52 protein-coding genes (1 of these 52 running past the window's edge) are annotated in these 56052 nt (G+C 62.1%); 25 read left to right on the top strand and 27 right to left on the bottom strand.

What is annotated here, in order from left to right; genetic code table 11:
- The first annotated feature begins 231 nt into the window (after positions 1–231).
- The gene (locus E5K02_RS05615) at positions 232–1416 is read left to right on the top strand and encodes a lactonase family protein (protein ID WP_135392888.1); all 1185 of its coding nucleotides are present in this window, start codon (positions 232–234) and stop codon (positions 1414–1416) included.
- A 284-nt stretch (positions 1417–1700) separates the two neighbouring features.
- Positions 1701–2582, top strand: a complete 882-nt coding sequence (locus E5K02_RS05610; RefSeq protein ID WP_135392886.1) for a 3-keto-disaccharide hydrolase — start codon at positions 1701–1703, stop codon at positions 2580–2582.
- A 50-nt stretch (positions 2583–2632) separates the two neighbouring features.
- On the opposite strand, the gene E5K02_RS05605 is transcribed toward E5K02_RS05610, so the two are convergent.
- From E5K02_RS05605 to E5K02_RS05565, 9 genes are all read right to left on the bottom strand, one after another.
- Positions 2633–3412, bottom strand: a complete 780-nt coding sequence (locus tag E5K02_RS05605) for a 3-keto-disaccharide hydrolase (RefSeq protein ID WP_135392884.1) — start codon at positions 3410–3412, stop codon at positions 2633–2635.
- 56 nt (positions 3413–3468) lie between these two features.
- Entirely contained in the window at positions 3469–4359 is an 891-nt protein-coding gene (locus tag E5K02_RS05600; RefSeq protein WP_135392882.1) for a hydroxypyruvate isomerase family protein, read from the bottom strand.
- Between the two features lie 5 nt (positions 4360–4364).
- The gene (locus E5K02_RS05595; protein WP_135392880.1) at positions 4365–5621 is read right to left on the bottom strand and encodes a nucleoside permease; all 1257 of its coding nucleotides are present in this window, start codon (positions 5619–5621) and stop codon (positions 4365–4367) included.
- A gap of 247 nt (positions 5622–5868) precedes the next feature.
- Entirely contained in the window at positions 5869–6339 is a 471-nt protein-coding gene (locus tag E5K02_RS05590) for a c-type cytochrome (protein ID WP_135392878.1), read from the bottom strand.
- A 15-nt stretch (positions 6340–6354) separates the two neighbouring features.
- Positions 6355–7407, bottom strand: coding sequence for a sugar phosphate isomerase/epimerase family protein (locus E5K02_RS05585; protein ID WP_135392876.1), 1053 nt, complete (start codon positions 7405–7407; stop codon positions 6355–6357).
- A 6-nt stretch (positions 7408–7413) separates the two neighbouring features.
- Entirely contained in the window at positions 7414–8565 is a 1152-nt protein-coding gene (locus E5K02_RS05580; RefSeq protein WP_206025923.1) for a Gfo/Idh/MocA family protein, read from the bottom strand.
- A 142-nt stretch (positions 8566–8707) separates the two neighbouring features.
- Positions 8708–9310, bottom strand: coding sequence for a gluconate 2-dehydrogenase subunit 3 family protein (locus E5K02_RS05575; protein WP_135392874.1), 603 nt, complete (start codon positions 9308–9310; stop codon positions 8708–8710).
- Between the two features lie 11 nt (positions 9311–9321).
- Positions 9322–10998: a GMC oxidoreductase gene (locus tag E5K02_RS05570; RefSeq protein WP_135392872.1), complete on the bottom strand. Its 1677-nt coding sequence runs from the start codon at positions 10996–10998 to the stop codon at positions 9322–9324.
- A 115-nt stretch (positions 10999–11113) separates the two neighbouring features.
- Positions 11114–11998, bottom strand: a complete 885-nt coding sequence (locus tag E5K02_RS05565) for a sugar phosphate isomerase/epimerase family protein (RefSeq protein WP_135392870.1) — start codon at positions 11996–11998, stop codon at positions 11114–11116.
- 592 nt (positions 11999–12590) lie between these two features.
- On the opposite strand from E5K02_RS05565, the gene E5K02_RS05560 reads away from it, so the two are divergent.
- Both E5K02_RS05560 and E5K02_RS05555 read left to right on the top strand, forming a co-directional pair.
- Entirely contained in the window at positions 12591–13436 is an 846-nt protein-coding gene (locus E5K02_RS05560; RefSeq protein WP_135392868.1) for a phytanoyl-CoA dioxygenase family protein, read from the top strand.
- 93 nt (positions 13437–13529) lie between these two features.
- Positions 13530–14531 (top strand): glycoside hydrolase family 43 protein, encoded by a 1002-nt coding sequence (locus E5K02_RS05555; protein WP_135392866.1) that lies wholly within the window; start codon positions 13530–13532, stop codon positions 14529–14531.
- Positions 14532–14550: 19 nt separating this feature from the next.
- Here E5K02_RS05555 and E5K02_RS05550 read toward each other — a convergent pair whose 3' ends face one another.
- From E5K02_RS05550 to E5K02_RS05535, 4 genes are all read right to left on the bottom strand, one after another.
- Positions 14551–15111, bottom strand: coding sequence for a cupin domain-containing protein (locus tag E5K02_RS05550; protein ID WP_135392864.1), 561 nt, complete (start codon positions 15109–15111; stop codon positions 14551–14553).
- A 192-nt stretch (positions 15112–15303) separates the two neighbouring features.
- On the bottom strand, positions 15304–15789 hold the full coding sequence (locus E5K02_RS05545) for a hypothetical protein (RefSeq protein ID WP_135392863.1): 486 nt from the start codon (positions 15787–15789) through the stop codon (positions 15304–15306).
- 86 nt (positions 15790–15875) lie between these two features.
- Complete coding sequence (locus E5K02_RS05540) at positions 15876–17318, bottom strand: DNA/RNA non-specific endonuclease (RefSeq protein WP_135392862.1); 1443 nt, start codon at positions 17316–17318, stop codon at positions 15876–15878.
- A 35-nt stretch (positions 17319–17353) separates the two neighbouring features.
- A complete protein-coding gene (locus tag E5K02_RS05535; RefSeq protein WP_135392861.1) occupies positions 17354–17941 on the bottom strand; it encodes a helix-turn-helix domain-containing protein in 588 nt (195 codons plus the stop codon).
- 286 nt (positions 17942–18227) lie between these two features.
- Between E5K02_RS05535 and E5K02_RS05530 the strand changes: the two genes are divergently transcribed.
- The 3 genes from E5K02_RS05530 to E5K02_RS05520 all read left to right on the top strand — a co-directional run bounded on the left by E5K02_RS05530 (position 18228) and on the right by E5K02_RS05520 (position 21367).
- Positions 18228–20012 carry a DUF885 domain-containing protein gene (locus E5K02_RS05530; protein WP_135392860.1) on the top strand — a complete coding sequence of 595 codons (1785 nt, stop codon included), beginning with the start codon at positions 18228–18230 and terminating at the stop codon, positions 20010–20012.
- Between the two features lie 123 nt (positions 20013–20135).
- Positions 20136–20492 carry a thioredoxin domain-containing protein gene (locus E5K02_RS05525; RefSeq protein WP_135392859.1) on the top strand — a complete coding sequence of 119 codons (357 nt, stop codon included), beginning with the start codon at positions 20136–20138 and terminating at the stop codon, positions 20490–20492.
- A 107-nt stretch (positions 20493–20599) separates the two neighbouring features.
- A complete protein-coding gene (locus E5K02_RS05520; RefSeq protein WP_135392858.1) occupies positions 20600–21367 on the top strand; it encodes a YdcF family protein in 768 nt (255 codons plus the stop codon).
- 32 nt (positions 21368–21399) lie between these two features.
- Here E5K02_RS05520 and E5K02_RS05515 read toward each other — a convergent pair whose 3' ends face one another.
- On the bottom strand, positions 21400–22797 hold the full coding sequence (locus tag E5K02_RS05515; RefSeq protein ID WP_135392857.1) for an NAD-dependent succinate-semialdehyde dehydrogenase: 1398 nt from the start codon (positions 22795–22797) through the stop codon (positions 21400–21402).
- Between the two features lie 235 nt (positions 22798–23032).
- Here E5K02_RS05515 and E5K02_RS05510 point away from each other — a divergent pair, with 235 nt between their 5' ends.
- From E5K02_RS05510 to E5K02_RS05490, 5 genes are all read left to right on the top strand, one after another.
- Entirely contained in the window at positions 23033–23590 is a 558-nt protein-coding gene (locus tag E5K02_RS05510; RefSeq protein WP_240737159.1) for an RNA polymerase sigma factor, read from the top strand.
- Positions 23591–23592: 2 nt separating this feature from the next.
- Complete coding sequence (locus tag E5K02_RS05505; protein ID WP_135392856.1) at positions 23593–24453, top strand: anti-sigma factor; 861 nt, start codon at positions 23593–23595, stop codon at positions 24451–24453.
- A 146-nt stretch (positions 24454–24599) separates the two neighbouring features.
- Positions 24600–25139 carry a heme NO-binding domain-containing protein gene (locus E5K02_RS05500; protein WP_135392855.1) on the top strand — a complete coding sequence of 180 codons (540 nt, stop codon included), beginning with the start codon at positions 24600–24602 and terminating at the stop codon, positions 25137–25139.
- A 95-nt stretch (positions 25140–25234) separates the two neighbouring features.
- Positions 25235–25573 carry an arsenosugar biosynthesis-associated peroxidase-like protein gene (locus E5K02_RS05495; protein WP_135392854.1) on the top strand — a complete coding sequence of 113 codons (339 nt, stop codon included), beginning with the start codon at positions 25235–25237 and terminating at the stop codon, positions 25571–25573.
- Positions 25574–25646: 73 nt separating this feature from the next.
- Positions 25647–26162, top strand: coding sequence for a rhodanese-like domain-containing protein (locus E5K02_RS05490; protein ID WP_135392852.1), 516 nt, complete (start codon positions 25647–25649; stop codon positions 26160–26162).
- A gap of 51 nt (positions 26163–26213) precedes the next feature.
- On the opposite strand, the gene E5K02_RS05485 is transcribed toward E5K02_RS05490, so the two are convergent.
- From E5K02_RS05485 to E5K02_RS05475, 3 genes are read right to left on the bottom strand one after another with little or no spacing between them, the layout of a single operon-like run.
- Positions 26214–27572, bottom strand: coding sequence for a hypothetical protein (locus tag E5K02_RS05485; protein ID WP_135392850.1), 1359 nt, complete (start codon positions 27570–27572; stop codon positions 26214–26216).
- Positions 27569–29029 carry a cellulose synthase family protein gene (locus E5K02_RS05480; RefSeq protein ID WP_135392848.1) on the bottom strand — a complete coding sequence of 487 codons (1461 nt, stop codon included), beginning with the start codon at positions 29027–29029 and terminating at the stop codon, positions 27569–27571. Before E5K02_RS05480 ends, E5K02_RS05485 begins: the two co-directional genes overlap by 4 nt.
- A gap of 48 nt (positions 29030–29077) precedes the next feature.
- Positions 29078–29788, bottom strand: a complete 711-nt coding sequence (locus E5K02_RS05475) for a glycosyltransferase family 2 protein (RefSeq protein WP_135392846.1) — start codon at positions 29786–29788, stop codon at positions 29078–29080.
- Positions 29789–29979: 191 nt separating this feature from the next.
- Between E5K02_RS05475 and E5K02_RS05470 the strand changes: the two genes are divergently transcribed.
- From E5K02_RS05470 to E5K02_RS05455, 4 genes are all read left to right on the top strand, one after another.
- Complete coding sequence (locus E5K02_RS05470; protein WP_135392844.1) at positions 29980–30438, top strand: peroxiredoxin; 459 nt, start codon at positions 29980–29982, stop codon at positions 30436–30438.
- 24 nt (positions 30439–30462) lie between these two features.
- A complete protein-coding gene (locus E5K02_RS05465; protein ID WP_135392842.1) occupies positions 30463–31029 on the top strand; it encodes a hypothetical protein in 567 nt (188 codons plus the stop codon).
- A 55-nt stretch (positions 31030–31084) separates the two neighbouring features.
- Entirely contained in the window at positions 31085–32272 is a 1188-nt protein-coding gene (locus tag E5K02_RS05460; protein ID WP_135392840.1) for a tetratricopeptide repeat protein, read from the top strand.
- Between the two features lie 84 nt (positions 32273–32356).
- Positions 32357–33346 (top strand): alpha/beta fold hydrolase, encoded by a 990-nt coding sequence (locus tag E5K02_RS05455; protein WP_135392838.1) that lies wholly within the window; start codon positions 32357–32359, stop codon positions 33344–33346.
- A 1-nt stretch (position 33347) separates the two neighbouring features.
- On the opposite strand, the gene E5K02_RS05450 is transcribed toward E5K02_RS05455, so the two are convergent.
- From E5K02_RS05450 to E5K02_RS05435, 4 genes are all read right to left on the bottom strand, one after another.
- Positions 33348–34544 (bottom strand): formylglycine-generating enzyme family protein, encoded by a 1197-nt coding sequence (locus tag E5K02_RS05450; protein ID WP_135392836.1) that lies wholly within the window; start codon positions 34542–34544, stop codon positions 33348–33350.
- A 10-nt stretch (positions 34545–34554) separates the two neighbouring features.
- Positions 34555–35937 (bottom strand): 4Fe-4S binding protein, encoded by a 1383-nt coding sequence (locus E5K02_RS05445; protein WP_135392834.1) that lies wholly within the window; start codon positions 35935–35937, stop codon positions 34555–34557.
- Positions 35938–36030: 93 nt separating this feature from the next.
- Positions 36031–36261 carry a hypothetical protein gene (locus E5K02_RS05440; RefSeq protein WP_135392832.1) on the bottom strand — a complete coding sequence of 77 codons (231 nt, stop codon included), beginning with the start codon at positions 36259–36261 and terminating at the stop codon, positions 36031–36033.
- Positions 36262–36371: 110 nt separating this feature from the next.
- Positions 36372–37697: an NAD(P)/FAD-dependent oxidoreductase gene (locus tag E5K02_RS05435; protein ID WP_135392830.1), complete on the bottom strand. Its 1326-nt coding sequence runs from the start codon at positions 37695–37697 to the stop codon at positions 36372–36374.
- A 143-nt stretch (positions 37698–37840) separates the two neighbouring features.
- Here E5K02_RS05435 and E5K02_RS05430 point away from each other — a divergent pair, with 143 nt between their 5' ends.
- The 3 genes from E5K02_RS05430 to E5K02_RS05420 all read left to right on the top strand — a co-directional run bounded on the left by E5K02_RS05430 (position 37841) and on the right by E5K02_RS05420 (position 40047).
- The gene (locus E5K02_RS05430; RefSeq protein WP_135392828.1) at positions 37841–38599 is read left to right on the top strand and encodes a DUF547 domain-containing protein; all 759 of its coding nucleotides are present in this window, start codon (positions 37841–37843) and stop codon (positions 38597–38599) included.
- Positions 38600–38667: 68 nt separating this feature from the next.
- On the top strand, positions 38668–39045 hold the full coding sequence (locus E5K02_RS05425) for a hypothetical protein (RefSeq protein ID WP_135392826.1): 378 nt from the start codon (positions 38668–38670) through the stop codon (positions 39043–39045).
- A 309-nt stretch (positions 39046–39354) separates the two neighbouring features.
- On the top strand, positions 39355–40047 hold the full coding sequence (locus tag E5K02_RS05420) for a carboxypeptidase-like regulatory domain-containing protein (RefSeq protein ID WP_167856293.1): 693 nt from the start codon (positions 39355–39357) through the stop codon (positions 40045–40047).
- An 83-nt stretch (positions 40048–40130) separates the two neighbouring features.
- On the opposite strand, the gene E5K02_RS05415 is transcribed toward E5K02_RS05420, so the two are convergent.
- From E5K02_RS05415 to E5K02_RS05405, 3 genes are all read right to left on the bottom strand, one after another.
- Positions 40131–41618, bottom strand: coding sequence for an APC family permease (locus E5K02_RS05415; RefSeq protein WP_135392822.1), 1488 nt, complete (start codon positions 41616–41618; stop codon positions 40131–40133).
- Between the two features lie 146 nt (positions 41619–41764).
- A complete protein-coding gene (locus E5K02_RS05410) occupies positions 41765–42322 on the bottom strand; it encodes a hypothetical protein (RefSeq protein ID WP_135392820.1) in 558 nt (185 codons plus the stop codon).
- 21 nt (positions 42323–42343) lie between these two features.
- Positions 42344–42913 (bottom strand): hypothetical protein, encoded by a 570-nt coding sequence (locus tag E5K02_RS05405; protein ID WP_135392818.1) that lies wholly within the window; start codon positions 42911–42913, stop codon positions 42344–42346.
- A 253-nt stretch (positions 42914–43166) separates the two neighbouring features.
- On the opposite strand from E5K02_RS05405, the gene E5K02_RS05400 reads away from it, so the two are divergent.
- Entirely contained in the window at positions 43167–45902 is a 2736-nt protein-coding gene (locus E5K02_RS05400) for a ligand-binding sensor domain-containing protein (RefSeq protein WP_135392816.1), read from the top strand.
- Between the two features lie 53 nt (positions 45903–45955).
- Here E5K02_RS05400 and corA read toward each other — a convergent pair whose 3' ends face one another.
- Together corA and E5K02_RS05390 are read right to left on the bottom strand one after the other, a co-directional pair.
- Positions 45956–47158, bottom strand: a complete 1203-nt coding sequence (corA, locus tag E5K02_RS05395) for a magnesium/cobalt transporter CorA (protein WP_135392814.1) — start codon at positions 47156–47158, stop codon at positions 45956–45958.
- A gap of 222 nt (positions 47159–47380) precedes the next feature.
- The gene (locus tag E5K02_RS05390) at positions 47381–48292 is read right to left on the bottom strand and encodes a hypothetical protein (protein WP_135392812.1); all 912 of its coding nucleotides are present in this window, start codon (positions 48290–48292) and stop codon (positions 47381–47383) included.
- Positions 48293–48434: 142 nt separating this feature from the next.
- On the opposite strand from E5K02_RS05390, the gene E5K02_RS05385 reads away from it, so the two are divergent.
- From E5K02_RS05385 to E5K02_RS05375, 3 genes are all read left to right on the top strand, one after another.
- On the top strand, positions 48435–49436 hold the full coding sequence (locus E5K02_RS05385) for a hypothetical protein (RefSeq protein WP_135392810.1): 1002 nt from the start codon (positions 48435–48437) through the stop codon (positions 49434–49436).
- Positions 49437–49510: 74 nt separating this feature from the next.
- The gene (locus E5K02_RS05380; protein WP_135392808.1) at positions 49511–50806 is read left to right on the top strand and encodes an MATE family efflux transporter; all 1296 of its coding nucleotides are present in this window, start codon (positions 49511–49513) and stop codon (positions 50804–50806) included.
- 6 nt (positions 50807–50812) lie between these two features.
- Complete coding sequence (locus tag E5K02_RS05375; RefSeq protein ID WP_135392806.1) at positions 50813–51769, top strand: glycosyltransferase family 2 protein; 957 nt, start codon at positions 50813–50815, stop codon at positions 51767–51769.
- Positions 51770–51793: 24 nt separating this feature from the next.
- On the opposite strand, the gene E5K02_RS05370 is transcribed toward E5K02_RS05375, so the two are convergent.
- Entirely contained in the window at positions 51794–53434 is a 1641-nt protein-coding gene (locus tag E5K02_RS05370; RefSeq protein ID WP_167856292.1) for an ArnT family glycosyltransferase, read from the bottom strand.
- Positions 53435–53574: 140 nt separating this feature from the next.
- Here E5K02_RS05370 and E5K02_RS05365 point away from each other — a divergent pair, with 140 nt between their 5' ends.
- Both E5K02_RS05365 and E5K02_RS05360 read left to right on the top strand, forming a co-directional pair.
- The gene (locus E5K02_RS05365; RefSeq protein WP_135392802.1) at positions 53575–55197 is read left to right on the top strand and encodes a hypothetical protein; all 1623 of its coding nucleotides are present in this window, start codon (positions 53575–53577) and stop codon (positions 55195–55197) included.
- 104 nt (positions 55198–55301) lie between these two features.
- A protein-coding gene (locus tag E5K02_RS05360; RefSeq protein WP_135392800.1) for an acyl-ACP desaturase crosses the window boundary here: on the top strand, positions 55302–56052 show its 5' portion. It continues 227 nt past the right edge of the window; only the first 751 of its 978 coding nucleotides appear in the window; the start codon lies at positions 55302–55304; its stop codon lies beyond the right edge, outside the window.

Raw genomic sequence — 56052 nt, 5'->3', positions numbered from 1 at the left:
GCGTAAGCAGGCAACCCGTAGCTGGAAAAGAAAACTACCCACCGGTGCTGTTCACCCTGACTATTATCTGCCAGGGTTCCGGTGAATTTAGGGCAAGGTGGACCTGCTGGCCGACAGTTTTCGACCAGGCTCGGTTTGCGGATGATAATGGTAATTGCAGGGTTTGGGTCCGCGTGCTTACCTTGAGCTTCACGCTACTACTTTACGAAAAGATCTGACCCGAACATCCGCATGATTCTTCCAATCCGCTGCTCCCGCCGCGCTTTTCTGCAACGTGCCGCTTTGCTGGCCGCCGGGCCGCTGCTGGCGGGTTGCGCTGCCGGGCGGGCGGCCGCTGCTGCCAAGGAATACCTGCTCTATATCGGCACCTACGGGGCGGCTGAGCAGGATAACATCTACCTCTACCGCCTGCACCCGCGCACCGGCGCCTTTACCCGGGTAGCGGGCTTTCGGGGTGGGGTGAAGCCGGGGTTTCTGACCCTGTCTGCCGACCACCGCTTCCTCTACGCCACCCTGGAGATAGAAGGCAGCGGCAGCGGGGCCATCCGCGCCTTCGGCATCGACCAGGGCAGCGGCGGGCTGACGGTGCTGAATGAGCAGCCTTCGGCCGGGGCGGGGCCATGCTACGTGAGCCTGGCCCCGGGCAATAAAGCCGTGCTGGCCGCCAACTACGGCGGCGGTACCATCAGCGCCTTGCCGGTGCAGCCGGACGGGCAGCTGGCCCCGGCGGCCGTCGTCGACCGGCACCAGGGCTCGGGGCCCCATCCCAACCAGGACAAGCCCCACGCCCACTGTATCCTGCCCGACCCCCGGGGCCGCTACGCCCTGGCCGTGGATCTGGGCAACGACCAGGTGCTGAGCTACGCGCTGGATCCGGCAACCGGCCTGCCCCAGCTCCCGGCCAAAACGGCCTTCAAGGGCCAGCCCGGAGCCGGCCCGCGCCACCTGGCCTTTCACCCTAATGGGCGCTGGGCCTACGTGATTAACGAGCTGAATTCCACCGTCACGGCCCTGCGCTACGATGCGGCCCAGGGTAGCTTTACCGAGCTGCACACGCTGTCGGCCCTGCCGGCGGGCTTTGCCCAAACCAGCTACGCCGCCGATATCCACGTCTCGCCCGACGGCCGCTTCGTGTACGCCTCCAACCGGGGGCACGACAGCATCGTGGTGCTGGCCGTGGATCAGGGTAGTGGGCGGCTGAGCCTGGTGCAGCACGCCAGCACCCAGGGCAAATTCCCGCGCAACTTCACCATTTCGCCCGACGGCCGTCTGCTGCTGGTAGCCAACCAGCATACCAACAACATCTTCAGCTACCACGTCGACCCAAAAACCGGCCAGCTCACGCCCACGGGCTTTTCCACGGAGCTGCCCGCGCCGGTATGTTTGCGGCTGGTAGCCGATTTTACCACGGGCTGAACTGGTGGCAAGCCATGCTTACATGTCGCGTTTTATTTTACGCTGTCATCCTGAACTTTGCGAAGAACCTTATGGGATACGAACGGCAGGCGTAACAACGACTCTTTCCTGCGTGATAAGGTCTTTCGCAAAGCTCAGGATGACAGAGGCAGGAAGATGACAGAAAGAAAAGCGGCACCCGGCCATCAATTGTCGATAAATCTTCCGGCTATGCATTTCGCACCGAGTCAAAACCAGTAGATTGGAGCACACGAAGAAACTTCTAATCTATCCGATTTTATCTGATGAGAAAATCTACGGCCCTGGTGCTGGGCGCTGCGCTGCTGTTGACTTCCGTTTCCTTTACTCCGGCCAAGGGCTGGGAGCCCCTGCTGGACCAAAAGCTGAGCAAGTGGCGCACGTTTCAGAGCTACCGGCACCAAGTAGGCTACCGCGGGCAGGCGCCCACCGATGCCAACGGGCAGGTAATTGCGCCCCTTGGCTACGATAAGAACGAGGCCGACGTCTTCTCCGTGGAAATGCAGGATGGGGAGCCGGTGCTGCGCATCAGCGGGGAAATCTACGGCTGCGTATTCACCAAGCAGGACTACAAGAACTACGACCTCAAGCTTAAAGTGAAGTGGGGCGGCAAGAAGTGGGTGCCCCGCCTCGACGAGCCCCGCGACAGTGGCATCCTCTACAACAGCCAGGGGGAGTGCGGCGTCGACTACTGGAAAAGCTGGATGCTGAGCCAGGAATTTCAGGTGTCGGAGCACCAGAAAGGCAACGCTATGGGCGACTTCTGGTGCATTGCCAACTCGGCGGCCGACATCCGCGCCTCCTTCGACGCCACCCGCGACACGCTCAAGTTTAACCCCAGCGCCGCCCCGGTCACAATGGGCAAGGGCGGCAAGGGCTTCTGCCAAGCGTCGGCCAACTACGAGCTGCCCAACGGGCAGTGGAACGAGCTGGAGCTCATCAACGTGAACGGCAAGAGTATCCACCTGGTCAACGGCCACGTGGTGCTGGCCGTCGATAACTCCTCTTTCGTGGTCAACGGCCAGCGCCAGCCCCTGACCTCGGGCAAGATCCAGCTGCAAAGCGAAGCCGCCGAAGTGTACTACAAGGGCATTATGATCAAGCCCCTGGACGCCATGCCCAAGCAGTACGCCCAGTATTTTAAGTAGGCCGAGTCTGGGCTTTTAACGCCTGAAACCAACTATACCGGCCGCAGACCCTACAGTTCCCGCACCCAGATGTTGCGGAAGCTGACCGGCTCACTCTTGTCGCCGTGGGCCTGGAGCTTGATGGGGGCCGGTCCGTGGGCCTGCTCGTAGCGCGGGGCCCCGATGTAGACCGTGGGGCCGGCCAAAGTCACGTTTTGCTGCACGACCACGCCGTTGAAGAGCACCGTTACGCGGGCCGGGGTCAGTACCGCGCCGTCGGGCTTGAAGGTGGGGGCCGTCCAGAGTACGTCGTAGCTTTGCCACTCGCCGGGCTTGCGGGCGGGATTGGCCAAGGGGATGTGCTGCTTGTAGATGCTGCCGGCCATGCCGTTGGCGTAGGTCTTGTTCTGGTAGGAGTCCAGGATTTGCAGCTCGTAGCCCAGGTCGCCCTTGCCCAACGAAGCCAGGAAGATGCCACTGTTGCCGCGGCCCTGCCCGGTGCCGCTGATGCCGGCCGGCACCCGCCATTCCAGGTGCAATTGGTAGTTCGTAAAAGCCTGCTTGGTTTCGATGTTGCCCGTGGCTTTGTCGACGGTGAGCAGGCCGCCGGCCACTTTCCACCGGGCCGGGGCCGCGCGGTCATCAGCCGATACCCACTGGCTGAGGTCTTTGCCGTTGAAAAGCACTACCGCGTCGGAGGGCGGCGGGGTAAAAACCGGGCTGGCCGTCACGGGTTTGGGCACCGGCTCCCACACTTCGGTGGCTTCGGGCTTGCCGGTTTGCTGGGCCTGGGTCATGGAAGAAAAGCCGAGGAGAAAGGCGGAAAACAGCAGCGGATGGGGCAGCTTCATGCGGGCGGGTTCAGAGCAGAATAAAAGGGGGCAAGATAAGAACGGTGGGCTACACGCTACACGTCGCAGAGCTGCACGGCCTGGCGCAACGAGGCCAGCTTATCGGCCTGGCGGGGCACGAACTCCTGGGCCACGTAGCCCTGGAAGCCGGTAGCCTGAATGGCGCGCATGATGGCCGGGTAGTTGAGCTCCTGCTGGTCGTCGAGCTCGTGGCGGCCGGGCACGCCGGCGGTGTGGTAGTGGGCAATGTACTCGTGGTGCTGAGTCAGGGTGCGAATCACGTCGCCCTCGTTGATCTGCATGTGGTAGATGTCGTAGAGCAGCTTAAAGTGCTCCGAGCTCAGCTTTTGGGCCAGCTCCACGCCCCAGGCGGTATGGTCGCAGTGGTAGTCTTTGTGGTCGATTTTGCTGTTGAGCAGCTCCATGACCAGCACTACCTTATGCTGCTGGGCCAGCTTGAGCAATGGCGCCAGACCCCGCACGCAGTTATCCCAGCCCTTGGCATCCGCGAGGCCCCGGCGGCTGCCGCTAAAGCAAATCAGGTTCTTATAGCCCGCTGCGGCCACGCGCGGTATCATTTCGGCGTACTGCTTCTGCAGGCGGGCGTGAAACTGCGGGTCGTTGAAGCCGTCGGTCAGGTTGATTTCGGCCCCGTTGCACATGGGCGAGTCGAGGCCGTACTTTTTGAGCGTGGGCCAGTCATTGGGCCCGACCAAATCAATGCCCCGGATGCCCATTGCCTTGGCCGCGGCGCAGAGCTGGTCCAGGGGCAACTCCTGAAAGCACCAGCGGCACACCGACTGCTTTATATTGCCCTTGAGCGGCGGGGTTTGGTCGGCCTTTTTATCCTCAGCCGCGCAGGCCCCAGCAGCCAGGCCTAGCGTACTCACGGCCGCTGTGCCCGCCAGCAGCCCTTTCACCGCCGCCCGCCGATTCCAGGTAGCCACGGCCGTTAGTTGGCTTGGGCCAACGTGGGGGCCGCATCCAAGGCCGGGGCCTCGGCGACCTGGGCGGGCTGGGCGCGGTCCTTGAACAGCAGCAGGAACAAGAGCAGTACTACTACGGCAATGCCGGCCGGAATCAGCCAGATCATGCGCCAGTCGTGGGTCGTGGGCGTGGTTTGGTAGGCGTCGAAGATGCGGCCCGAGAGCAGGGTGCCGATGAGCATGCCCACGCCGTAGGTGGCCAGGGTGATGAAGCCCTGGGCCGAGCTTTTGAACCGTTCCCCGGCCAGGTTATCGGTGTAAATCTGGCCCGTGACGAAGAAAAAGTCGTAACAGATGCCGTGCAGCACAATGCCCGCAATGAGCATCCAGTAGCTGCTTTCCGCGTTGCCGTAGGCGAAACACACGTAGCGCAAGACCCAGGCGCCCATGCCTATGGCCAGCATCTTTTTCACGCCCAGCCGGCTAAAGAACACCGGAATCAGGAGCATAAACAGCAGCTCCGATACTTGCCCTAAGCTCTGCACCCCGGCGGCGGCTTTCATGCCCACTTCGTTGAGGAAGGGGTTGGTGAAGCCGTAGTAAAAGGCCAGCGGAATGCAGATGGCAATGGAAGCCAGAAAGAAAATGAGGTAGGAGCGGTTCTTGAGCAGGCCAATGGCGTCGAGGCCCAGCATGTCGCCCAGGGAACTGGCCTGTCCGGTTTTCACGGGCGGGGTGGCCGGCAGCGTGAAGCTGAACACACCCAACAACGCCGAGGCCCCGGCGGCCATCAGGAAGGTGCTTTGCAGGCTGCCGCTTTGCTCCCAGTTGAGCCAGCCGATGGTGAGGCCAGCCACAATCCAGCCCAGGGTGCCCAGTACCCGGATGGTGGCAAACTCCTTCTGCGGGTTCTGCATCTGCCGGAAGGCAATGGAATTCACCAACGCCAGCGTGGGCATGTACAGAATCATGTAGCTCAGGATGTTGGGGTAAAAGGAGCTGAAGTCGGCGGCGGTGGAGGCGTGCCAGAGCAGGGCGGCCCCGGCCAGGTGCAGCACCCCCAGAATCTTCTGGGCCGAGAAAAAACGGTCGGCAATGAGCCCAATGATGAAGGGTGCCACAATAGCCCCGATAGACTGGGTTAAGAAGGCCACGCCCACCTGCGTACCAGTGGCATTCAGGTTACGCAGCAGGTAGGTGCCGAGCGTCACAAACCACGCGCCCCAGATAAAAAACTCCAGAAACATCATGATGGACAGCTTGATGCGGATGGTGGTGTTCATGGGCGGAGGGGGTAAAGCGTAGTTGTTAATTGTCGGTTGTCCGTTGTCCGTTGTTAGGGCTGTCATCCTGAGCAAAGCGAAGGACCTTTCTCCAGGCTCTGAAAAGCCTGCTGCCAACGCTCACACCTTTAATGGAATGAGAAAGTGCGTTGGTATAACCTTCCGTGAGCTCGGGGAGGCAGATCCTTCGCTTTGCTCAGGATAACAGGTATAAGGAAGAGAGCAGCGCACCCTCAGCCTAGCGTTTCTACCGCAAGCTGAGGATGTAGCGGGCCATTTCCTGGGCATCGGCTTCCGACAGACCGGGGTGAGGCGTCATGGCCACGTCGCCCCAGTTGCCCTTGCCGCCTTTGATGATTTTGCCGGCCAGCATCTGCACGTTGGCGTCGTTGCTCGGGTACTTCTCGGCCACGGCTTGGTAGGCGGGACCCAGCAGCTTCTCGTTTTCGCGGTGGCAGCCCATACAGTCGCTGCCCTCGATGAGCTTGGCACCCTTGGCTACGGCCCCGCCCGTGGGCCCGGTCCCGATTTTGGTGGCGCTGGTATCTATCTGGGGCTGGTGGGCCACGGCCGTCACGTTGGCCCCGGTGGTCGAGTCGGTGGCTATGGTTTCCTCGGAGCCGGCCAGGGTGTATTCTTCCTTGGCTTTCTTTTCCGACCCGGAAGAGCAGGCGGCCAGTAGCGCGCCGAGGCTCAGGAACAAAAAGGCTTTTTTCATGATGCTAACGGATGCTTAAAGGCCCAGCAAGGTTTTGTTTTTGGCTTCGTCGATGCCCGAGGCCGCAAAATCGTCGAAGGCCTTGTCGGTGACGCGAATGATGTGGTCTTTGATAAACGTGGCGCCTTCGCAGGCCCCGTCTTCGGGGTGTTTCAGGGCGCATTCCCACTCCAGCACGGCCCAGCCGGGGTAGTCATACTGGGCCAGCTTGCTGAAAATGGCTTTGAAGTCAACCTGCCCGTCGCCGGGGGAACGGAAGCGGCCGGCGCGGTCGGCCCAGCCTTGGTAGCCCCCGTAGACGCCCTGCCGGCCGGTGGGGTTAAACTCGGCATCCTTGACGTGGAAGGCCCGGATCCGCTCGTGGTAAAGGTCGATGTACTCCAGGTAATCCAGGCATTGCAGCACGAAGTGGGAGGGGTCGTAGAGCAGGCAGGCGCGGGGGTGGTGCTGCACCTTGTCGAGGAACATTTCGTAGCTGATGCCGTCGTGCAGGTCCTCGCCGGCGTGCACTTCGTAGCACACGTCCACCCCGCACTCATCGAAGGTGTTCAGAATGGGCAGCCACCGCTTGGCCAGCTCGGTAAAGCCCGTCTCGACCAAACCCGCCGGGCGCTGGGGCCAGGGGTAGACCATGGGCCAGAGCAGGGCCCCGCTAAAGGTGGCGTGGGCCGTCAGCCCCAGATTCTGCGAAGCCTTGGCCGCGTACTTGAGCTGCTGCACGGCCCACTCTTGGCGGGCCTTGGGGTTGCCCCGCAGCGCCTCGGGCGCGAAGCCGTCGAAGAGCGAGTCGTACACGGGGTTTACGGCCACCAGCTGCCCCTGCAGGTGAGTCGACAGCTCGGTGATTTCCAGACCCACGGCCTGCACTTTGCCTTTCAGCTCGTCGGCGTAGGTCTGGCTTTCGGCGGCCAGCTGCAGGTCGATAAAGCGTTTGTCCAGCGTCGGCAGCTGTACCCCCTTGAACCCCATGCCGCTAGCCCACTGGCAGATGCTTTCCAGGCTGTTGAACGGCGGCTCATCACTGATAAACTGGGCCAGAAAAATAGCGGGTCCCTTGATGGTTTTCATGCGCGGCTAGATGGTAAACTCGGTCCACTTCTGTTCGGAGCGGCCCGAGGCAATGACGTTTTCAATGAAGGCCATGCCCCGGACGCCTTCCGCAATGCCGGGGTAGTCCAGGGCTTCGGGCGGGGCCGTAGTGCCGGCCAGGTCGGCCTGCAGGGTCAGGGCGAAGTTGCGGTAGAGGTTGGCAAAGGCTTCGAGGTAGCCTTCGGGGTGGCCGGCCGGGGTGCGGGCGTTGTGGCGGGCAAAGGAGCTGACGTAGCCCGTGCCCGCCCGGCGGATTTCGGTGGGACGGTCGAGCCACTTCACCAGCAGGGTGTTGGCATCGGCCTGCTGCCATTCCAGCCCGCCTTGCTCCCCGTAAACGCGCAGGCGCAGATTGTTTTCTTCTCCGGCCGCTACTTGCGTAGCTACCAATACCCCGCTGGCCCCGCCTGAAAGGCGCAGCAGCACGGCCCCGTCGTCGTCGAGCTGCCGGCCGGGTACTACGGTGTTGATGTCGGCGCAGAGCTGGGTTACGCTCAGGCCAGTCACGTATTCGAGCAGGTTGAAGGCGTGGGTGCCAATGTCGCCCATAGCTCCGGCCACTCCGCTGCGGCTCGGGTCGGTGCGCCAGGCGGCCTGCTTGTTAGCCGAGCCTTCCTCAAAGGTGCTCAGCCAGCCCTGCGGATATTCCACGTAGGCCTTGCGGATGGCGCCCAGCGCCCCGGACGCTACCAGTTGGCGGGCTTCTTTCACCATGGGGTAGCCGGTGTAGGTGTGGGTCAGGCAGAAGCGGGCGGTGCTGGCCTCGGCAACGGCCTGCAATTCCTTGGCCTCGGCCAGGGAAAAGGTCATGGGCTTATCGAGAATGACGTGGAAGCCGTTTTCCAGGGCCAGCTTGGCCGGGCCGAAATGCAGGTGGTTGGGCGTCACGATGGACAAGACCTGCACCCGCTCGTCGGCCGGCAGCTCTTTCTCGCGCCGAATCAGCTCTTCGTAGGAGCCATACACCCGCTCGGGCCGGAGGCCCAGCAACTGCCCGCTGGCCCGGGAGGTGTCGGGGTTGCTGCTGAAGGCCCCGGCTACCAGTTCGTAGAGGCCATCCAGGGCGGCGGCGTGGCGGTGGACTGCCCCGATAAAGGCTCCCTGCCCGCCGCCTATCATTCCCAGTCGTAGTTTCATGTCGTTCAAGTACGCAGATTATCCGCTGATACAAGCGGAGTAGAGACGCAACCTTGCGTCTTACCTTTGCTGCTATTCACAGCGCAGGTTTGTTTAGGGGCTTCGTTCAACGATAAGACGCAAATATGCGTCTCTACCTCGTTTAGGTCGTGGCCCAGGCCCGGTCGCCTTTTTTGTAGGGTACGCAGCCGTCGTACTTGCCGGGTACGGGCAGGTAGCGCAGGGCCTTGGTGCTGCCTACTTCGGAGGTGAAGTAGCCCAGCAAGGTCAGTTCCTTGAGCATGCGGAAGTAGTGGTTGGGCGCTTCCAGGGTTTTGGTTTTGCTGTACTGCTTTTGCTCGGCGTCCAAGGCCGTGAGCAGGGCCGTGCGCTGCTCCGGGGTGCTGGCCAGGAAGCCTTTGCCGTTTTTCTGCTGGCTGGCCTGCTCCAGCTTGGTCAGGCCCTGCAGGAAAATCTGCTGGTCTTCGGGCTTGTAGCAGTCCTTGACCATGACGGCCATGAACGAGCCCACGTCGGCGGCTTTGGCCCCGGGCGTTTTGGTGGTGGGCAGGATGGTTTCGCCCACTTCGTTCAGGTAAGCTACCTGGTCCTGGCTCAGGAAAGGCTTTTCTTTCTTAGCGGCCGTGGTAGCCTTTTTCTCTTTTTCTTCGGAAGGCGAGGAGCAGCTGCTCAAAAAATAGTCACCGCCGATAAGGGTGCCGCCCATGATAAGGGCTACGCGGGTGAGGGCGTCTCTTCTGTTCATCTTCGTACGGATTAGACGTTTTGCTTTTTCAGCTCACTTACCGCGTGGTCGACGGCGCGGGCAGTGAGGGCCATATAGGTCAGGGACGGGTTCTGGCACGCCGAGGAAGTCATGCAGGCCCCGTCGGTGACGTACACGTTGGGCGCGTCCCAGACCTGGTTGTGGGCATTGAGCACCGAGGTTTTCGGGTCGCGGCCCATGCGGGCGGTGCCCATTTCGTGGATGCCCCCGCCCATGGCGTAGCCGTTGTTGTAGGTCTTCACGTTTTTGAGCCCGGCCTTTTCCAGCATTTCCTGGGCGTCCTGCATCATGTCGATGCGCATTTTCTGCTCATTGTCCCGGATACTGGCGTCGAGGGCCAATACGGTCAGGCCCCACTTGTCCTTCTTGGTTTTGTCGAGGAAGGCGCGGTTGTCGTGGTAGGGCAAAGTTTCGCCGAACGCGCCCAGGCCCATGGTCCAGTTGCCGGGTTCCGACAGCGCGTCCTTTAACTCGCCGCCGATGCTCATTTCGGCAATTTCCCGGCTCCAGCCTTCCCGGCCGGCTCCGCCCTGGTAGCCGAAGCCGCGGATGTAGTCGCGCTTGTCGCCAAAGAGGTTGCGGAAGCGGGGCACGTAGATGCCGTTGGCCCGGCGGCCGTACACGTACTTGTCTTCGTAGCCGGGCATCTCGCCGTGGGCCCCGGCCCGGAAGTGGTGGTCCATCAGGTTGTGGCCCAGCTCCCCGCTGCTGCTGCCCAGGCCCTCGGGCCACACGTCGGTGGCCGAGTTCATCAGCACCCAGGCTGAGTTCAGGGTAGAGGCGTTCAGAAACACGATTTTGGCGAAGTACTCGTAGGTCTGGTTGGTTTCCGCATCCAGCACCTCCACGCCCTTGGCCCGCTTGGTATCCTTGTCGTAGAGGATTTTGGTCACAATGGAAAACGGCCGCAGCGTCAGGTTGCCGGTGGCCACGGCGGCGGGCAGACTGGCGGCCTGGGTGCTGTAGTAGGCCCCAAACGGGCAGCCCAGCCAGCACTTGTTGCGGTACTGGCAGTTGGTGCGGTTGTTATGCGCCACGGTGATGTTGGCCGTGCGCCCAATGACCATGTGGCGGTTTTTGAAGTTCTTCTTGATGCGGGCCGCCACGTCCTTTTCCACGCAGTTCATTTCCATGGGCGGCATAAAGTCGCCGTCGGGCAGCTGGGGCAGGCCGTCCCGGTTGCCGCTGATGCCGGCGAATTTCTCCACGTAGCTGTACCAGGGAGCCAGGTCCTTGTAGCGGATGGGCCAATCCACGGCCACGCCGTCCTTGGCGTTGGCCTCGAAGTCGTAGTCGCTCCAGCGGTACGACTGCCGGCCCCACATCAGGCTGCGGCCGCCCACCTGGTAGCCCCGAAACCAGTCGAAGGGCTTGACCTCCACGTAGGGGCTTTCCCGCTCATCAACCCAGAACTCCAGGTTGCTTTCGTTCAGGGTATAGTCGCGCTTGAGCACGGGGTGGTCGGCCATCATCTGCTGGGTTTTGCCCCCGCGGTGGGGCAGCTCCCAGGGCGCCTTGTTGGCATTGACGTAGTCCTTGATGTGCTCCACGTTGCGGCCCCGCTCCAGCAGAATGGTTTTCAGGCCTTTCTCGGTCAATTCCTTGGCAGCCAGGCCGCCCGAAATACCGGAACCAATGACTATAGCGTCGTAGGTATTCTTTTCCATAAAAAGGGTGGGGAATGGTAGGGCGGAATGAGTTGGTTTTTGGTGGGTGGCTTATGGTTTTTGGTAAGTGGGTTACACGAAAGCCAAAAACCAAAAACTATAAACCAACTACCAACTACACCAGGGTGCGCTTGATGTGGGTGATGCTCTTCTGGATGCTGTCGAAGGGGGAGCCGGGCGTCTGGTCCTGCTCGACGAAGAAGTACTTCAGACCGGCTTTATTGGCCTGGGCGAAGATGCGCTTGAAGTCGATGGTGCCGCTGCCGACTTCGGTGAAGTTCTGCTTGGGGGTGTTGTCCATGTCCTTCACGTGCCAGAGCGGGAAGCGGCCGGGGTGCTTGGTGAACAAGGCCACCGGGTCGTGGCCGGCCTTGGTGGCCCAGTACAAATCCAGCTCCATCTGCACTAGTTTAGGGTCGGTGCTGCTGAGCAGCAGGTCGTAGGGCAGCTGCCCGTTCTGGGCCGCGAATTCGAAGTCGTGGTTGTGGTAGCAGAGTTGAATGCCCGCCTTTTTGCTCCGCTCCCCGGCTTTGTTGAGCTGCTCGGCTACGTACTTATAGTGGTCGAGGCCACCACGCTCGGCCTCCGAAAGGTAGGCGCACACCATGTATTTCACGCCGGCCTTGGCGGCATCGTCCACGGCCTTGTCCCAGCCGTGCAGCATGGTGCCTTGCACCGGCTGGCCCTTTTCCGGCTCCTCGCCCAGGCGGTAGTGGCTGCTGGGCATAATCAAGCCGTTCTGCTTGAGGAGCTTGGCAAAGGCGGCTGGCTCCATCCCGTAAAACTTCTGGCTGCCGGTATACGTGGCGCCTTCCACGGCGGTGTAGCCCAGCTTGGCAATGCGTGCCAGCGTGCCGGCCGGGTCTTGCTGCATGGCCTCGCGCACGGTGTAGAGCTGCAGGCCGATGTACTGCTTGGGCGCGGCCAGCAGGGCGGGGGAAATGAAGGCTCCGGCCGATAGCAGGGCGGCGGATTTTACGAAGGCGCGGCGGGTGGTCATAGTTAGAAAGGGTAGAGAAGGGCAGGGGAGAAGACTAGCTCCGACTATGCTCATGACCGCCGCTGAAGCGGCCCGGAGCAGAATAATCGGTTGTGTAGAAGCCGTAAGAATTCTTGCCAGACGTTTCGTATTCGGGCTTCGGCAGAGAAGAAGCGCCCAAAAAGAGACGTACTGTGCCCTAATTTATTCCTCCTAAATCGGAGAAAGCAAGCTTTTGAAAGGTATAAAAACCGGCTTGTTGGCTTCTGGCGACAACTCAATACACTTACTGCACAAGCAGAAGGGTAGCTAGAGTTCCTCCTGCCGCAATTGTTGGGCACTCGGCTGTTCGGGACAAGCAGATAAAAAACATGCGCCCAGCCCTGCCTTGTCGGCACTTAAATGCGGGGAGTTGCCAGTTCAAAGGCTGTGTCGGACGGCGTAGCACACCTGAAGCCGGCTCTGCGCCAAGCAGCCAGCGAGGCTTGAACAAAGTTCTGAACTAGGTCTTTGTCACCAAACCCGGCGCAAAAGCGTTAGGGAATAGCAACCGGCGGGTCTTCCAGGGCTACTCTTGAGCTTACCGCCCCCAACCCTCTAACCGCAGCGCAGCATGGAAACAGTGGAAGTAAACAACCCCGTGACGGCCACCTACGACATTGCCCAGATTATGGGCGGCCTCTACGGCGACGGTATCATTGGCCTGAAAGGGGCCTTCAGCCGCGAATGGGCCCGGCAGCTGGGCGAGGATATTGCCGGGCTCTACCAGGAAGCTCTGCAGCGACCCGGCGGGGCCCTGGGCCGGGGGCCCAAGCGGCACTACGTCGAAATTCATCCCGAAGGCATCCGCGGCTTCGTGGAGCTGGCCACCCACCCCTGGGTGACGACCGTGTGTGAAGCCGTGCTGGGGCCCGACTACAAAATCGTGGAAATCGGCTTCGACGTGCCCAACCCCGGGGCCATGAACCAGCCCTGGCACCGCGACTTTCCCGCCGACGACGACACCATCATCGGGCGCCGGCTCAACTCGTTGGCCTTCAACCTGACCACGGTGGACGTGCTCGAGAACATGGGACCCTTCGAAATTGCGCCCGGCACCCAGTGGGATTTACCCACTGGCTTCGAGCACGGCATGTTTCCGCCCAAAAGCAACAGCCCCCGTTACGAGGCCCGGGCCCAGCGCAAAATGCCCCAGATGGGCGACATCTCCGCCCGCTCGGCCCTGACCATTCACCGCGGCACGGCCAACCACTCCGATACGCCCCGGCCGGCCCTGGTGCTGGGCGTGGATGCGCCCACGGCCCGCAATGCCGAGCGCCACGACCTGCAGTTTACCCGGGCCTACTACGCGGCCCTGCCCGAAAGCCTCAAGCAGCACCTGACCTGCCGCGTCGTCGACCGGCTCGAGCCCATCGTGCAGGCCCACACTATTGAAGGCCTAATGATGGGCGAGGCCTAGTCAGTGCAAAGTTCAAAAAGCTGAAAGCTAGTCTGGTTTATCTTAGCCAAGGAGGGGAACCAGACTAGCTTTAGCTATACTTCCTACTCGCCCATGCCCTTGCCCGACGACCATATTTACCAGCAGGCCCAGCTGGCCCCCATGACGGTGGCCGAAATCAACGAGCTGACCCGGGCCGCCCGGGCCCAGCCGCCCAGCGCCGACCAAACCCACGTGCTGGTGCCCGACGGGGAAGACCCCTGGGTAATCAGCCACGAAGACCAGCTCTACTACTGCACCGTCGATAGGCTCAAGCGCAAAATTCTGGTGGCTCGGTTTTCCCGCCTGCAGGATATGGCCGCGGCCGAGCTGGTGGAGGTGTGGCCCGGCTTGCAGGGCGCCACGCCGGAGTTTGTGGAAATCTGGGCGCCCGAGCTGCAATTCATCGACGGGCAGTGGTACGTGTATTTTGCGCTCTACAATGCCCAACTCGGTCAGGAGCGGCTCTATGCCCTGCAAGGTGTTTCCGCCGACCCGCAGGGCGCCTATGAATTCAAAGGCAAGCTGGAAGTGCCCACCGACCGTTGGGCCATCGACGGGACCGTGCTCCACCTCGACGACGGGCAACTCTACTTTCTCTGGTCGGGGTGGGAGAGCTTTACCAACGTGAGCCAGAATATTTACATAGCCCGCCTCAGCAACCCCTGGACCATCAGCTCCGATAGGGTCTGCATCTCGCGGCCCGAGCACGACTGGGAACAGCGGGGCTACCCCCACGTGAACGAAGGCCCGCAGGTGCTGCAGCGCCAGGGCCGCACCTTCATTATCTACTCGGCCTCGGGCAGCTGGACCGACGACTACTGCCTGGGCCAGCTCACCTACCTCGGCGGCGACCCGCTCGAGCCCGCCGCCTGGCGCAAGGAGCCCCGGTCGGTGTTTGCCAAAACCAGTACCATCTTCGGTCCCGGCCACGCTTCCTTCGTGGAACTCGGGGGCCAGGACTACATCATCTACCACGCTGCCCGCCGCAGCCAGGCCGGCTGGGCCCGCCAGATTCGCTACAAGCCTTTCACCTGGCACGAAGACGGCTCCCCTCACTTTGGCGAGCCGCTCTAGCTCCCGGTCAAACAGCGTGTCAGTCAAGCTTCAGCGGCGGACCTACCACTTTCATGTCGCAGGCGGCAAAAAGCTCGGTTACCTGCTGCGCGGTGGGCTCGGTTTTGAGGGCGGCCATGGCCACGAAAAAATCCTCCAGCTTACCGGCCGGCTGCAGGGTCACCAGCATCTTGCCCCGGGTACTCACCTGGGTCCAGGCGTGGGGTACTTGCCGGGGTAGAAAGATAGAGTCGCCGGTAATGAGGCGGTACTTGTCGTCGCCGACCAGAAAGGCGTATTCCCCATCAAGCACCGTAAACACTTCGTCCTGATTGGGGTGCACGTGCAGGGGCGTACCGCGCCCCGGCGAGAGGCTGGTTTGCTCGAAAATAGCCAGGTCGCCGTTGGTGTCCTTGCCCGATATTTTCACGTCGAGCAGGTTGTGGTTCACGCCTTTGAGCACCATGTGTCCATGGTACCGGCCTTCCCCGGCGTTTATTTTAAATCCTTTCGGGCCCCGGTCGGCCCAGCGCGGGGTGGGGAAGGAGGCCGCAAGGGGCAGGACGGCCAGCGTGGTGCGGACGAAAGTGCGGCGCTGCATAGCCATATAGGGTTAGAGGTGAAGCCAATAGCGGCAGGCTTTCTTAAATATAGTAATTATAAGGTGTATGGAGAGCTGGCAGTGCGAAGTGGAAACACGATTCTGCAGCTGCCGTCGTTGCCTGCTTGGTACTAGTGGCCCCCTTGCCGACCGATTCCTGTAGCGTCCCAGACTTCCAAAAAGCGCGTTGTGTTATTGGGTGACGGTAATAGGTTGGTCTACCGTGGAATAGAGTGCCAGAACAGCCTGGGCCTCCTGCCTGGATAGAACCTTCAGGCTTGCATCGGCTAGTACTTTCTCAGTAGGCATCATGGACCGCATCAAAAGCAACGAATACACTTCCTTCTTGGCTGCGAGGTGGAGTGGCCGGTGCTGGTTGGCGAGGTACTTTTCGTATGCTTCGGCCATCGAAAGCCAGACAGCAATTTCTCGGTCAGGATGCTGGTCCCGCTTAAAATCAGTGAGTGTTTCTTCTAAGCTGACAGGGTAAACTTCCTCGAAAGTGGCCTGGATTTTCGTGATTTTCTCAACTTGAGCTGCTGTGAGCGAATCGTGCCTTACCGGACTCGGTTGGAGGTTTTTTGAATCAACAAATGGGCTGGTTCCCTGATTATTGGCATCGGAGCCGCAGGAAGCCAAGGTAAAGGCAACAAGCCCGGACAATAACAGATTTTTCATACAGCTAAGCTATACCAGACAACCTAGTAGGTTGGTCGCAGTGGATGGCCAGAAACTTTTCATGGGTGTAAATTAAGCAGGCCTCCTTACCGCGTCGGCCCTTGGTCCACTTGTGCTTCCAGCCGGGCCTGCACATCCACGGGCAGCCTGCTGAGCAGATCCAGGCCCGTGGCGTTTTCGATGGCGTCAACGGACACGCGGTACTGGCTCCAGTCGGCGCCGACGCTGTTGTCGTTGGGGGTATCCACGGCCAGAACGCGGGCTTGGGTAGGAATGCGGGCCAAATCATCCGAGCCTTCGGGCAGAATCACCAGCACCTTCCAAACCCGGGCCGGTACGGTCACCCGGCCGCCGTCCAGGGTGGTCATAAAGCCCTTGGCCCCGGTGCCGCCCTTGCCGTAGCTGCCCATGATGACGTAGATTTCCTGGCCCCGGCTTACCTGCTGGCGGCCCCACTCCTCGAGGCTGCTCCAGGTGCGCTGGTTGTTGTTGGGCGCCTGCGGAATCATGTTGGTCATCAGAAACGTGGCCGAGTTGTCGTCCAGCGTGGCGGTGCGGTCGGCCGAGGGGCAGTTATGGCCCTTGTCGAAGCCCGAGCCCGAGTAGCTGCGCGGCGTCACGGCGTACATGCCCCGGGGCAGGGCCGGGTCGGGCCGGAAGTCGTCCTGACGCGGGGCCTCGCCCATCCAGGCCCGGTTCAGGTGCCAGCTCACCCAGGTCGGTATGCCCCGGCCGGCATGGTAGCCCACGGCAAACTGGGGCTTGGTGAGCAGGTAGTTGTTCAGGCTGCTGGTGCCGGCCCCGCTGGGGTTGCCCAGGGCCAGGTGGTCGTCCTGACTGGTAACCACGGCCGTAGCCTGGCGGGTGATAGCGGGCGGCAGGGAGGTGCCGCTCGGCGCCGGCCGGCTACTCGAAGAAGCCGGGGAAGCCGGGTTGCCGGCCACGAGGCCGCCCGTCGTTTCCAGGCGGATATCGTCAATATTGAGCCGGCCGCTGCCGCTCGTTTTGCGGATTTCCAGCCGCAGGCGCGAGGTAGTGCCCCCACTAAAGGTATTCACGGCCAACCGCGGCCCCTGCGTAGTAACCGGCTGCCCGATGCGGCGAAACGTTCGGCCCCCGTCCACGCTGCCCCACAGCTCCCAGGTGCTGGCCGCATCCGAGCCGTAGGCGGCGGCACTGATGCGGATGCTGCGCACCCCGGCCGGGGCATCGAAGTTCATGCGCAGCCGGCCCTGGTTGCGCAGGCGGGCCGCGTGCTGCCCGCTCTTATGGTCTTCGTCGGCTGAGCCAATCAGGGCATCTTCGAAGTGCCAGGAGCCGGTTTCCAGGGTTTCATCGGCCGTGGAGTAGGCGCCCTTGCTGCCTGCTTCAAACGTTTCTGTCAGGCCGCGGCCCACCGCCTGGGCCGGGCCAGCTGTTTCCACCGGAATAGCCGGGGGGCCCTCCGGCAGGGCCGTGCGGGTGGTTTCGGGAGATGACTGGGAGCAGGCCAGCAGGGCCGCGGGCAGAAGATACAGGAGGCGAGACATAGCGCGAAGGTAGTAGATCTAGCCCAGGCAGCCGACTAGCTGTTGCCCGGCGGCAACAGCCGTTGTAAGGCCGCAATTTCCAAGTCCAGGGCCTGAATTCGGGCGTCGAGTTGGGCTTGGGGCACGGCCCCAAAGCGGGTGAGCTTCCAGCGGGCATCGGCCAGCAAGTCGGTGTACCAGCGCCGGTCCCGGGCGTCGGGGTCGGGGCTGCCCTCGGGGGGCGGTGGGGGCAGGGCCGCCAGCAGGGGCGTCAGCACCACGATGCGACGGCGAAAGGGCAGGGCCTGCTGCCGGAGCTTTTCCAGTTGGTAGCGGGCGGTGTCGGCTTCGTGCTGGCACTGGCGCAGGCGCTGACGCACGTCCTCCAGGCCCGGCGCCGCATCTGGGTGCTGCGGGTTGGTTTCTACGTCGGCCAGGGGCGGGGCAGTGCTCACCCCACCGCCCGCCGAGTGCAGCAGCGTGAGCATCGGGGCCAGCCGAATCAGGGCCGGGGTGGGCAAGTGGCGGCGGTTAATTTCGACCTGAGCCAGCAGGTCGCGTGAAATGCGCAAATGCTCGGCCAGCTCCAGCTGCGTCAGCCCCAGCAATTGCCGCAAATTTCCCTCGCTTGATAGGTTGGCCATATGCTTCATTATCCGACACATACTAACTGCCGGAGTCAAATACCGGCTTGTCACAGCATACGGGAATAATGCCGGATTTGTGACACACCACGTCACAAACTTGCCTGTCACATTCCGGATTGTGACTCTAACTTATGTGACACTATATGTCACAAGTTTTAATAATTGCTTATCAAATGTGACAATAACCTTTGCTACCCGCTTAGTGTGATTGCGCGGCAACGGGGCGCAGCAAATCGGGTCATTGTGGCCTACCTTGCTGCCCGGTTCTTCCCCACAAGTATACATGACCCCAACCTCTACTCCCAAATTGCTTTTTCTGGCGGCTGGCTGCGCCGCGGCCCTGTGGCTGGGCAGCTGCGACTCGGGTCAGCACGCCGGCTCGGCCGAAACGCCTACCGCCGATGCCAACTTCGAGCGGTTCAAAACCCAGTTCATTGATTCGCTCTGGTACTACAACCCCGAGTGGGCCAGCGGGCAGGGCTACCACCGCTACGATTCCCTGCTGGTAGTGCCCAACGCGGCCCACCGGCAGGTCGAAGCCAAGGAGCAGGCCCGGGTGCGCAAGCAGCTCGGCACCTTCCCGGTCGGGGAGCTGTCGGTAAACAACCAGACCGATTTTCGCCTGATTGAGAACTACCTGAACAGCTCCCGCTTTTATGCCGACACGCTGCGGGAGTGGCAGTGGAACCCGGCGGGCTACAACCTGGGCTCGTCGGTAGCCGAAATTCTGAACGGCCGCTACCAGCCCCTGGACCGTCGCCTGCGCAGTATCTCGCTCAAGATTTCGCGGGCGGCCGACTATTACGCCGCCGCCGAAGACAATATTCAAAAGCCCACGCGGGAGCATACCGAGCTGGCCATTCGGCAGAACCAGGGCGCTCTGGGCGTTTTTGGGCCGGCCCTGCTCGACTCTATTAACCGCTCGGGCCTGTCGGAACGGGAGAAGAAGGACTTCCGCGACCGGATAGCCACTACCCGGCTGGTGATGGAAAACTACATCCGCTTCCTGCGGGAAGAGGTGCTGCCGGCCGGCCAATTCCGCAGCTTCCGCCTGGGTAAGACCCTCTACGACCGAAAGTTTTACTACGACATTCAAAGCAGCTACTCGGCCGACCAGGTCTACCAAAAGGCCCAGCAGCACAAGCAGGAGCTGCTGCGCGATATGAAAAAGCGGGCCGCCCGGCTCTGGCCCAAGTACTTTGCCGGCCAGTCCCAGCCTGCCGATTCGTTGGCCGCGGTGCAGCAGGTTATCAGCCGACTTTCCCAGAACCACGCCACCCAGGCCGGGTTTGTGGCCGCGGTGAAAGCCCAGATTCCGACCTTGGTCAAGTTTGTCAACGACCAGAAGCTGCTGACCCAGGACCCGACCAAGCCGCTGGTGGTGCGCGAAACCCCGCCCTACATGCGCGGTAGTGGGGCCGGCGCCTCGGTATCGGCCCCGGGCCCCTACGACAAGGCCGCCGACACCTACTATAACGTGGAGCCCCTGGATGGGCAGCCCGCCGAGCAGGCCCAGAGCTACCTGCGCGAGTACAACGAGTACACCCTGCAGATTCTCAATATTCACGAGGCTATTCCCGGGCACTACACCCAGCTGGTGTACGCCAACCGCTCGCCCTCGCTCATTAAGTCCATCTTCGGCAACGGGGCCATGATTGAGGGCTGGGCCGTGTACGCCGAGCGCCTGATGCTGGAAAGCGGCTACGGCGGCAACAGCGACGAAATGTGGCTGATGTGGGACAAGTGGAACATGCGCGTGACCCTGAACGCCATTATCGACCACGAAATCCAGGTCAACAATGCCTCCGAAGCCAGCATCGTGGCCCTGCTCACCCGCGACGGGTTCCAGGAGCAGTCGGAGGCGACCAACAAATGGCGGCGCGCGACGCTGAGCCAGGTGCAGCTGGCGAGCTATTTCACAGGCTACACCGAAATCTACGACCTGCGCCAGGAGCTCAGGCAGCAGCAGGGCAGCCGGTTTGACTTGAAGGCTTTCAATGAGCAGTTCTTAAGCTACGGCAGTGCCCCGGTGCGCTACATCCGGAACATGATGCTCCAGAAATCGTAAGCGGGTAGCACCAGAATTCAGCTGCCAAGCCGCCCCGGTTGGAATTTCCGGGGCGGCTTTTGTTGTCTGCGTGCTGACCTTGCCCGCCCCCGTACTACCCATCTAGCCCAACTACTGCCCCTTATGCAAGAAGCCGACCGCCAGCGCATCTATGATACCAACGACGAAGGTCTGCGCCGCTACACCCACGACCATATGAAGGTGTTTGCCAAGTTTACCTCAGACAACTGCGCCGTCTGTGAGCAGCTGGCGCCGCCTTTCAGCAAATTTGCCGACGACAAGCCCTACGAAACTATCTTGTTTCTGCGCCTGGCCTCGGAGGAAAGCCCCGTGGCCAAGAAGCTGATGCAGCAGAAAGTAGCTCCGTTCTTTGTCAGCTACTGCCAGGGCAAGGTACTGGAGTGCGACACGCTCACCACCGAAGCCGAGGTGCATGGTATGCTGGAGCGGCTGCGCGAGTTTTTGCCTCAAAACAACTAGTCCGGCCGCGGGTAGAGCCGGGCACAGGGGCCGCGCCACCTGTTTTCTGCGCTGGTTTCTTCCTTGGTAGGGGCAGTTGTCCGGTAATTTGCCCTAGTTTCGCCGCCGTGTTTTTTCTTGCCTCCAAAATTCTGCCGTTTGTGCTGCAGCCCGCCGTGTGGCTGCTGGCCCTGCTGGCTGCCGCCTTGCTCAGCCGCCGGCACCCCCGGCGCCAGCGCGGCTTTCTGCTGGCCGCCCTGGGGCTGGCCTTTATTGGTACCAATGCCGGCTTAGCCAACGAGGCCTACCTGGCCTGGGAAATGCCCGCCGTACGCCTAAGCAGCGTGGCTCCCCACGACGCGGGGGTACTGCTGAGCGGTATTACCCAAACGGCCAAGTCGCCCCACGACCGGGTATATCTGGGCGAGGGGGCCGACCGGCTTACCAACGCCCTGTGGCTCTACCGGGCCGGGCGCATCAAGTATATCATTGTCAGCGGCGGGTCGGGGTCGGTGCGGCAGGTCGCCCATACCGAAGCCCACGACCTGGCCACCCTGCTGCGGCTGGCGGGCGTGCCGCGCCAGCGTATCCTGCTGGAGGAGCAAAGCCGCAATACCCGCGAAAATGCCCTGAACACCAAGGCCCTGCTGGCTCGCCACCCCGATATTAAGAGCATCGTGCTGGTTACCTCGGCCTTTCACCAGCGCCGGGCCCTGGGCTGCTTCACCAAGGTGGGCTTCCGGCCTACGCCTTTCCCTGCCGATTACCGCTCTTCCAACCCGCTACGCCTCACCATCAGCTACTGGCTGCCCGATGCCAGTGCCTTCGGCCGCTGGAGCCACCTGGTCCACGAAATCACCGGCTACCTGACTTACAAGCTGCTGGGATATTGTTAAGCTGGGCAGCACCTTCCCCACCTTACAAAAGCCTATTCCACTTTTTTCTTCGCTACCGGCGCTTCGCCGGCTACCCAAATGCTTTTTTGGTTGACAAACTCGCGGATGCCCAGGTAGGACAGCTCCCGGCCGTAGCCCGACTTTTTAACGCCACCGAAGGGCATTTCCGGCGACGACTTGACCATGGCATTCACAAACACTGCTCCCGACTCGATGCGGCGGGCCAGGGCTTCGCCCCGCTGCTGGTCCCGGGTCCAGATAGAGGCGCCCAGGCCGAAGCGCGAGTCGTTGGCTAGGCGCACGGCATCGGCTTCGTCGCGGGCTTCGAAAATGAGGGCCACGGGCCCGAACAGCTCCTCGTAGTAGGCGGGCTGCCCGGGCTTCACGTTGGCAAGGATCATGGGCCGGAACAGGGCGGTACCGGGCTTGCTCTGGCCCCCAAACAGCTCCACCCGGGCCCCGGCTTGCACCGAGTCCTCGACTTGCTTGGTCAGTTCGTCGGCCAGGTCGGGGCGGGCCAGGGGGCCGTACTGGGTAGCTTCGTCGAGTGGGTCGCCGGTGCGCAAGGCCAGCAGGTGGGTTTTGAGCTGGTTCACAAAGGGCTTCACCACCGACTTCTCCACGATAAAGCGCTTGGCCGCAATGCAGCTCTGCCCCGAGTTGACCATGCGGGCTTGGGCCGCGGTTTTGGCGGCCAGCTCCAGGTCGGCGTCGGCCAGCACGATAAACGGGTCGGAGCCGCCCAGCTCGAGTACCGTTTTCTTGATCTGGGCCCCGGCCGTAGCCGCCACCTGGGAGCCGGCCAGCTCACTGCCCGTCAGCGTGGCGGCTTTCACCCGGTCGTCCTGCAGCAGCTTTTCCACCAGGTCCGAGCCAATGAGCAAAGTGCGGAAGGTAGCGGGAGGGAAGCCCGCGTCGTGGAAGACGCTTTCCAGGGCCAGGGCGCACTGCGGTACGTTGGAGGCGTGCTTTAAGAGCCCCACGTTGCCGGCCATCAGGGCCGGGGCGGCGAAGCGGATAACCTGCCAGAACGGGAAGTTCCAGGGCATAATGGCCAGCACCACGCCCAAGGGCTCGTGGGCAATAAAGCTGCGGCGGGCCTCGGTCTTGATTTCCTCGTCGCGCAGGAATTCTTCGGCGTGGTCGGCGTAGTAGTCGCAGGTCAGGGCGCACTTCTGGATTTCGGCCCGGCCGTCGGTTACGGGCTTGCCCATTTCCAGGGCCATGAGGCGGGCCAGTTCCTCCTGCCGCTGGCGCAGCAGGTCGGCGGCGCGGTGCATCAGGCGGCTTCGTTCGGCAAAAGTCGAGTCCCGCCACGAAACCGCCGCGCGGGCGGCCTGGGCCAGAATACGCTCGGTTTTGGGCCAGGAAAAGGCCCGGAAGCGCCGGAGCACTTTGCCGGTGTAAGGGTTAAAAGACTCAATAGCCATCAAAAAAGGAAAAAAGAGCGGAGAATTATCGAAAACAAGTAAGTAACCGTACTGTTAGGCTGAACATAGGGTTCACGTAATGTAGCTTTGCGTGAAGCTCATCCTTAGCCCCCGGGCTACGCCGCCGTGTGCAGCTCCAACTGAGGCTGTATACTGCGAAATAAGGTTTTAAGTGTACTTTCGTCTCATCAGTGGCGCGTAGTAGCGTGCTGCCGGCCCTTCCTAGCTGTTGCCTGTGTCTCCCACCACTCCCGAATCACCGACATCTATTTCCGAGGACCTGCTCGTGCAGCGACTACGCGACCGAGATGAGTCGGCCATGACGCTGTTTTACGACAAGTATTCATCGGCCCTCTACGGCGTCATCCTGCGCATTGTCAAGAAAGAGGAAATTGCCGAAGACGTCCTGCAGGAAAGTCTGGTCAAAATCTGGCATTCGTTTCAGTCCTACGATGCCAGCAAAGGCCGGTTGTTTACCTGGGTGCTAAATGTTTCGCGTAATTTAGCCATCGACAAAATCCGCTCTCGACAATACCGCGTAGGTAGTCGCACGCAGCCCATTGAAGAAAGTGCCGCGCTGCGCCAGGCCGCTACTCCCACGTTCCGACCTGAGCATATTGGTCTGCAGGAAATGACCACCAAACTTGCTCCGGAGCAAAAGCAAATCATTGACCTGCTTTATTTTGGCGGATTTACACAAAGCGAAGTGGCTGAAGAACTCAACCTTCCGCTCGGCACGGTGAAAACCCGGGCCCGGGCGGCCATCAAAGTACTAGCAAAACTGATTCGATAACCGTGAATACTCAGGAATACATCGAATCCGGTATTTTGGAAGAATACGCCCTGGGCGTACTCGACGAGGCGCAGCGCGCCGACGTGGAGCGCCTGGCGGCCCAATATCCAGAAATTCGGCAGGAGCTGGACCTCATCCAGCACGGCTTGGACTCGTATGCCCAGGCTCATACGCAAGAACCTCCGGCCGGTATGCGCGAACGGGTGCTGGCCGGCTGGCAGGCTGCTATTCACCAAGGCGCTACGACTTCGGCAACTGAACTCCCGATAGCGCCAGTGGCGGAAACAGTCGTGCGGCCCATCAGCTCCGCCCCGCAGGAAGAAATTGCACCATCCGGCTTTAATTGGATGATGGCGGCTTCGGTGGCGTTGCTGGTGCTTAGCGCGGCCGCTAACCTGATTTTGTACAATCGGTGGAAGGAGAGCGAGACGCAGCTGGTGGCTTTGCAGGCCGACCAGACGCGGGTAGCCTCGACCATGCAGGCCGTGGAAAAACGGCTTTCGACCCGAACCCAGGAGCTGGCCGTGCTGCGCAGTGAGCAGTTTAAGGCAGTAGAGCTGGCCGGTACGCCGGCCGCGCCCCAGGCCAAGGCCCGCGTATTGTATAATACGGCGACCAAAGCCGTGTACGTGGACGTTCGTAACCTGCCTACGCTGCCTCAGGGCAAGCAGTACCAGCTCTGGGCCATGGACAAAGGCAAGCCGGTGGACGCCGGGATGCTGGCTGCCGCCACAACCGCCGGCGACAGTTTGCAGCTAATGAAAAATGTGGCCAATGCCGAAGCCTTCGCCATGACGGTTGAGCCGGAAGGCGGCAGCGAAAACCCCACGATGGAAACCATGACCGTAATCGGCCGGTTTTAATAAAACATAGGTTGTTAAAGCCCTGGAAAAAGCACTGCTATGGGCTTTTTCCAGGGCTTTTCTTATTCGGAGTCCTCTCGCATAGCCAACTAAACGGTAGAAGCTACGGGTATGAGTAGCTTTGCCATAACCATTCTCTTTTTTTCGTGCACGGCTCCATTTTCAATCTGCTCAAACGTTTTGTTCAAACCCAGTACGACCATAGCACCTGGCTACGGCTAGTGGAGCTCTCGGGGCTGCACAGTGCCGATTTTGCCATGGACGAGGTATATCCGGATGCGCATATCTATGCCCTGGTGGGGCAGGCGGCCGAAATGACCGGCATCCCGGCCGAGCAGTTACAGGAAAAATTCGGCGAGTTTCTGGTGCCCGACCTAATGCTGGTCTACAAGCGCTACGTGCAGCCCGGCTGGGGCACGCTCGACATGATAGAGCACACCGAAGACGCGATGCACGGGGCCGTGCGGCGCGATGCCCCCGGCACCCGCCCGCCCATTCTGCACGTGACCCGTGTGGCAGAAAAGGAATTAAAGGTCGAGTATGAGTCGGAGCGGCGCATGGGAGCCCTGGCCGTGGGTATCATCCGCGGGCTGGCCGCTTACTTTGATGAAACCGACGAAATTGAGGTCACGCCTCTGTCCAATGAACACGAGGAAAAAGTCGTAATTCGGGTTCGGCAGCGGTAGCCCTTCGATGCCTTGTTGAAGTTGGACTCGTGAGTCCCAAGACTGCTCATTTTTCTTCCACTCTGGGCTGGTAAGCCCCGTATTTCGCTTCCCTTATGGAAAAGTCAACCTATTACAATCCCGGCGACCTGGCCAAATTTGGTAACATCTCGGAGTGGCAGCCTGAACTGGGCCGTAAGTTCTTCGAGTACTACGGCGAGGTTTTCAAGGAAGGCGCTCTGACCGAGCGGGAAAAGTCGCTTATAGCCCTGGCTGTGGCCCACGCGGTGCAGTGCCCGTATTGCATTGATGCCTACACTTCCGATTCGCTGCAGAAAGGCGCCGACGAAGCTCAGATGATGGAAGCCGTGCACGTGGCCGCGGCCATCAAAGGCGGGGCCGCCCTGGTTCATGGCGTGCAGATGATGAACAAGGCCAAGGAATTATCCATGTAAGCAAGGAATTAGAAACCCGGTGGGCCGCCCATACACTGTGGCTCACCGGGTTTTTTCCTTACGAACTACGAATATGAAACGACTTGCCTGCAGCGTGCTGAGCCTGCTCACGGCGGCCTGCGGGAGCAGCGCGCAGTCGGGTGACAACCCGGCTTATACGCAGCTGCTGCGGACGCTCTATAAAGGTACCGTGCCTACCGTGCGGCCCGCCGTCCTGGCCCAGGAGCTGCAGAAACAGCCCGGTACCATTGTGGTACTGGACACGCGTACCCCGGCCGAATACAAGGTGAGTCACTTGCAGGGAGCCCGGTTTGTAGACTTTGACCACTACGATAAAGCCTCATTCAGCGAGTTGCCCCGCGACCAGAAAATAGTGGTGTATTGCTCGGTGGGCTACCGCAGTGAGCGGGTCGGGGAGCAGTTAAAAGCCCTGGGCTTTACCCAGGTGCGGAACCTGTATGGTGGTATTTTTCAGTGGGTAAACGAAGGGCTGCCGGTGTATAATGCCCAGGGCGTCACCAGCAATGTGCACCCGTATTCCGCTTTGTGGAGTCCGTGGCTGCGGCGGGGTACCAAGGTGTACGAGTAAAGAAGTGCCATTAGGCCACATAAGCCGGGTATTCTGTCCCTGCAGCTTATTTTACTTCGTATCCGAGTGCTGAACTGAGCCTTTTAAGCGGAAGTATTCCCACAACAGTACGGCGGCCACGACACCGTATTCTAAACCAACCAGCCCGAGGTTTTCGGTGTAGGTCTTGGTTTGATACGCCGCATAGGATAGCGGAATCAGGGCCGACCATACCAGGGCATAGCGGTAGCGCGAAAACACGCTCATTGCCACCAGTGAGGTAATATACCAGGGGTGCACCGTGGTGGCCAGGGCAAAGTAGCCGGTCAGCGTGAGCAGCAGGGTTTGGGGCAAGGAGGCTAGTGTGGGGCGTTTTTCAAGCCAAATCAGGCCGAGCACCCACACTACCACTGCCAAGCCCAGCAACGTGCCTAGGCGGGCAATCTGGTTGTAGCCCGTGTACCAGTAACCGATCAGGCGAAGCAGATAATAGAGGCTGGCATTAAACTCGAACTTATGAAAGTACAGATCCAGGCTGTGGCTCAGGTTCTGCAGCAGGTCGGCAGACAGAAACGGTAAAAAAAGCGCCAGCACTGCTGCCAAGCACAGGGCAGTGTAGCGCAGAAACCGTCTCCAGCCCAGGCGGCGAAGTAGCAAGGGCAAGACCAGCAAGGGCAGCAGCTTGGCGCCTATGGCCCCGGCCAGGACACCGGCCGATAGCACCAGGCGGCCGCGCGCAAGCAGCCAAAGAGCGGCCAGTACTCCGCAAATCACCAGGGCTTCGAAGTGCAGGTTGCCGCTCAGTTCCACGATGACGAGCGGATTGAGCAGGTAATCCAGAGCCCGTTGCGCGGGCAATCCAAATTGCCGCAGCAGCGCCAGCAGCAGCAGCGCGGTAACCGTTTCGGCCGCCAGAATGTACAGCCGGAGCACCAGCAGAAAACCCGGTTTGGTGGTTGGGAACAAGCTGTGGCCCAGACCAAACAGCGCCTGGCTCACGGGCGGATACACAGAATAGTAGTGCGGCGAATTCAGCCGAGTATACAACTGCCGCGCCTCCTTACTCGACAAGGCCGCCAGGGGGCTGGGTTCAGTGGCCACGTCAGAAACCGGTACCAGCTCATCGGGGCGGTGCCGGTACGGATTTTGGCCATTGGCAACCAGGGCCCCGTCCCAGCGAAACCGGTAATAGTCGTCGGATAAGGCGGGCGTAGCGGGCAGCCACAGCAGGCGGGCGACCAGCGCTACGAGCAGGCCCGTGCCCAAGGGCAAGGGGCGCCACAACAACCAGAAGTAGGCACCAAACGCCAGGGAATACAGCCCCAGGAGCTGGCCGAAGTGGGCCCGGGGCGTGGCATAGGCCAGGACCGCGTAGGCGCCCAGGCTCAGCAGCGCTACCGTCAGCTGGCCCGCCGTAACCCGCCGTCTCATAGGGCCGTGCGGTTATGCCGGAGCGAGTAGTAGAATATTGTTCCGAAGCCTACCGTGAGCAAGCCGTGAAAGGGAAGCAGGCCGTAGTTGCGAAAGTAAAAGCCGGTGCCCAGCCCGAATAGAAAATACAGGGTGAGCAGGCCTTCCAGCACGGTCAGGCCGCTGACGCTGCTGCTGCGGTAACGGGCCGTCAGGGGCTGCATCAGGCCCATTTTGGGGGTCCGGATAAAGGCCGTGGGCCGGCGGGCTAAGCCGGCCAACACGGCCCGGCTGTTGTGCAGGGAAAGGCCCATCGACACGGCCAGAAACAGCGCGAAGCGGGGCACAAACTGCCAGGTGCTGGCCTGCGGGGCGTTGAGCCGCCAGGCGGTGTAGAAATAGTAGATCAGTGGCAAAAAGCCCAGAATACACACCGAGGCCAGCCGAAATACGGGTTTGAACTCGGCTACGTACTCGCGGATGAATACCAGCGGTACGCTGAGCAGGGCCATAAGTAGAATAGCCACGAACACGGTACTGTTGAGCAAGTGAAAGGTGGCGTGGAGCTTGGTGCTGGTTTTCTGGCCCGAGCGCAGCACCTGGCCCAGGTGCTTACGAGCCGTTTCGGCTGCGCCCTTGGTCCAGCGAAACTGTTGAGACTTCAGCGCGTCGAGGGCGGCGGGCAGCTCGGCCGGGGCCTGCACCTGGGGCAAATACACAAACTGCCAGCCGTGCAGCTGGGCCCGGTAGCTCAGGTCCAGATCTTCGGTGAGCGTATCGGCCTGCCAGCCGCCGGAGCCCGCAATACACTGGCGGCGCCACACCCCGCCGGTACCGTTAAAGTTGATGAAATGCCCGCCCAGGTTGCGGCCCACCTGCTCGATGAGAAAGTGGGCATTCAAGCCAAAGGCCTGCAACTGGGTAAGCAGGGAATCGTTTTCGTTGAGGTGGGTCCAGCGCGTTTGCACCACGCCAATTTCCGGGCCGGTAAAGTACGGCAGGGTGCGGCGCAGAAAGTCGGGCGGGGGCACAAAGTCGGCGTCGAAGATGGCAATGAACTCCCCGTCGGTTTCGTGCAGGCCGTGGGCTAGGGCTCCGGCCTTGTAGCCCAGCCGGCTGGGGCGGCGCACGTGGTCGACGCGCAGGCCCCGGGCCCGGCAGCGGGCCACGGCGGCAGCGGCTACGGCCACGGTTTCATCGGTCGAGTCGTCGAGCACCTGAATGTGGAGCCGGTCAGCCGGGTAGTCGAGGGCCGCGGCGGCCCCGATGATGCGCTCCACCACGAACAACTCATTGTAGATAGGCAGCTGTACCGTGACGCGGGGCCACTGCTCGGGCGCCGGCGGGGGCGAAGTGGCCGGGCGGCGGTAGGCGCGCCGGGCCAGGCGGGTGAGGTGAAACTGGGTAAGGCTGAAGCCCAGTACAAAGACCAGACACAGGCCGTAGAGAACCAGAAGCAGAATTTCCAGTTCTTTCATTGCAAACAAGCGGGCAAAGGACAGATCAAGACGACGGGGGCAGGCGGACTACAAATACTTAAAAATCGTCCACAAAATCTTGTAGCCGGCGCCCAGAGTGCCTTTTACCGTGCCCGAAACCTTCGAAACCCCGATGCGGCGGCGGTAGCGCACGGGCACTTCCTGGGTGCGCAGCCCCGCCTTGGCGGCCTTGAGCTGCATTTCTACCGTCCACCCATACGTGGTATCGGCCATCCGTAGTTTTTGCAGGGCCTCGGTCCGAATGGCGCGGAACGGGCCCAGGTCGGTGTAATGTACCCCGTAGAGGCGGCGCAGCAGGGTAGTGGCCAGCCAGTTGCCAAAAATCTGCTGGGGCATCATCGAGCCGCTTTCCCGCTGGCCCAACGCCCGGGAGCCGATGACCATATCGGCCTCGCCCCGGAGCAAAGGCGCCAGCAACGCCGGCATTTCCTCGGGGTAGTCGGAATGGTCGCCGTCGAGAAAGACGATGAACTGGGCCTGCTCGGCGGCGGGCTTGGCAAAGCTGTAGGCCATGCCGCACAGGCAGGCGTGGCCGTAGCCGGGCCGGTCTTCGCGCAGCACCGTAGCCCCCGCCGCCCGGGCTACCGCTCCGGTAGAGTCGCGTGAGTTATTATCCACCACTATCACCTCCGCAACCAAGCCCGCCGGAATTTCGGCCAGCACGTGGGCAATAGACTTTTCTTCGTTGAAGGCCGGGATGATAACGTGAATGCGCGGCGCGGCGGGCAAATCGGACATGGGCAAGAAAGAGGCCGCCAGCAGCACGACGATGGGAGGAAAAAGGAGGGAGCTGGCTGATAAAGTCCCGAAACCAGGTGCAAAGATGCACCATTGCTGCGGTTATCCGTTTAAGAGCACGGTTGAGCTCAAACCTTCGGCATGCCGAATAGGTTTCGGGCTATATTTGTCCTCTCTTATTCTAGTACTGCATGCTTCAGGTTGGTGACCAAGCCCCCGATTTCACGTTAAAAACGACTACCGGCGAGACGTTCCGGCTCTACGACCAGAAAGGTCGGCGCAGCATCGTGTTGTATTTCTACCCCAAAGACGATACCCCCGGCTGCACGGCGGAGGCCTGTTCTTTCCGTGACCAGTACGAGGATTTCCAGGATCTGGGCGCTGAAGTAGTCGGCGTCAGCTCCGATTCGGAAGCCTCGCACCAAAAGTTCACCCAGAAGCACCGCTTGCCGTTTCCGCTGCTGGCCGACGTGGGCGGGCGGGTCCGGAAGCTCTACGAAGTACCCCGGGCATTGCTGGGCATCATTCCCGGCCGCGTCACCTTTGTCATCGACAAAAACGGGGTTATTCAGTACATCTTCAACTCCCTGAACCGGGCCACCGACCACGTCAGTACCGCCAAGGAAGTGCTGCAAGGGCTGGAGAAATAGGTCGAGACTACCACTAAGTAGAGTATGGGAGCTTTATTGACCGATATGCTGCAGCGGGCCCAGCGCGGCCGCCGGGTAGTAGCCGTGCAAACCAGCGGGCCAATGTTTCTGGGCTACGTGCTGAGCCACAACCCGGAGTTGCTGCTGCTGCGCACCCTCACGCGCCAGGGCCTGCCCACGGGCGTGCAAACCATTAGCATGCACACCATCACCCAAGTGCACTTCGACGACCGGTACGTGCGCCTGATTGAATTCAAGGAACACAACCCCGAAGTGGTGTATTCCCTGCCCGCGGTGCCCGAGGGCATGAGCGACGAGTACCTGACCATTCCGGCCTTGCTGGAACGAGCCCAGCAGACCCGCCAGCTGCTACAGCTCGAAACCCATTCCGATACCAACTTCTACGGCTACGTAGCCCGCCTGACCGAAGACGAGCTGCTGCTGGAAGTCTACACCCAGTTTGGGGAGGCCGATGGGCACAGCGTGATGGATGTGGACAGTATCCGCAGCGTTATCTGGAGCAACGAGGACACGCGCACCATTGAGCTGCTGCGCAAGCAGCCCGGGGCTTTGGACAAGCCCGACCAGTAGGACCGTAACGGGGTAGTTGTATGCTGCCGGGCTGCGGGCGTAACTTGAGCCCCCTATGACGCTTGGCCTACTGCTTCCTACGCTTATTCTTCTGTTGCTGCTCAGCGGGCCGGCCGTGGCGTTTCTGCACGAGCTGGGCCACGCCGGGGCGGGGCGGCTGCTGGGCGGCGGACCGGTGCAGGTGTTTGTGGGCTCCTACGGCGACGCGGCCGGCAGCTTCAAGCTGCCCCTGGGCCCTCACTCGCGGCTCTACATCTTCCGCAACCCGCTGCAGTGGAGCCGGGGCCTGTGCCAGTTTCGCGAGGCGCTGCATGGCTACCGGGCTATACTGATGCTGCTGGCCGGACCGCTGCTGCCCTGGGGGTGCGCTGTCGGGCTGGTGTGGGTGGTGTTTCACACTGCCACCAACGACCTGGTCCGGCTGTGGAGTGTGGCCCTGGTTGTCGGGGCGGGCGTATCGTTGCTGGTAAATTTGCTCAACGACCCTAAGCCGCTGCCTACGGCCGGCGGCTCGGTCACCTACAACGACGGGGCTCAGCTGCGCCTGATGTGGTATTACCGCCTGCTGCCGCGGGCCTACATGCTGGCCGTGGCCGAGTACCAATCCGGCAACTTTGCCGCCGCGGCGCCGGCTCTGATGCCTTACCTGACCGCCCGGTCGTACCAGGAAAACACCATTCGCATGGTTGTGTCGGCCCTGATTCAGCTCGATGACTACGCGCAGGCCCGACAGGTGCTCGACCAATACCGCAGCTGCTGCTCGCCCATTACCCATGACTTGGTGAATGAAGGCCTGATCCGGGCCCACTTCGGGGAGTTGGCGGCAGCCCTGGCCTGCTTCGAGCAGGCGCTGGAGCTGGACCCCACCAACTCGTATGCCTTCAACAACCGGGGCTACACCCGTAACCGGGCCGGGCAGTACGCCGAGGCGGTGCCCGATTTTCGGCGGGCCCTGGAGCTGAATCCGGGCTTTGCCTATTCGCATGCCAACCTGGGGCTGGCCCTGCTGATGCTGGGCGAAACCGACGAGGGCCTGGGCCACATCCGGTATTCGCTGCGCCTGGATGATGCCAACTCGTATGCCTACCGCAACCTGGGCATCTACCACCTGCAGCGTGGAGAGCTGGACCAAGCCCGGCAGCAATTCGACCGCGCCTGGGAGCTGAACCCCGCTACCGATTTGCTGGCCGACTACCGGGGGCAGCTGCAGGCCCACCTCGACAAACAAGTCTCGAATCAATAGTGCCTAGCGGCTTGGCAATCGGGTAAGTGCAGCCCCGGTGCCGACTTCTGCGTAATCATGAGCCACTCCCTGACTTGTTTGCGCATGTTTCGTCTCCTCGTTGTTCTACTGCTGACCCTGCTGCTCACGCGCCCGGGCGCGGCCCAACCCTCCGTTCTCAATGCCACGCTGGATGGCTACGAGTATCCTTTCCCGGTGAAGTACCTGCCGCTTAAACTGGAAGGCCAGGCCTTGCGCATGGCCTACATGGATGTGCCGGCTACGGCCAGAGCCAACGGCCGCACTGTGGTGCTGCTGCACGGCAAAAACTTCTTTGGGGCCTACTGGCGCGAAACGGTGAAGGCGCTGACGGCGGCCGGCTTCCGCGTGGTAGTGCCCGACCAGATTGGCTTTGGCAAGTCCGACAAGCCCGATATTCACTACTCGTTTCATCAACTGGCCCAGAACACCCGCCGCCTGCTCGATACGCTGGGCGTGCAGAAGGCAGTAGTTGTGGGCCATAGCATGGGAGGCATGCTGGCTACCCGCTTTGCCCTGCTCTATCCTGAAGCCACGGAAAAGGTGGTGCTCGAAAACCCCATTGGCCTGGAAGACTACCGCGTAGGGGTGCCCTTTCAGAGAATAGACCAGGCCGAGGCCACCGAGCGTAAAAGCACGGAGGAAAGCATCCGGAAGTACCACGCCACGTATTATCCCAACGGCTACCCCAAAGCCCACGACGAATGGCTGCTGCCGCTGGCGGCCCAAACCAAGAGCCCGGATTTTGCCAAGGTGGCCCGCGCCAACGCCCTGACCTTCGACATGATTTACCAGCAGCCGGTTGTGTATGAGTTCAGCCGGGTGCAGGCCCCCACGCTGCTCATCATCGGGCAGTCCGACCGCACCGTAGTGGGCAAGGGCCTGATCAAAGACCCCAACGTGCTGGCCGCCATGGGGCAGTATCCGGCGCTGGGGCGGCGCACGGCGGCCCAGATCAAAGGAGCCAAGCTAGTAGCGTTGGCGCAAGTAGGGCACATTCCCCACCTCGAAGCTTTCGGAAAGTTTCGGGATGCGCTTCTGGGCTTTATACAATAACCTACGGTTTGCGCGAGGTGGCCAGCGGCGCCTGATTGGGAAACTCCAGGTCGCAGACGGCCCGGAAGCCGATGTGGGCCGCCGGGCCCTGGTAGGAGCCGCACTCCTTGGTGGCGCACTCCGAAAGCCGGTCCTGGTAGCTGCCCCCCTTGGTAACACCCTGTTCCTGCACCAGTTCGGCTACGTTGCCGGTCATGTGGTAGAGCCCCAGGCCGTTGACGGGCAAATCGTAGACGTAGCTCGGGGTGGAGGCCGCCAGAAAATAAGGGGCTTCCCGGCGGCAGTTAAACATCACAATTGCCGAGCGTTGGCGGTTAAACGCCTGAATGTCGCGCCGGATCTGGCTGACGGAGTTGGTCGAGCCCGAGCGTTGGCGCAGGTAGCCGGCCGCCTTGGGGTTCACCCCGACCTCCGCCGTCGACACCTCGTAGCCGTAGGGCAGCTTGGTGCCGTAGTTGGCCGCAAATTCCCACTCGGCTTCGGTGGGCAGGCGGTAGGTCACGCGCACGTAGTTCGGGTCGCGGGGGCTACGCACGCCCCGGTCGTGGTTCAACTGCTTGGTAACGCTGCGGCTGCGCCAGCGGCAGTATTCCAGCACCTGCTCGTAGGAAATGCCGACAACCGGGTAAAGACGGTAGAAGGGGTTGGTGAAGTAGCCCCGCACGGGCTGCACGGTCGAGTCGGGCAGGTAGAGCCTGACTTCCACCGCCGACTTGGTTTGGGCCAGGCTGTGCAGAAAGGTTTGCCACTCCACGTTGGGTACTTCCACCTCATCCATCTGAAACCGGTCCCCGATCCAGACCACGCCGGGCGGAATCACGCCTTCGTTTTCGGCCTGCTGAATTTTCAGGCTGGGCGGGGGCAGGGCCCGCAACCGGGCCAAAGCCACCGTGGCCGTGTCGGCCGCAAAGCGCAACCCAATGACGCGGGCATCGGAGAAGCCTTCGTAAGCCGGGGCGGGCGCTGCGGGGCGGGCGGCAACTTCCTCCCCGTCGGCCAGGGCCTGCTGCACCTGGGCCTCGGTCCAGAACTGCAGCGGCACCCCGGTTTGGGCGCTCTGCGTACCGGGCCGTGCGCTGGTGGGCACCCCGCCGCGGGAAGGAGCCGGAAACTGATAGCGGATAAAGGTGGCCTGGCAGGCGGTGAGCCCACTAACCATAATCAGCAGAAACAACCGACTGCAACCGGAGCTTCGCATGGTGGTAAAATTAAGATAGTATCCGCAGGCTGTCTGCGTGAATGAATGGTGAGCCTTGGTAGCGTCCCTCACGCGGCCCGTTTTCCAGGTTGAGTACACCCCGGGGGCAGGCCGTGCTGCACATGCCGCAACCTACGCAGGAAGCCCGGATAATTGGCTCTCCCCGCTGGGCATATTGCTTGACATCAATACCCATTTCGCAGACGTTGGAGCAGTTGCCGCAGCTAATGCACTGCCCGCCGTTGGTGGTGATGCGGAAGCGGGAAAAGTGCTTTTGCAACAGGCCCAGGTAGGCCGCCATGGGGCAGCCGAAGCGGCACCATACCCGGTTGCCCAGGAGCGGGTAGAAGCCCACGCCCACCACGCCCGAAAATACGGCGCCGATAACAAAGCCATAGAAGCGGTAGAGCCCATCGGCGGCGGGCCCCAAAATAGCACCCTGCCAGACGTGGTTTAGCCACATCAGCACCGTCACGAGGATGATAAGGCCCAGAATGGGGTAGATGATGCGCACTTCCCAGCGCCAGGCCTGCCGGCTTTTGTCCGACAGATGGCGGTAGGGGTCGCCGGCGGTTTCGGCCAGGCCGCCGCAGCCGCACACCCACGAGCAGTACCAGCGCTTGCCGTAAAAGTAGGTGAGCACCGGCGTGGCCAGAAACGACATAACCGCGCCCCAGAACACCATAAATACGCCCAGCGCCTGCCCGTTCTGCACCAGGTAGTCGACGGTGCCGGGCAGCAGGTAGTCGTACTTCAGGGGCCAGAAGTAGGTGAAATAGAACTCGGGCTGCTGGAAAAATTGCAGGATGCCGGGCAGCAGAAACGCAAAGCCCAGCTGAAAGAACATCACCGAACAGGTCCGGATGACTTGGTAGCGCGAGTGGCGGTATTTCCACAGCGCCCGGCCGCCCATGAGCAGGATGGCCAGCGTGTAGAAGGTGCCGTAGAGAAACCACTGGTCGGCCGGGCGCTGGCGCAGGGCCTGGCTGAAGGGGTCGAGGGTGTGCACCAAGCCGTTGAGCAAGCCAAAGTTGCCCTGGTCGTCGGGCGAGCTGTACCAGTAGAGCAGCACGTAGAAGCCCGTCAGCACCACGGCCGCCACCCAGGCCACGGCCCCGCGGCTGGTGCTGCTGCGCAGCCAGAGGTTGTTGTGCTGCACGCCGGCGGGCTTACGGCCAAACGTAAGCCACGACCATACCAGCACGGCCCCGCTGCTCAGGGCCAGCCCGGCATACAGGCTCAGGCGGGCCCGGTCGGCATCGGCATCGAAGGCGGCGACCAGTAGGGCCAGAAAACCCAGGCCGATAACGGTCAGCGTCGTTTTTTCGGCGGCCGAGACGTCGGGTAAGGGCGGCTGGGCCAGTGCCAGGCCCGCAGCAGAAGAGGAAGACATGCGAAAGAAAAGGCGAGTTGGGAGAGCGGAAGCGGGAAGCTGAGCAGTAAGTTAAGCCTTTGGCTGCAAGGAGACGTATGCACCCCGCGTTTTTTAGTGGTGGTGATGATGCCCCCCGTCGCTGGGTTTGCCAAACAGGTTCAGCAGGGAACCCACCACGTAAAGGCCGGCCCAGCACAAGTAGAGCCAGGTGAAGCCCTCGGGCATGCGGTGCACGAAGTAGCGTAGAATCAAGTGGGCTCCGCCGCTCATAATCAGGCCGGTAAGGGCTATAAACTGGTAGCTGTTCAGGGCGCTGGGGCGGTAGAGCTTGGAGAAATCCATGGGGTACTGATTGGGTGTAAGGTAAGCGAGAAGTGACCGGTCGGTGAATACACGAGTAGGGTTGCGGGTAGGTGTCCTACGTTGGGTGGGCAACACGCAACCCGGAAAAATTATCCCCAAAGGCCTTTACGGCGCCGCAACCCGGTCGCGTGCTCAGGAAACTGCTGGTTGAAGTGCTGCACGATGGCGGACTCGTGCTGGCGGTAAAATTCGGGGTCAAAATTGGCGGCGCCCAAAGCCGCCATTACCTCCCGGACCGGGGTACGGGCCGCAATCCACTGCTCGCACACGGCCTGGCGCAGGCGCAAGCCCAGGGCGTTGAAGCCGGTTACGGCAAACCCGGCGCTGTTCTCAAAATTAATGCGCAGGGCGTGGTAGCCGCTCGGGTGCTCCCAGTAAAAGGTGGCGAGGTCGGTTTGGGGGGAGGCGGGTACCCGGCCATAGGTTTGGTATTCGAGGTTGAAGAACTTGGCCGAATTAAACCACACGCCGCGCCGGTAGGGAGTCGGGCGGCCGCAGAGGGTGTGGGCTACGGTTTCGCCCTGCATGCGGCCCGTGTACCACAGCTGCTCGATGGGTACTTCGTGCTGACCCGGCTGCCGGTGCTGGGCGCAGTCGCCGGCGGCATACACGTGGGGCACGCTGGTTTGCAGCAGCTCATCCACCAGAATGCCCCGGTCGGTTTCCACGGCCGTACCCTGCACCAGGGCCAGGTTGGGCGTCACGCCGGTTGCCAGCCCCACCCAGTCGCAGGCCAGTTCTTCCCCCGCCGTGGTGCGCACGGCCCGTACCCGGCCGTCGGCATCGCCCAGGATTTCGGCCAGCTCGGTTTGGTAGCGCACTTCTACGCGGCTTTCCTCGAATTGCTGATCAATCAGCCGGGCTTCGGCGGCGGGCAGCACCGAGCCCCAGTAGTGCGCGTCGCGCACCAGCACGGTGGCGGCAATGCCGCGCGAATGCAGCATTTCGGCCAGCTCTACGCCAATCAGCCCGCCGCCGACCACCACGCCCCGCCGGATGCCGCGGGTTGTTTCTTCCATTCGGGCCAGGTCGGGCAGGCCATACAGGCCCTGCACGCCCCGCAGGTGCTGGCCGGGCCAGTCGGCCCAGCGGCTCACCGAGCCGGTGGCCAGCAGCAGCTTATCGTAGGCAAGCGTCTGGCCGGAACTCAGGCTTACCTGCCGCTGCTCCACGTCGAGGCCGGTGGCGGTGGCCTCTACCAGCGTGAGGCGGTTCTCGGTCCAGAACCAGTCTTCGTAGGGCTTAATATCCTGGGGACGCAGGTGGCCCATATACACGTACATCAGGGCCGTGCGCGAGTAGTGATGCGCACTTTCGTCGGAAACCAGGGTAATCTGGGCTTCGGGCTGCAGGCGCCGCACGGTGAGGGCTGCCGTGACGCCGGTAATGCCATTGCCAATGATAAGAAGGCGCATACGGGGTGAAAAGCGCGAAAAAAAGAGGGCTGAAGTCAAATGTAGGCCACCCGCTGCACAATCCGGTTGCCGGGCGGTTACGTTTGTGGCGTCAGGTTTGCCGGAAGGCTGAGCCACTGTTATCAAACTTACTTTTTTCGCTCATGTTTGGATTTTCCCTCAGGGCCGGGGTTGGCCGGTTGGTTGTGCTGCTCCTGCTATGCCAGTGCCTAACGCTGCACGCCGCGCCGGCCGATGTAAAGGCGCTGGCTGCCGCAGCCACGGTTTTTCTGCACAAGCACGTGGGCTCCGACGGACAGGTCGACTACCGCGCCATCAAGCGCAGTCCGGCCGAGTTGCAAGGGCTGCTGAAGCAGGTTCAGACCCTGAGCGTACAGCCGCTCTCGGCGGCCGAGAAAAAAGCCTTCTATCTGAATGCCTACAATCTGACCGTCATCGGGGCCGTGGTCGAAAGCTATCCGCTGACTTCGGTTATGAAAGTGCCGGGCTTTTTTGACAAGCAGCAGCGCGTGGTGGCCGGGGAGAAAATGACGTTGAACGAGCTGGAAAACAACAAGCTGCGCACCCCCTACAACGACCCGCGGGTGCACTTTGCCCTGGTGTGTGCGGCCAAGGGCTGCCCCCGGCTGAGCCAGGACGCCTACACCCCGGCGACCCTCGAGGCGCAACTGACGGCCCAGGCCCAGCGGGTCCTGCAGGACCCCACCTTTATCCGGGTGCAGGAGGACTCGAAAAAAGTACTGGTTTCCGAAATCTTCAAGTGGTACGAGGCCGATTTCAAGGCCACCGGCAAGCCCCTGCTGGGCTATATCAACCAGTTTCGGGCGGCCCGGCTGCTGCCCGCCGGCTTGGCGGTCGAGTATTATACCTACGACTGGGCCCTGAACGAGGGCCGCCGCTAGCCAACTTCGGGGCCGCGGGTGCGTAAGCAGAAAGCAAACCCCACTGTTCAACCTCAGCACCTACCATCATGGCTATCGATAACGAAAACGAGGAAATCACCGCGGCCGCTAACTTTCGCAAAAACGAAGGACTGGAAAAGGAGCGGGAGTATAAGGAAGGCGAAAGCAACGGCAAAGCCTCCGACGACCCCTCGGCTCACCGCAACATGGGCGCCAACGGCTACACCCAGCGCAGCGACCAGAAAGACCAGCTCGAAAACCTGCACATCGGCGGCGACGAAACCACCCCTCAGGGTGGCAACGATCATTACGGGGCCGGCGAACAAGCCCAAGGCCCGGGGTTTGAGGCGGAAGGCAGCTACGAAAAGGACATGGACCTGCGCACCCGTGAGCAACAGTTTGGCGACGAAAAGCCCAGCGGCCCGCCCAAGCTGCCCCGCGACTAACCCGCTTTATCCTGCCAGTAAAAAAGCCCCGTATCTAAAAATACGGGGCTTTTTTTGCGCTATAAAGTACTGGTCTCAGGCAGGAAATACGCCCTAACGCCTTTGGGGGAAAGTAGTTAGGTCAGGGTGCCGCCCTACGGGTAAAGCTGGCCTGAGGTTACAGAAATGTTAGGTAGGTAAATGAGTTATTCTATATCTTTAGAAACCCTTACTGAAGCCGCGCCAGCTTGAGCCTCTTTATTGACTTGAATGGCTGCTTGCCAGGAGGCTGACCGAGCATTTTCTTACCCCACCACATTTCTCACATCTATGAGCATTTCTACCCCTTCTAACGAACCCGAAAACGATGATGCCACGCTGCTGGCCAGTGAGGAAGACGAGCTTTCCTCCGGCAACGGGCGCCTGGCTATAATTGTAGGGGCTATCGTGTTGTTTGCCGGTTTGGGCTATGCTTTTGTTCCTGCCCAAACCGCGAAATCGGCTATTTCTACCGTTATGCCTTCCTTCGTGCTGGGCGATGCTACCGTGACGGGCACCCGGCAGGAAGAAGAGAAACCTACCGAGGAAGTTGAGGCCGAAGCCGCTACGATTACCCCGACCACAGTGGCGGCGAAACCTGTAGCAGCTCGTCCTGCTGCCACTGCCGCTGCGGCAGTTCAGCCTGCCCAGGCTGCCGAAGCGGCGCAGCCTCAGGTGGCCCCCGAGCCGGAGCCCGTAGCGGCGGCTCCCGCCGCCCCCGCCGAGCCGACTACCGTTACCTTGTCGGGGCGTATTCTGGATGAGAATGGCCGCCCGCTGGCGGGTGCGACTGTGCTCGTCAAAGGCTCGCACAAAGGCACCGGCACCGATGCCAATGGCAACTACACCCTGGAAGTACCCGCCGGCGACAACACGCTGGTGTACGGCTACGGCGGCTACCAGGACCAGGAAATGCGGGCCCGCGGTGGTCAGCCCGTCAACGTGACGCTTACCCCGTCCGAAGGTCGCCGCCGTCGGCGCTAGGCTGATTCTTCACGCGGTAGTTACTCCAATAGAAAAGGCCGCCCGGTACCGGGCGGCCTTTTCTATTGGAGTAACTACCGCATTTATTGAGGTGAGGAACCGGAAAAACGCTTGCCAAATAAAAAGAACACCGGCACCCCAAGGGCTACCAGCATCAGGCCGCGGCGCGAGAACAGGGCGGTGTCTTCGGCCACCAGCAGGATAACGCAGAAAACCGAGGCCAGCACGATGTAAATAAGCGGCAGCACGGGGTAGCCCCAGGCGCGGTAGGGGCGGGGGGCCTCGGGCCGGGTGCGGCGCAGCACGAAAATGCCGATGATGGTAATGACGTAAAACAGAATTACCGAGAACATCACGTAGTTGAGCAACTGCCCGTACGAGCCGCTTAGGCACAGCAGGCAGGCCCACAGGCACTGAGCCCACAAGGCCCGGGCCGGTACGCCGGCCGCATTCAGGCGGGCCAGGCCGGGGAAAAACAGGCCGTCCTTGGCCATGGCGTAGTAGGCCCGGGCCCCCGACAGGATAATGCCGTTGTTAGCGCCAAACGTGCTGAGCATAATGAGCACGGCCATAACCACAGCCCCGGCCGACCCAAGCACGTTCTCGGCTACGGCAGTGGCGACCCGGTCGTCGGTGGCGTACTGAATGCCGCGGCCGGCTAGGGTAGTAGCATCCGGGGAGCCTACCAGGGGCAGGGCCAGCAGATACACCACGTTTACCAGAATATAGAGCGCCGTCACGATGGCCGTACCAATGGCCATGCTGCGCACCAGGGTCCGTTCGGGGTTCACGATTTCCTCGCCCGCGAAGCCGATGTTGTTCCAGGAGTCGGAGGAAAACAGGGAGCCGGTCATGGCCATGCCAATGGCAACCACCAAGCCGCTCAGGCTCAACGGCAACGGGGCCGCCGAAACGCCCGGGGCGGGGTAGCGCACGGCCGTCCACATGTCGTGGAAGTTGGCCTGCACAGCTTCGGCATTGAGGCCCAGGGTCAGGCCGCCAATGATGAGCAGAGCCAGGGCCACGAGTTTGGTGCTGCTCAGTACGTTCTGAATCAGCTTGCCAGCCCGCACGCCCCGGGCGTTGATGGCCGTGATGCCGATAATAAGCAGGATGGCCAGCAGCTGCACGCTGCTAAACTCAAAGGCGTAGTCGCCGACCAACGGGCCGGTTTTTACCAGCATATTCTTCACGCTGAACCACGGGACCAGCACGCCGGTGAACTTGGCAAAGGCCACGGCCACGGCCGCAATGACGCCGGTCTGGATGACCAGAAACAGCGTCCAGCCGTAGAGAAAGGCCACCAGCTTGTTGTAGGCTTCGCGCAGATACACGTACTGGCCGCCCACTTTGGGAAACATGGAGGCCAGCTCGCCGTAGCTCACGGCCCCGGCCAGAGTGATAACGCCCGTGAGCAGCCACACCACCAGCAGCCAGCCGCTGGAGCCGACCTGCCGGGAAATATCGGCTGAGACGATAAAGATACCGGAGCCTATCATGCTGCCGGTCACAATCATGACGGCATCGAAAAGAGTAATGGCGCGCTGAAAGTGGCCTTGTTGTTCGGGCATAAAGCTGGGGTCAGGGTTTTTGAGGGCCGGAAGATAGAAAAGAAACGGCCTGCTTTACCAAGCGGGCCGTTTCTACGCTTATCCGAAGTCTTATTAATCAGCACCCAGGCCCGGAAAGCACGCCGGCCACCCCCGTTTGGGTGACGTTAGAACTCGCTCCGGTCATACCAGCTGCGCATGCGCCACGGGTCCGTGCGGTTCTTGCGAACCAGCACCAGCCGGGCACTGCCGGCCCCGGTAAAGGCCTGGTTGTCGCGCTGCTCGATGGTGAGGCTAAAGGAGCGTTCCACGTAGACGAGCGTATCTGAGAAGGCTGTGTCGGAGGTGGGCAGGTACTGAGTCCACTGCAGGTTGGCGGTGCGGGCGGCCCGAAACAGGCGGTAGGTGGTATTTACTTCCACGTCGCGGTTCCAGGAGCGGTCCACATTATTAGCAAAGTCGCGGAAGGTGAAAATAAAGCGGCGGTCCAGCAGCTGCCCGTACAGGGTGGAGTCGCGGAGCTGGTAGCTGGCCCGAAACCGCTCGAAAAAGCCCCGCACCGTCACGGGGTTGCCCAGCAGCTGGTTGGGGTCGGTGGGCACATCGTCGAGGCTGGGCGCAAACGGGTTGCAGGCCGCTGCTACTGCCAGCAGGCCTACGGCCAGCAGCCCGGTACGGCGGCGGGCAGCGGGTGAGCGTACTAGGGAAACCAGCCAGGAAGCCATACGAGCAGGAGAGAGGGGGCGCTAATGGGTAATAAAGTACTTTTTCAAATCGGTCCAGCTGGGCCGGGCCGAGGTGCGCTGGTCGCGCCAGCCCGCTATTTTCCACTCATTGTTGCGTCGCCGTACCAGCAGCCGGAGGTTGCCCTCAAGTACCGTGGCCCGGAAAGCCGTGTCCTGCTGGGTAATCCGCAGCTGGTACAAGCCCGATACTTCGGCCGAGTCGGCCGTAAAAAACTGGTCGCGCCGGTCCGTCAGTACCAGCTGGTTGGTGGCCGTAGCGGGCGTGCGGCGGCGCAGGCTGTTAAAGTAGTCCCGCTCTTCGCTCACGCTCCAGTTGGCAAACAGGGAAGCCGCCGTGCCAGCCGCCGTGGGGTCGGGGATAAACCGGAAGCCCGGGCCGCTGAAGCACCGCTCGTAGTTGGTCACGTTGGGCCGTTGGATAGCGGCCGTGAAGTTGGCCAGCAGTAAATCAATCTGGGTGGGCGTAATCCAGTCGCTGGCTGCATCGGCGGGCTCGGGCTCCCGAATCTGAAAGCACCCGGTGCTAAGCAGAGCCGGTAAGCAGAGCAAGAACCGATACAAAAGAGGCATAAAAGGGCAAAAGAAGATATCCTCTCCAAGATACACATCGTACCTGAATCCTGGCGCCGGACTTCAGCCCCGTTCGTCTCTACTTGCGAGGGGGGAGGCAGTTGCGAAAAACGTTTGGCTCGTATGTACCCTCTTCTGAGCAGAGTTTGCGGACCGGCTACGCTTTGCCCGCAAGCCCCGGAGCCGCGCCCGCGCCCACTTGGGCGGCGAATACCTATTTTTGCCGCCCGCATCTTCCCACCGCCACCGCGTAATGTCGCAAAAGCTTCTGGTGTTTCTGATAGGCTTGCTGCTGGTTTCGGCCCTCGGCTCCTATGTATACTATCGCCGCGCCGTGGCCAGCGTCCCCGTCGACCCCTGGGCCCTGGTGCCCGACGATGCCGTGTTTGTAGCCGCCACCCGCGACCACGCCACGCTGGTGCGTCACCTGAAGGAAACTCAGCTCTGGGACAATCTTACGGCCGTGCGCTACTTTCAGCAGGTGGAGGAGCACGTAGTGCTGGTCGACAGCATTATCAGCAGCCGCAACGCCGTGCTGCGCTTTCTGGGCACTAAAAAAGTATTGACCTCAATTCACGTAACCGGCGCCCGGACCTTCGACGTGCTGTTTCAGGTGCCCATTGGGAGCGTGCGCGAATACCGGCAGGTGCGTACCCTGGTGGACGGCCTACGACGCGACGGGCGCTACCAGGTGAGTGCCCGCGACTACCAGGGCGAGCAGCTGACCGACATCCGGGAGCGGGCCACCGACGAGGGTATTACCTTTTTCAACTACCGCAACCACTTGGTAATGAGTGCCAACGCGGCTTTGGTAGAGGCCGTGGTGCAGCGCCTGCAACACCCAAACGTGCCCTCGGTAGCGGCCGACTTTCAAAGCACCGACTTTCTGCAGCTTAAGGATGTGGACGCCACGCTGCTGATTAACTACCGGCGCCTGCCCCGGTTTCTGAGCGTGTTTTTTAGGGACCAAGCCGAGCCGGGCGTGGCCGCCGTGACCAGCCTAGCCCGTAATGGCCAGCTGGAAATGAAGCTGGCGGGCAACAAGGTCGTCTTCAACGGCTTTGCTAACCCCGAAACCACCCGCGACGCCCTGCACCGCCGCCTACGCCAGCAGCCGGCCCAGCGTCTGCGCATGGCCGATGTGCTGTCGTTGCGCACGGCGGTGCTGGTGCACCTCGGGCTCGGGCAGGCGCAGGTGTTGCGCCCGGCCCGCCCGCTGGCCACCGATTCGCTAAGCCAGCAGGCCGCACCCCTGCTCGACAGCCTGGCGGCGGGCCTCTCGGAGGAAGTAGCCCTGTGCTACCTGGCCACGCCCTCCGCCCGAATCCGGCCGGCCAAGCTGGCCCTGGCCTACTGTCAGAATCCGGTGAAAACGGCCACCTTCCTGGGCCAGCTGCGGCGCCTGAGCGGGGCCAGCCCGGCCTTCGAGCGGGTAGGGCCCTACCAGATTTACGAAACCGGCCTGCCCGAACTACCCGCGCGGCTGCTGGGCTCCATGTTCACCGACTTCGGGCCGGCCGCCGTGGCCCAGGTGGGTAATTACGTGGTGTTTGGACCCGATGCGGCGGCCCTGCGCCTCTGGCTGACCGATGTGGTAGCCGGGGAGGTCTGGAGCCGCTCACCCACCCAGGTAGCCTTTCTGCAGGAAACCCAGCCCCTGGCCCGTATGCGGGTACTCATCGACACGCGCAACAGCTGGAATGTGCTGCTGCGGGCCCTGGTGGAAGAACGGCGGGCGGGCCTGCTGCGCAACGAAACCCTGTTTCAGCGCTTTCCGCAGATTGCTCTGCAGTTTGTGCCGTCGGCCAACGAAGCCGAGCCCGATGCCCAGTATTTCACCCAGCTGGTGTTGCGTCATCCGGCAATTGGGCCGGCAGTAGCCAAGCCCCAATCGGCCAGTGGTACGGGTGGGGCCCTGGCATTCAAAACGCCGCTGACCAGTGCGCCCACGCTGGTGCCGGTTACGGGGGCGCGGGTGCCGGGGGTGCTGGTGCAGGACGCCCAGCAGGTGCTGCACTACGTGACGCCCGATAACGTGGTGGCCTGGTCCGACTCGTTGCCCGGGCCGCTGGTGAGCCCCATCCGCCGAATTGCCCTCGATAACAGCAACGGCTACCTGTTTGCCACAGCCTCCCAGGTGCATTTTCTGGATGAAAGAAGCCGGGAGCTGCCGAATTTCCCCCTGAACCTGCCCGACAGCGTGCAGGCTACTTCCCTGGTCGTGTCGCCGGTGAACGGGCGGACCGCCCCGCGCCTGCTCGTGGGCGGGGGTGGCAGCAACCTGTTCCTGTACGACACCAACGGGCGGGCTTTTGCTGGCTGGCAGCCCAAGCGCATGGAGTTTGGCTTGGCCGCCCCTCCGCACTACCTGGTCGTCGACGGGCGCGACGTGATTGTGGTGCTGCTGGAAAACGGCTACATCTACGCCTACGACGAGCAAGGCAGCGTGTACCCCGGCTTCCCTATCAGCGTAGGAGCCCGGCTGCACTCGGGGGCTTTTGTGGAAAGCGGGGCTTCGCTGCGCCGCTCCCGCCTGACGGTGGTTACTCAGCACGGCGAGCGGGTAAGCTTCAACCTCAGCGGCGACATCGTGACTCGGAGCCGGGTAGCTACCTGGAGCCGCAGCTCCGTCTTTCAGCTTATTCCCGACCAGGCCCAGGGCAGCTACATTGTGGCCCGGGAAGAAGGCGGGCGGGTGAGTCTGTTTGAACCCACCGGCCGCCAGCTGCTCGCCCAGAGCTTTGTCACTTCCAGCCCCAAGCCGGTACAGTTCCTGAACTTCGGGCCCGCCCGCCGCGCCTACGTGCTAACCGAGCCCGGCCCGCACAAGGCCTACATCTACGACACCCAGGGCCGTCTGGTCGGGGGGCAGCCCTTCGACAGCAGCACCGGCACGGTGGGCATCGACTATGATGCCGGCACCGATACCTACCATCTGTACCGGGTTATTGGCAACGAACTACGGCGCACGGCGCTGAAGATGAACTAGTTATTGGTTGCTAGTTGTCAGCGCAAACGCCGGCACGACTTAACAACGGACAACTATCTATTCGTCAGCCAGCCTTTGCGGTAAAAGTAAACCAATTGGCCGCACACAATCAGGGCCAGTAAGCCCAGCAGGGCCGGGTAGCCCCAGGGCTCGTAGAGTTCGGGCATGTTCAGGTGATTGACGGTGCCGTCGGGGTTTTCGCGCTGAAAATTCATCCCGTAGAGGCCCACCACGAAGCTCAGCGGAATAAAGATGCTGCTGATAATGGTCAGCACCTTCATTACCTCGTTCATGCGGTTGCTCTGGTCGGAGAGAAACAGATCCATCAGGCTGCTGATAGATTCGCGGTAGCTCTCGGCCAGGTCCATGGCCTGAATGGCGTGGTCGTAGCAGTCCTTGAAATACACCTTGATTTCCTCGGACACGACGTTGTCGGGCATGCGCAGGATTTCGGCAATTTTCTCCCGCTCGGGGTACACCAGGCGGCGAAAGCGCACGATATCCTTCTTGATCTGCAGGATGCGGCTGAGCAGGTGGCGGTTGGGGCGCCCGTTAAAAATCCGGTCTTCCAGGACCTCGATATAGTCGCCGATGGCGGCCATGGTGGGGTAGTAGTGGTCGAGCACGACGTCGGTCAGGGCGTAGGCCAAGTATACCGGCGACTTATGCCGAATCAGGCTGAAGCCCGAGCGCAGGCGGTTGCGTACCGAGTCGAGGCAGTCTTCGTAGTCGTCCTGAAAGGAGATGACAAAGTTGGGGCCCGTAACCAGGGAAAGCTGGTCGTCGTCGATTTCCAGCAGGGACGTGAAGTCGGTCATGCGCGACACCAGAAACAGGCGGTTGTCGTCGAACACGTCCACTTTGGCCCGCTGGTAGTCGCCCAGCACGTCCTCCATGTGCAGGGCATGAATGCGGAAGTCCTGCATCAGGCGCTGCAGCAGGCCCAGGTCGTTGTAGCCGCGCACGTCTATCCAGTGCTTTAGCTGCGGGTTGGCTTGAAAGTAGGCCAGCAGGTCGTCGTAATTGCGGTATTCGGATTCCTGAAAAAACGAGTCGCTGTAGGAAATCAGGAACAGCCGCGGGACCAGAGAGCCTTCCCGGATGGTGAGCGTGCCGGGCCGCTGGCCCACCTGCTGCTCGCGGGCCTGCTGGGTGGCGGCCCGATCGGAAACGCCCGCGTGCAGGGGCGCTGGCTCGGGCTCCACGGTGGGCACGGGGGGCAAGTCGGGCGAAGAGGTAGGGGTAAAGGCGGTCATGTGCGGAATATAGGGGCGCGGGGCTTCTACGTAAAGGCGGCTAGCAGGGGCGCAACCCCCAGGCTGCCGGCCAAGCTACGGCATACAACCGATAGTTTTGATGAAGAAGCGTATCGGAGGAACTCGACCCTGCCTGGATGACAGGCGGTAGAATACCCAGCAAAAGTAAGCCCGCCGAAGCATTGCATCCGGCGGGCTTACGCACTAGGGGGCAAGAGCAGGCTAGAAAGCCGCTACAATTTCCTGGTAGGAAATCAGCATCAGGGCCACCACGGCCGTAGCCAGGCCGAACCGGCCCCGGGTCCCGAGTTGCTCCCGGAACAGGAAGCCCGCCCCAACGGCGCCCAGCAGAATGGTGGCTACGTTGGCAACGGGGTACACAAAGGCCCCGTCGTTGCCGAAGTTGCCCAGAGCTTTTATCAGGAAGTAAATCGAGAAATAGTTGGGAATACCCAGAATGATACCGGCCAGCAGGTTTTTCAGGGCAAACGGCTGCCCGCCCTTCGCCAGGCGGCTGAGCATAAGCAGCCCCCCGATGGCGCCGGCCGTGGCAAACGTGACCAGGGGAAATAATGTGCGGGTGGCCGCGTCGGGCAGCAGGGTCGAGCTGGCAAAGTTGAGCAGGGAGTCGCCGGCGCCGCTGGAGACGAACAGCAGCAGGGGCAACCACCAGCCGGCCGCCGGAGCCGCCTCCGGCGCTTCGGCAGTGGCCGAGCGGCGCGGCAGGGCCGTGAGCAGAATAGCCAGCAGGGCCAGGGCCATGCCCGCGTAGTTGATGAAGGTGTAGGGCCGCTGGGAGAGGCGCAGCACCAGCAGGTTGAAGAGCACGGGCAGAATCAAAGACATCTTGTTGGCCACCGACGCGGCACTAACGCCCACGCGCTGGGCCGTGAGGGCCACCAGATAAAACGTGCCGATAAAGAGGCCGCCCAGGGCCACCGCCGCCACCAGCCAGGGGCCACCCGCCCGTAACGGGGCCAACGAGGGCATGCCCGACGCCAGCCAGCCGACGACCACGCAGGTACCGTAATTGACAATCAGGGCCTGGAAGGTGTCGACGCCGAAACGGGAAAAGTACTTGAAAATGAAAACGATGGTAACCGAAAACAGGACTGAAAGTAAAAGAGCAAGCATGCGGGACGCGGCAAAATGAAATGGTGGGAATCGGCAAAAGGGCCGCAAAAATACGACACGGCCGCCTCGTTTGCCCGCTGCACCCCGATTTTACTTGTACTTTCGCCCTTCCGGCCCTGCTTACCGCCTTTTTATTTTCTGCATGCCTGCTGCTTCCTCTTGTTTGCTGCCCCTGCCCGAGCAAGGTGACCAGTACGTGGTGCGGCTGCACGCAGAACCGGCTGGTGGGGCGGCTCCGCCCACGCTGCCCCTGGCGTTCGAGTCATTTTTGTACCTGACGCCCCGCCACCTGCGCCTGCAGCGCCATAGTGGGCAGCTTTTTTCCTTTTACCTCGAAGACCAGCGCCGTCAGCGCACCGTGGCCCAGCTGCACGTAGTAGCCGAGGCCGAAGCCCACGTGGCGCTAAGCCCGGGGCAGGCTCCGTTCGGCGGGGTACAGCTTACCCACGACCTGCCCGCAGCCGTGCTACGGGCCTTGTTGCAACTGGCGGAGCGGGAGCTAGCGGCGCGGGGCTGGCCCCGGCTGCGGCTGCGCAGCTACCCCTTTGCCTACGACCCGGCGGGCAGCGCCCGGCTCACCCAGGTCCTGCAGCAGCTGGGCTACGCCGTCACGCTGGCCGAAATCAACAACCACCTGCCCCTGGATACTGACTTTCGGGCCCGGCTCCACCCCTCCGAGCGGCGGCGGCTGCGCAAGTGCCGGCAGCAGGGCTTCGTCTTCGAGCAGGAAACGCCCCTGTATTTGCCCCTGGCCTACGAGTTTCTGAGCCGCTGCCGCCAGGAGAAGGGCCAGACGCTGTCTATGAGTCTGGAGCGCCTGCAGGAGCTGTTTCAGCAGTTTCCGCAGGACCACTTTCTGTTCTCGGTGCGTACGCCGGCCGGCGAATGGGCGGCCCTGACCATTGCTATTCGGGTCAGCAGCCGGGTGTTGTATAACTTCTACCCGGCCAGCCCGCTGGCTTTCAATACGTTTAGCCCGGTCGTGCTGCTCAACGAAGGCCTGCACGCCTTTGGCCGGGCCAACGGACAGGCCCTGCTCGACCTGGGCACCTCGACGCTGCCCGAGGGCCTGAACCAGTCGTTGCTGCAGTTTAAGCGCCATCTGGGCGGCGTGCCCAGCCTCAAGCTCACGTTCGAGAAGTAGCGCCCGGCTGGAGCAAGCCACCCGCGCAGCTTGGGTACGGGTCCACGCCGGAACATCCGCTACTTTTGTGGTTCATGCAGCCCGCCGACTCCGCCGATACGTCTTCTTCTTCCCTGCCCGTGGCCGGCGGCATCAGTCGTTTCCTGCGGGGAGCCTTCAGCTCGGGGCTGGCCGTGGGAGCCCGCACGGCCGGGGCTTTGCTGCTCAACAAGCTGCTGGCCGTGTACGGCGGCCCGGGCGGCCTTACGCTGCTGGCGCACTTCCAAAACCTGATGGCCCTGTTTACCACCCTGCCCAACGACGGGGTGCACGTGGGCATTGTCAAATACCTGGCGCCGCTGCGGCCGGGCTCGGGGCGTTACCGGGTGTGGGTAGGCGCGGGGCTGCTGCTCAATGGCCTGGCCCTGCTGCTGGGCACGCTGGTGCTGTTTACGGGGCAGCAGGCTCTGGTAGGCGTGTTTCGTCCGTCCTGGTTGTGGGTGGGCTTGTTTGCCCTGGGCATTGTGCTGCTCACGCTCAACACGTTCTGGGTGGCCGTGCTGCTGGCGGCGGGCCGGCTGCGGGCCTACGTCTGGCTGACCACCATTCTCAGTGGCATCGGCGTGGCGGGCGTGGCCGCGGCGCTGTATTGGGAGCTGGCCGTGGAAAAGGTGCTGCTGGCCTACCTGCTAGCCCAGGGGCTCACGCTGCTGCCAACCCTGGCGCTGTGTGGGCACTACGGCTTGCTCACGTCCTGGCGCGGCCAGATTAGCCGCGGGGCCGTGCGCGACCTGGGCCGGTTTCTGCTGATGGCCCTGAGTGTACTGCTCTTCAGCAAAGCCGTGGACTTTGTGCTGCGCGACGTGCTGATCCGGTATTTCAACCTGAGCCAAACCGGGTTGTGGCAGGCCGTGGCCAAGCTGTCGGACAACTACACGATGGTGTTTTCCGCCGTAATGGGCAGCGTGTACTACCCCCGCCTGGCCGCTTTAATCGGGCAGCCGGCGCCGCTGCGGACCTACGTGCGCACGGTGCTGCTGGTGCTGGCGCCCGGGCTGGCGCTGGGTCTGGGGCTGCTCTACGGCCTGCGCGACTGGCTGCTGCCCGTGCTCTTCGACGCGCGGTTTGCCGCCGCCCGCGGCCTGCTGGCCCCGCAGTTTCTCGGCGACTGGGCCAAGTTCCTGACCTGGACCTTCCTGTTTTTGCTGATGGCCAAAGCCCACGTGGGCCGCTACGTGGCCGTGCAGGCCGGCTCGGCGGTGCTGTATGCCCTGCTGCTGGCCGTGCTGCTCCCGCGCTACGGACTGCTGGGGGCGCCCCTGGCCCACGCCGCCCGCTTCGGCATCTTGCTCGGGGGCTGTATCGTCTACTTCCGACCTCACTGGCGCTGATTCAGCATGCAAGAACCCTCCCCAATCACGTCGTCATTGTCTGTTCAGGAACCCCTGCCGCTGGTTACCGTTGTGGCGCTTTGCTATAATCACGCGCCTTTTCTGGCCGAGGCCCTGGACTCCCTTCTGGCCCAGACCTACCCCAATCTGGAGGTGATTCTGGTGGATGATGCCAGCACCGATGCCAGCCGGGATATTCTGCGGAAGTATGCGGCGGCCCACCCGCACTGGCAAGCCATTTTCCTGCCCGAAAATATCGGCAACTGCCGGGCCTTCAACCAGGCTTTTCGCCAGGCCCGGGGCGAGTTCTTCATTGACTTTGCTACCGACGACGTCCTGCTTCCCGAGCGAGTTGCCCGGCAGGTAGCGTGCTTCCAGCACTTGCCACCCGACTACGGCGTGGTATACACCGATGCCGAGCTGATTGATGAAGCCTCGGCCCACGTGCGCTACCATTACCGCCGCCAGGCCGGCGGGCAGCTACACCCGCGGCCGGCCTCGGGCTTTGTCTTTGCCGAGGTGCTGCGCCGCTACTTTATCAGCACGCCTACCATGATGATGCGGCGCGCGACGCTCGAACAGCTGGGTGGCTACGACGAAACGCTGGCCTACGAGGACTTCGACTTCTGGGTGCGCGCCGCCCGCGACTTTCGGTTTTATTTTCTTGATGAAGTAACCACCCGTAAGCGGCTGCACGCCAGGGCTATGTCGCGGCGGGGCTACCGGCCCAACGACCCGTTTCTGGCCTCCACTATCCGGGTGTGTCGCAAGGCCCAGGTCCTGTGCCGCACGCCCGCCGAGCAAGCCGCCCTGGCCGTGCGCCTGCGCTGGGAGCTACGGCAGGCCGTGCGCTGGGGCAACTATTCCGAAGCCTGGGACCTGTTTCAGCTGCTTACCGAAACCCAGACCGTGCAGCCCCTCGATTGGGTGCTGGGGCAGTATGCCGGGCTGCGCAAGAAGTAACACCCGCCCGACTGCTAGGGCTGGTTAGTCAATGCCATACAACTGCACGGTGCCGACCTGCTTGACCAACCGGCGCCGGGGAAAACGGGCCAGCACATCCGCCCGGGAGTAGCGGATCAGCTTGCGGGTCAGCTCCGGGTTGGTCAGGGTGCTGGCATTGACCAGCAGCCAGGCCTTTTCTCCGGGCCGCCGCCGCACGGAGTCGGCGGCGGCATAGCGGCGGAACTGCAGGCCGGGGGGCACCTGGTAGCCGTAGTAGAAGTCGTAGTTGCCGATCAGAAAATCGTCGACGAAAACCACGCCCCGGGCCGGGGCCCGCAGGTGTTGCGCCAGCACCTGCTGCTGGGCCGCGTGGCCCGATACGCTGGGTTTGCGCATAAAATACACCGGCCGGATGCTCAGCATAGCCGCCAATGCCAGCAGGGCCAGGGCCGCAAAGCCTTCCGTGCCCGGGACTCGCCAGGCCGCTGAATCCACTGGCCGAGCCAGCCAAGTAGCCACCGCAAAGTAGAGGGCCAGGCCCCCGTACAGTACGCTTATGCTGTTGTGCAGCCACCCGGCGCAGGCCAGCAGCGCTGCCGCCAGCCAGTAGCCCTGGCGGGGACTCCGTACAAAAGCCCGCAGCCCAAAGCCGGCCGCCAGGCACAGGGGCGGCAGCAGGGGCGTGGTCATGCGCGGAATCAGGGTAATGGGGTTGTAGTGCGTAAGTGAGGTGCTACCCAGCCAGTAAAAAGCCAGGGTCGTCGCCGCCAGAGCCAGCCAGAAATCGGCCTCCGGGTGCTGCCTACGACGGCGGCCCAGCGCGGCGGCCAGGGCCAGCAGCAACGCCACGCCCAGGCCCGTCCCCACCAAAAAGGCCAGGGGCTGGTACGTGAGGCGGGCCAGTAGCGCGGCCCGGTTGCCCTCCAGGAAGTTGCCTTCCTTTAAGAATTCGTTGGTGTGCTCAATCAGGTGAATGCGGTAGAACGCGTCGTCAGTATAAACCTGGTAAAACGCCAGGTAGGTGCCCAGCAAAGCAGCCCCGACCCCGACGGCAGCCAGCCAGAACCGGCCGTGGCGCCGCCGAAACATATCCAGGGCCAACACGCCCAGGTAGAAAGGCAGGTAGTAAACAATGGTTTCCTTGCTCAGCAGGGCCGCAAAGTTGAGGACTGCAAATCCAACTCCCCAAAGCACTGGGCGGCGTAGCTGTTCCCGGCCCCGTAGTAAGCTCACGCCGCAGCACAAGCACCAGAACATCAAGATATTATCTGGGTACAGGTAATTGGTAAGATTAAGCGTGAAATAATGGAGGCCCAGCAGCAGCATGGCCCCGGCGGCCACCACCGGCTCCCGTTTCCGGTAGGTCATCCAGAGCACTAGGGCGCACCCCAGCGTGGCCAGCAGGGGCCAGAGGGTGGTGGAAATGATGGTGATGCCGAAGAGTCGATAGAGCAGCGCCACGGGCCCAAAAATCAGCCACCTTTCCTTGAGCGGGTCGTGCAGCAGCCCCTGCGGATCAGGCTCGACCCGAAACGTCCCGCTGGCCAGCTGGTGGGCATAGCGGGAGTAGAAGTAGTCGTCCAGGTCATACAGCCCTTCGTGGGTCAGGAAAAAGTAGGCCAGCGTGAGCAGCACCACAAAAACCAGGGTCAGGTCGGGCAGGCGGGGGGAATGAGGCTTCACGGCTGCAAAGCAACCGATTTAGCGGCACTTACCCGCCGCACCCCCCGGCGTAAGTGCCGCCCGCGGCGCAGAAACCATTTTCCGTGCTCATCTTTACTCCGTCGTCTTTTCACCTGACCAGTTCCCGCCCGTTTTGCCCCATGCTCAGTTCCCGATTTCTGCGCGTTGTCGTCTTGCCGGCCCTGCTGCTGGCTGCCACGGCGGGCCTGGGCTGCTACTACGAAACCAACGACGACCTGAGCATTACCCTGCTGCTGCAGGGCAGCACGGCCGCCGCCCCGGTTACCGACTTGCACCTCTACTTCCACGGCCTGGCGCCTCTGCTGGCTGCGCTGTACCAACAGTGGCCCGGCTTGCCCTGGTACGGACTCACGCTCTACGGGCTGCTCTACGCCGCTACCGGGCTGGCCTTTGCCGTGCTCGACAAGCTACTGCGTACCCGGTTGCCCGCTCGTTTTCTGGTGCTGGTGCTGCTGGGCTTCTACGCCTTGGCCTGGCTCGAGCACGGGTTGTGGTTTAGCTACGTGCGGGTGCCGGTGCTGCTGGCGGGCAGTGCCCTGCTGCTGGCGGCCCAGCGCCTGGGGCGGCGCCGTATCCTGGCCGTCGCCCTGCTGGCTGTGGTATTGGCCGGACTCATTCGCCCTAGTGCCGCTGGGCTGGGGCTGCTGGTGGCGGCTCCCGGGGCCATGTGGCTGGCCGGCCGCCGCGGGGCTTCCCTGGCCGGGGGAGCTTTGGCGCTGGTCGTGGTGGGCAGCGGCGTGCTGGCCCTGACGAGCAGTGCTCTGGTGGCCAATTACCGCACCCTGGATGTGCTTAAGTCCAACCTGAACGACTACCAGCTCTACCAGCCTACCGCGCATACCTCTACTACCGACCAGCTGGGGCTAACGGCGGTGGGGCACTGGGCCTTTGGTGATTCTACTTTGGTCAACCAGGCGCTGTTTGCGCGCAGCACCCGCTTGCAGCCCGACTATTTCCTGCCAGCTGTGCTGCCAGCCAAGCTGACGACTCTGGGCAGCTTGCTGGTCCGGGATTATTTTGCCCTGCTGCTCCTGCAGGTACTGCTCTGGCTGCGCGTGGCTCAGAGCCAGCGTTACCCGCACCGCCAACGCTTCTGGCTGGCCCAGCTGGCGGTGCTGGGGTTGCTGGTTGGGTTGGGGGGGCTTCTCAAGTTGCCGCCGCGGTTGGGCATGCCGATATGCTCGCTCTGGCTGCTGAGCAATCTGGCCTACGTATTCCAGGATTCCAGGCGCCAGCTGCCGCGCTTTTCGCCCGCCTTTTTTGCGGTGCTGATTTTACTGCTGCTCGCCTACGCCTTCAAAACCACCCACCGGGTGCAGGTTTTGAGGCAGGAGCGGGCCCGTGGCCTAGCGGTGCTGCTTCCGTTGCAGACCCTGACCCAACAGGGGCAGCTACTGGTAGCGGCTGGGTTGGAAAGCGCCTATAAATCTCAGTCGCCGTTTCAGGTGCTGCACTTTGCCCCGGGTTCCGTGGTGGCGCTTACGGGCTGGCCCACGTTGGATCCTTCCCAGGCTCCCTTGCGCGAGCAGCTCACCGGCACGCGCCACTGGCCAACGGCGCTAACCCGGCTGGCCGCCCGCCCGCAGGCGCAGTGGTGGCTAGCCCCGGAAATAGTACCCTGGCTGCAGGCGTACTGGTCCGCCCACGGCTGGCGGGCCACCTTGCAGTCCTACGCTCCGGCCGTGCCCACCGCGGCCGGATTACCTCAACACTACCGGGTTCGGGTGGAAAAGATGAAATAAGGGTAAAATGCCAAAATTTTATAGGCGCCCGAGCAGGTCGGTTTTACGTATCTGTGCAAGGTGAATGCCTACATTTGACCCGAATTCCTTCTTTTTCTCTTCCTATGATTGCAACTGTGGCCTCCCGCGGGGAGGTGCTTCAGCATCTCGAATCCTTTTTAAAAGAAAATCTTGACGGCTTTCTTAGAAAGGTCGAAGACAGCTGGCAACCCGCCGATTTTCTGCCTGATTCCCGCTCGGAGACTTTCTTCGACGAAGTGCGCGAACTACGTGAGCGGGCTAAAGGATTGAGCTACGACCTGTTAGCTGTGCTGATCGGCGACACTATCACGGAAGAAGCCCTGCCCAACTACGAAGCCTGGTTCCACCAGCTCGACGACCTGAACCGTGACCCCAACAACGGCTGGGCCCAGTGGATTCGGGGCTGGACGGCCGAGGAAAACCGCCACGGCGATTTGCTCAACCGCTACCTCTACTTGTCGGGCCGCGTCAATATGCGCGAGTTCGAAACCAGCACCCAGTACCTGATTGCCGACGGGTTTGACTTAGGCACGGCCCACGACCCCTACCGGGCTTTCATTTATACCAGCTACCAGGAAGCGGCCACCAACCTCTCGCACCGCCGCGTGGGCACCCTGGCCCGCAAAGCCGGCGACGCGCAGCTGTCGAAAATCTGCGGCATGATTGCCGGCGACGAAACCCGCCATGCCCGCGTGTACCAGACGTTTGTCGACAAGATCTTCGAAGTAGACCCGTCGGAAATGATGCTGGCCTTTGAGGACATGATGCGCAAGAAAATCGTGATGCCGGCCCACTACATGCGGGAACTGGGCGTGGAGATGGGGAAAACCTTCG

The sequence above is a fragment of the Hymenobacter metallicola genome (assembly GCF_004745645.1).
GTDB lineage: Bacteria > Bacteroidota > Bacteroidia > Cytophagales > Hymenobacteraceae > Hymenobacter > Hymenobacter metallicola.
This window is presented reverse-complemented; position numbering and strand designations above follow the sequence as displayed.

Coding starts and splice junctions, on each gene's coding strand:
- E5K02_RS05530 (WP_135392860.1), top strand. CDS start 18,228: ATGACCCCAACCTCTACTCCCAAATTGCTTTTTCTGGCGGCTGGCTGC.
- E5K02_RS05555 (WP_135392866.1), top strand. CDS start 13,530: ATGCCCTTGCCCGACGACCATATTTACCAGCAGGCCCAGCTGGCCCCC.
- E5K02_RS05405 (WP_135392818.1), bottom strand. CDS start 42,913: ATGCCTCTTTTGTATCGGTTCTTGCTCTGCTTACCGGCTCTGCTTAGC.
- E5K02_RS05595 (WP_135392880.1), bottom strand. CDS start 5,621: ATGAACACCACCATCCGCATCAAGCTGTCCATCATGATGTTTCTGGAG.
- E5K02_RS05470 (WP_135392844.1), top strand. CDS start 29,980: ATGCTTCAGGTTGGTGACCAAGCCCCCGATTTCACGTTAAAAACGACT.
- E5K02_RS05550 (WP_135392864.1), bottom strand. CDS start 15,111: ATGCAGCGCCGCACTTTCGTCCGCACCACGCTGGCCGTCCTGCCCCTT.
- E5K02_RS05455 (WP_135392838.1), top strand. CDS start 32,357: ATGTTTCGTCTCCTCGTTGTTCTACTGCTGACCCTGCTGCTCACGCGC.
- E5K02_RS05390 (WP_135392812.1), bottom strand. CDS start 48,292: ATGCTTGCTCTTTTACTTTCAGTCCTGTTTTCGGTTACCATCGTTTTC.
- E5K02_RS05560 (WP_135392868.1), top strand. CDS start 12,591: ATGGAAACAGTGGAAGTAAACAACCCCGTGACGGCCACCTACGACATT.
- E5K02_RS05580 (WP_206025923.1), bottom strand. CDS start 8,565: ATGAAACTACGACTGGGAATGATAGGCGGCGGGCAGGGAGCCTTTATC.
- E5K02_RS05515 (WP_135392857.1), bottom strand. CDS start 22,797: ATGGCTATTGAGTCTTTTAACCCTTACACCGGCAAAGTGCTCCGGCGC.
- E5K02_RS05610 (WP_135392886.1), top strand. CDS start 1,701: ATGAGAAAATCTACGGCCCTGGTGCTGGGCGCTGCGCTGCTGTTGACT.
- E5K02_RS05380 (WP_135392808.1), top strand. CDS start 49,511: ATGCAGCCCGCCGACTCCGCCGATACGTCTTCTTCTTCCCTGCCCGTG.
- E5K02_RS05490 (WP_135392852.1), top strand. CDS start 25,647: ATGAAACGACTTGCCTGCAGCGTGCTGAGCCTGCTCACGGCGGCCTGC.
- E5K02_RS05420 (WP_167856293.1), top strand. CDS start 39,355: ATGAGCATTTCTACCCCTTCTAACGAACCCGAAAACGATGATGCCACG.
- E5K02_RS05400 (WP_135392816.1), top strand. CDS start 43,167: ATGTCGCAAAAGCTTCTGGTGTTTCTGATAGGCTTGCTGCTGGTTTCG.
- E5K02_RS05615 (WP_135392888.1), top strand. CDS start 232: ATGATTCTTCCAATCCGCTGCTCCCGCCGCGCTTTTCTGCAACGTGCC.
- E5K02_RS05445 (WP_135392834.1), bottom strand. CDS start 35,937: ATGTCTTCCTCTTCTGCTGCGGGCCTGGCACTGGCCCAGCCGCCCTTA.
- E5K02_RS05540 (WP_135392862.1), bottom strand. CDS start 17,318: ATGTCTCGCCTCCTGTATCTTCTGCCCGCGGCCCTGCTGGCCTGCTCC.
- E5K02_RS05460 (WP_135392840.1), top strand. CDS start 31,085: ATGACGCTTGGCCTACTGCTTCCTACGCTTATTCTTCTGTTGCTGCTC.
- E5K02_RS05475 (WP_135392846.1), bottom strand. CDS start 29,788: ATGTCCGATTTGCCCGCCGCGCCGCGCATTCACGTTATCATCCCGGCC.
- E5K02_RS05435 (WP_135392830.1), bottom strand. CDS start 37,697: ATGCGCCTTCTTATCATTGGCAATGGCATTACCGGCGTCACGGCAGCC.
- E5K02_RS05535 (WP_135392861.1), bottom strand. CDS start 17,941: ATGGCCAACCTATCAAGCGAGGGAAATTTGCGGCAATTGCTGGGGCTG.
- E5K02_RS05585 (WP_135392876.1), bottom strand. CDS start 7,407: ATGAAAACCATCAAGGGACCCGCTATTTTTCTGGCCCAGTTTATCAGT.
- E5K02_RS05410 (WP_135392820.1), bottom strand. CDS start 42,322: ATGGCTTCCTGGCTGGTTTCCCTAGTACGCTCACCCGCTGCCCGCCGC.
- E5K02_RS05450 (WP_135392836.1), bottom strand. CDS start 34,544: ATGCGAAGCTCCGGTTGCAGTCGGTTGTTTCTGCTGATTATGGTTAGT.
- E5K02_RS05590 (WP_135392878.1), bottom strand. CDS start 6,339: ATGAAAAAAGCCTTTTTGTTCCTGAGCCTCGGCGCGCTACTGGCCGCC.
- E5K02_RS05525 (WP_135392859.1), top strand. CDS start 20,136: ATGCAAGAAGCCGACCGCCAGCGCATCTATGATACCAACGACGAAGGT.
- E5K02_RS05365 (WP_135392802.1), top strand. CDS start 53,575: ATGCTCAGTTCCCGATTTCTGCGCGTTGTCGTCTTGCCGGCCCTGCTG.
- E5K02_RS05430 (WP_135392828.1), top strand. CDS start 37,841: ATGTTTGGATTTTCCCTCAGGGCCGGGGTTGGCCGGTTGGTTGTGCTG.
- E5K02_RS05485 (WP_135392850.1), bottom strand. CDS start 27,572: ATGAGACGGCGGGTTACGGCGGGCCAGCTGACGGTAGCGCTGCTGAGC.
- E5K02_RS05575 (WP_135392874.1), bottom strand. CDS start 9,310: ATGAACAGAAGAGACGCCCTCACCCGCGTAGCCCTTATCATGGGCGGC.
- E5K02_RS05605 (WP_135392884.1), bottom strand. CDS start 3,412: ATGAAGCTGCCCCATCCGCTGCTGTTTTCCGCCTTTCTCCTCGGCTTT.
- E5K02_RS05385 (WP_135392810.1), top strand. CDS start 48,435: ATGCCTGCTGCTTCCTCTTGTTTGCTGCCCCTGCCCGAGCAAGGTGAC.
- E5K02_RS05375 (WP_135392806.1), top strand. CDS start 50,813: ATGCAAGAACCCTCCCCAATCACGTCGTCATTGTCTGTTCAGGAACCC.
- E5K02_RS05565 (WP_135392870.1), bottom strand. CDS start 11,998: ATGACCACCCGCCGCGCCTTCGTAAAATCCGCCGCCCTGCTATCGGCC.
- E5K02_RS05465 (WP_135392842.1), top strand. CDS start 30,463: ATGGGAGCTTTATTGACCGATATGCTGCAGCGGGCCCAGCGCGGCCGC.
- E5K02_RS05545 (WP_135392863.1), bottom strand. CDS start 15,789: ATGAAAAATCTGTTATTGTCCGGGCTTGTTGCCTTTACCTTGGCTTCC.
- E5K02_RS05495 (WP_135392854.1), top strand. CDS start 25,235: ATGGAAAAGTCAACCTATTACAATCCCGGCGACCTGGCCAAATTTGGT.
- E5K02_RS05480 (WP_135392848.1), bottom strand. CDS start 29,029: ATGAAAGAACTGGAAATTCTGCTTCTGGTTCTCTACGGCCTGTGTCTG.
- E5K02_RS05425 (WP_135392826.1), top strand. CDS start 38,668: ATGGCTATCGATAACGAAAACGAGGAAATCACCGCGGCCGCTAACTTT.
- E5K02_RS05570 (WP_135392872.1), bottom strand. CDS start 10,998: ATGGAAAAGAATACCTACGACGCTATAGTCATTGGTTCCGGTATTTCG.
- E5K02_RS05440 (WP_135392832.1), bottom strand. CDS start 36,261: ATGGATTTCTCCAAGCTCTACCGCCCCAGCGCCCTGAACAGCTACCAG.
- corA (WP_135392814.1), bottom strand. CDS start 47,158: ATGACCGCCTTTACCCCTACCTCTTCGCCCGACTTGCCCCCCGTGCCC.
- E5K02_RS05415 (WP_135392822.1), bottom strand. CDS start 41,618: ATGCCCGAACAACAAGGCCACTTTCAGCGCGCCATTACTCTTTTCGAT.